Source organism: Kitasatospora griseola (assembly GCF_014648555.1).
GTDB lineage: Bacteria > Actinomycetota > Actinomycetes > Streptomycetales > Streptomycetaceae > Kitasatospora > Kitasatospora griseola.
Window position 1 is genome coordinate 41,544 of the sequence record NZ_BMRI01000028.1, and the last position, 44,849, is coordinate 86,392.

The 44,849-nt window shown below is 71.9% G+C and carries 42 protein-coding genes; 35 read left to right on the forward strand and 7 right to left on the reverse strand.

What is annotated here, in order from left to right; translation table 11 throughout:
- Nucleotides 1-1,640 (forward strand): AAA family ATPase (locus IEZ12_RS39245; RefSeq protein ID WP_229848136.1); only part of this gene is annotated, 1,640 nt, incomplete at its 5' end.
- Between the two features lie 13 nt (nucleotides 1,641-1,653).
- On the forward strand, nucleotides 1,654-2,934 hold the full coding sequence (gene ftsY, locus IEZ12_RS27495; RefSeq protein WP_189275650.1) for a signal recognition particle-docking protein FtsY: 1,281 nt from the start codon (nucleotides 1,654-1,656) through the stop codon (nucleotides 2,932-2,934).
- 92 nt (nucleotides 2,935-3,026) lie between these two features.
- Here ftsY and IEZ12_RS27500 read toward each other — a convergent pair whose 3' ends face one another.
- A complete protein-coding gene (locus IEZ12_RS27500) occupies nucleotides 3,027-3,686 on the reverse strand; it encodes a bifunctional DNA primase/polymerase (RefSeq protein ID WP_189275651.1) in 660 nt (219 codons plus the stop codon).
- Between the two features lie 444 nt (nucleotides 3,687-4,130).
- Between IEZ12_RS27500 and nsdA the strand changes: the two genes are divergently transcribed.
- From nsdA to ftsH, 7 genes are all read left to right on the forward strand, one after another.
- The gene (gene nsdA, locus IEZ12_RS27505; RefSeq protein WP_189275653.1) at nucleotides 4,131-5,585 is read left to right on the forward strand and encodes a transcriptional repressor NsdA; all 1,455 of its coding nucleotides are present in this window, start codon (nucleotides 4,131-4,133) and stop codon (nucleotides 5,583-5,585) included.
- A 175-nt stretch (nucleotides 5,586-5,760) separates the two neighbouring features.
- Nucleotides 5,761-7,083 carry an ammonium transporter gene (locus IEZ12_RS27510; RefSeq protein ID WP_189275655.1) on the forward strand — a complete coding sequence of 441 codons (1,323 nt, stop codon included), beginning with the start codon at nucleotides 5,761-5,763 and terminating at the stop codon, nucleotides 7,081-7,083.
- The gene (locus tag IEZ12_RS27515; protein WP_043916162.1) at nucleotides 7,080-7,418 is read left to right on the forward strand and encodes a P-II family nitrogen regulator; all 339 of its coding nucleotides are present in this window, start codon (nucleotides 7,080-7,082) and stop codon (nucleotides 7,416-7,418) included. Before IEZ12_RS27510 ends, IEZ12_RS27515 begins: the two co-directional genes overlap by 4 nt.
- Complete coding sequence (locus IEZ12_RS27520; RefSeq protein WP_189275693.1) at nucleotides 7,415-9,838, forward strand: [protein-PII] uridylyltransferase; 2,424 nt, start codon at nucleotides 7,415-7,417, stop codon at nucleotides 9,836-9,838. The genes IEZ12_RS27515 and IEZ12_RS27520 overlap by 4 nt, the downstream gene beginning before the upstream one ends.
- A gap of 103 nt (nucleotides 9,839-9,941) precedes the next feature.
- Nucleotides 9,942-11,495 (forward strand): signal recognition particle protein, encoded by a 1,554-nt coding sequence (gene ffh, locus IEZ12_RS27525; RefSeq protein WP_043916164.1) that lies wholly within the window; start codon nucleotides 9,942-9,944, stop codon nucleotides 11,493-11,495.
- A 124-nt stretch (nucleotides 11,496-11,619) separates the two neighbouring features.
- Nucleotides 11,620-12,144 (forward strand): GNAT family N-acetyltransferase, encoded by a 525-nt coding sequence (locus IEZ12_RS27530; RefSeq protein ID WP_229848139.1) that lies wholly within the window; start codon nucleotides 11,620-11,622, stop codon nucleotides 12,142-12,144.
- Between the two features lie 55 nt (nucleotides 12,145-12,199).
- Nucleotides 12,200-14,104, forward strand: coding sequence for an ATP-dependent zinc metalloprotease FtsH (ftsH, locus tag IEZ12_RS27535; protein WP_189275657.1), 1,905 nt, complete (start codon nucleotides 12,200-12,202; stop codon nucleotides 14,102-14,104).
- Here ftsH and IEZ12_RS27540 read toward each other — a convergent pair.
- On the reverse strand, nucleotides 14,091-14,891 hold the full coding sequence (locus tag IEZ12_RS27540) for a class I SAM-dependent methyltransferase (protein ID WP_189275659.1): 801 nt from the start codon (nucleotides 14,889-14,891) through the stop codon (nucleotides 14,091-14,093). The genes ftsH and IEZ12_RS27540 overlap by 14 nt on opposite strands.
- 244 nt (nucleotides 14,892-15,135) lie before the next feature.
- Here IEZ12_RS27540 and proS point away from each other — a divergent pair, with 244 nt between their 5' ends.
- The 18 genes from proS (at nucleotide 15,136) to IEZ12_RS27630 (ending at nucleotide 33,209) form a co-directional block, all read left to right on the forward strand.
- Nucleotides 15,136-16,548, forward strand: a complete 1,413-nt coding sequence (gene proS / locus IEZ12_RS27545) for a proline--tRNA ligase (protein ID WP_189275661.1) — start codon at nucleotides 15,136-15,138, stop codon at nucleotides 16,546-16,548.
- 434 nt (nucleotides 16,549-16,982) lie between these two features.
- Nucleotides 16,983-17,561 carry a hypothetical protein gene (locus IEZ12_RS27550; protein WP_043916169.1) on the forward strand — a complete coding sequence of 193 codons (579 nt, stop codon included), beginning with the start codon at nucleotides 16,983-16,985 and terminating at the stop codon, nucleotides 17,559-17,561.
- A gap of 378 nt (nucleotides 17,562-17,939) precedes the next feature.
- A complete protein-coding gene (gene rpsP / locus IEZ12_RS27555) occupies nucleotides 17,940-18,368 on the forward strand; it encodes a 30S ribosomal protein S16 (protein WP_043916170.1) in 429 nt (142 codons plus the stop codon).
- 2 nt (nucleotides 18,369-18,370) lie between these two features.
- Nucleotides 18,371-18,610: an RNA-binding protein gene (locus tag IEZ12_RS27560; protein ID WP_043916171.1), complete on the forward strand. Its 240-nt coding sequence runs from the start codon at nucleotides 18,371-18,373 to the stop codon at nucleotides 18,608-18,610.
- Between the two features lie 190 nt (nucleotides 18,611-18,800).
- Nucleotides 18,801-19,478 carry a ribosome maturation factor RimM gene (gene rimM, locus IEZ12_RS27565; RefSeq protein ID WP_189275663.1) on the forward strand — a complete coding sequence of 226 codons (678 nt, stop codon included), beginning with the start codon at nucleotides 18,801-18,803 and terminating at the stop codon, nucleotides 19,476-19,478.
- 5 nt (nucleotides 19,479-19,483) lie between these two features.
- The gene (trmD, locus tag IEZ12_RS27570; protein ID WP_189275695.1) at nucleotides 19,484-20,302 is read left to right on the forward strand and encodes a tRNA (guanosine(37)-N1)-methyltransferase TrmD; all 819 of its coding nucleotides are present in this window, start codon (nucleotides 19,484-19,486) and stop codon (nucleotides 20,300-20,302) included.
- A gap of 155 nt (nucleotides 20,303-20,457) precedes the next feature.
- On the forward strand, nucleotides 20,458-20,808 hold the full coding sequence (gene rplS / locus IEZ12_RS27575) for a 50S ribosomal protein L19 (protein WP_043916173.1): 351 nt from the start codon (nucleotides 20,458-20,460) through the stop codon (nucleotides 20,806-20,808).
- 65 nt (nucleotides 20,809-20,873) lie between these two features.
- Nucleotides 20,874-21,839, forward strand: a complete 966-nt coding sequence (lepB, locus tag IEZ12_RS27580; protein WP_189275665.1) for a signal peptidase I — start codon at nucleotides 20,874-20,876, stop codon at nucleotides 21,837-21,839.
- 334 nt (nucleotides 21,840-22,173) lie between these two features.
- A complete protein-coding gene (gene lepB, locus IEZ12_RS27585) occupies nucleotides 22,174-23,037 on the forward strand; it encodes a signal peptidase I (protein WP_308431088.1) in 864 nt (287 codons plus the stop codon).
- Between the two features lie 205 nt (nucleotides 23,038-23,242).
- The gene (gene lepB, locus IEZ12_RS27590; protein WP_152645288.1) at nucleotides 23,243-24,166 is read left to right on the forward strand and encodes a signal peptidase I; all 924 of its coding nucleotides are present in this window, start codon (nucleotides 23,243-23,245) and stop codon (nucleotides 24,164-24,166) included.
- Nucleotides 24,167-24,333: 167 nt separating this feature from the next.
- Nucleotides 24,334-25,083: a signal peptidase I gene (gene lepB / locus IEZ12_RS27595; protein ID WP_189275667.1), complete on the forward strand. Its 750-nt coding sequence runs from the start codon at nucleotides 24,334-24,336 to the stop codon at nucleotides 25,081-25,083.
- Nucleotides 25,084-25,153: 70 nt separating this feature from the next.
- Nucleotides 25,154-25,627, forward strand: a complete 474-nt coding sequence (locus tag IEZ12_RS27600) for an NUDIX hydrolase (protein WP_229848143.1) — start codon at nucleotides 25,154-25,156, stop codon at nucleotides 25,625-25,627.
- Between the two features lie 56 nt (nucleotides 25,628-25,683).
- Complete coding sequence (locus IEZ12_RS27605) at nucleotides 25,684-26,010, forward strand: DUF2469 domain-containing protein (protein ID WP_043916176.1); 327 nt, start codon at nucleotides 25,684-25,686, stop codon at nucleotides 26,008-26,010.
- A 290-nt stretch (nucleotides 26,011-26,300) separates the two neighbouring features.
- Nucleotides 26,301-26,774 (forward strand): YraN family protein, encoded by a 474-nt coding sequence (locus IEZ12_RS27610; protein WP_189275700.1) that lies wholly within the window; start codon nucleotides 26,301-26,303, stop codon nucleotides 26,772-26,774.
- Nucleotide 26,775: 1 nt separating this feature from the next.
- The gene (locus IEZ12_RS27615; protein WP_189275669.1) at nucleotides 26,776-28,428 is read left to right on the forward strand and encodes a YifB family Mg chelatase-like AAA ATPase; all 1,653 of its coding nucleotides are present in this window, start codon (nucleotides 26,776-26,778) and stop codon (nucleotides 28,426-28,428) included.
- 481 nt (nucleotides 28,429-28,909) lie between these two features.
- Nucleotides 28,910-30,241 carry a DNA-processing protein DprA gene (gene dprA / locus IEZ12_RS27620; RefSeq protein ID WP_373295536.1) on the forward strand — a complete coding sequence of 444 codons (1,332 nt, stop codon included), beginning with the start codon at nucleotides 28,910-28,912 and terminating at the stop codon, nucleotides 30,239-30,241.
- Nucleotides 30,242-31,574: 1,333 nt separating this feature from the next.
- A complete protein-coding gene (gene whiG / locus IEZ12_RS27625) occupies nucleotides 31,575-32,399 on the forward strand; it encodes an RNA polymerase sigma factor WhiG (RefSeq protein WP_189275671.1) in 825 nt (274 codons plus the stop codon).
- Between the two features lie 159 nt (nucleotides 32,400-32,558).
- On the forward strand, nucleotides 32,559-33,209 hold the full coding sequence (locus IEZ12_RS27630) for a TetR/AcrR family transcriptional regulator (RefSeq protein ID WP_189275704.1): 651 nt from the start codon (nucleotides 32,559-32,561) through the stop codon (nucleotides 33,207-33,209).
- Between the two features lie 7 nt (nucleotides 33,210-33,216).
- On the opposite strand, the gene IEZ12_RS27635 is transcribed toward IEZ12_RS27630, so the two are convergent.
- The gene (locus IEZ12_RS27635; RefSeq protein WP_268250275.1) at nucleotides 33,217-33,792 is read right to left on the reverse strand and encodes a M23 family metallopeptidase; all 576 of its coding nucleotides are present in this window, start codon (nucleotides 33,790-33,792) and stop codon (nucleotides 33,217-33,219) included.
- 546 nt (nucleotides 33,793-34,338) lie between these two features.
- Between IEZ12_RS27635 and rpsB the strand changes: the two genes are divergently transcribed.
- The 7 genes from rpsB to rlmN all read left to right on the forward strand — a co-directional run bounded on the left by rpsB (nucleotide 34,339) and on the right by rlmN (nucleotide 40,288).
- Nucleotides 34,339-35,205, forward strand: coding sequence for a 30S ribosomal protein S2 (gene rpsB, locus IEZ12_RS27640; RefSeq protein ID WP_043916179.1), 867 nt, complete (start codon nucleotides 34,339-34,341; stop codon nucleotides 35,203-35,205).
- Between the two features lie 131 nt (nucleotides 35,206-35,336).
- Nucleotides 35,337-36,176: a translation elongation factor Ts gene (gene tsf / locus IEZ12_RS27645; RefSeq protein ID WP_043916180.1), complete on the forward strand. Its 840-nt coding sequence runs from the start codon at nucleotides 35,337-35,339 to the stop codon at nucleotides 36,174-36,176.
- Between the two features lie 284 nt (nucleotides 36,177-36,460).
- Nucleotides 36,461-37,216: a UMP kinase gene (gene pyrH / locus IEZ12_RS27650; RefSeq protein ID WP_043916181.1), complete on the forward strand. Its 756-nt coding sequence runs from the start codon at nucleotides 36,461-36,463 to the stop codon at nucleotides 37,214-37,216.
- A 79-nt stretch (nucleotides 37,217-37,295) separates the two neighbouring features.
- Nucleotides 37,296-37,853, forward strand: a complete 558-nt coding sequence (frr, locus tag IEZ12_RS27655) for a ribosome recycling factor (protein ID WP_033256297.1) — start codon at nucleotides 37,296-37,298, stop codon at nucleotides 37,851-37,853.
- Between the two features lie 142 nt (nucleotides 37,854-37,995).
- Nucleotides 37,996-38,862, forward strand: a complete 867-nt coding sequence (locus IEZ12_RS27660) for a phosphatidate cytidylyltransferase (RefSeq protein WP_043916182.1) — start codon at nucleotides 37,996-37,998, stop codon at nucleotides 38,860-38,862.
- Between the two features lie 96 nt (nucleotides 38,863-38,958).
- Nucleotides 38,959-39,147: a hypothetical protein gene (locus tag IEZ12_RS27665; RefSeq protein WP_043916183.1), complete on the forward strand. Its 189-nt coding sequence runs from the start codon at nucleotides 38,959-38,961 to the stop codon at nucleotides 39,145-39,147.
- A 40-nt stretch (nucleotides 39,148-39,187) separates the two neighbouring features.
- On the forward strand, nucleotides 39,188-40,288 hold the full coding sequence (gene rlmN, locus IEZ12_RS27670) for a dual-specificity RNA methyltransferase RlmN (protein ID WP_043916184.1): 1,101 nt from the start codon (nucleotides 39,188-39,190) through the stop codon (nucleotides 40,286-40,288).
- Nucleotides 40,289-40,362: 74 nt separating this feature from the next.
- Here rlmN and IEZ12_RS40170 read toward each other — a convergent pair whose 3' ends face one another.
- The 4 genes from IEZ12_RS40170 to IEZ12_RS27690 form a co-directional block, all read right to left on the reverse strand.
- A complete protein-coding gene (locus tag IEZ12_RS40170; protein WP_189275673.1) occupies nucleotides 40,363-41,502 on the reverse strand; it encodes a hypothetical protein in 1,140 nt (379 codons plus the stop codon).
- A gap of 10 nt (nucleotides 41,503-41,512) precedes the next feature.
- Entirely contained in the window at nucleotides 41,513-42,229 is a 717-nt protein-coding gene (locus IEZ12_RS27680; protein ID WP_189275675.1) for an ABC transporter ATP-binding protein, read from the reverse strand.
- Nucleotides 42,230-42,444: 215 nt separating this feature from the next.
- Entirely contained in the window at nucleotides 42,445-43,839 is a 1,395-nt protein-coding gene (locus IEZ12_RS27685) for an aspartate aminotransferase family protein (protein ID WP_100590014.1), read from the reverse strand.
- On the reverse strand, nucleotides 43,836-44,309 hold the full coding sequence (locus tag IEZ12_RS27690; RefSeq protein WP_030458782.1) for an Lrp/AsnC family transcriptional regulator: 474 nt from the start codon (nucleotides 44,307-44,309) through the stop codon (nucleotides 43,836-43,838). Before IEZ12_RS27690 ends, IEZ12_RS27685 begins: the two co-directional genes overlap by 4 nt.
- Before the next feature lie 266 nt (nucleotides 44,310-44,575).
- On the opposite strand from IEZ12_RS27690, the gene IEZ12_RS39255 reads away from it, so the two are divergent.
- Nucleotides 44,576-44,849 (forward strand): aldehyde dehydrogenase family protein (locus IEZ12_RS39255; RefSeq protein ID WP_229848147.1); only part of this gene is annotated, 274 nt, incomplete at its 3' end.

Genomic DNA, 44,849 nt, shown 5'->3' on the forward strand with positions numbered 1-44,849 from the left:
GGGCCGCGGTCGCCGAAGCCGCCCGTGGCATCGAAGAACTCGACGCCCGCTGCGAGGAGTTGACCCACCGGTTCGCCGAGGCGCAGCAGCACCGTCGCGAGCTCGCCGCCGAGGTCGAGGAGTTGGCCGCACAGCGCCGACAGGGCGAGAAGCGGCGCGCCGAACTCGCCGGAGCGCTCGGCCGTTCGGGCGGCGCGGCGCGTGCCGCCGCCGGCGAGGCCGAACGCACCGCCACCGCCGCCGCCAAGGCCGAGAGCGGCCTCGCCGAGGCCCGGACCGCCGCCGACGAACTCGCCGAACGCCTCGCCACCGCCGAGGAGTCGGCCGACAACGGCGAGGACGAACCCGACAGCGCCGAACGCGACCGGCTGGCCGCCTCCGGGACGACCGCCCGGCAGACCGAGATGGAAGCCCGGCTCGCCGTCCGCACCCACGAGGAACGGGTCCGCGGACTCGCCGGCCGCGCCGACCAGTTGGACCGCGCCGCCCGCACCGAGCGCGAAGCCCGGGCCCGCGCCGCCGAACGCCGCGCCCGCGCCCGCCGGGAAGCCGCCGTCGCCGGAGCCGTCGCCACCGCCGCCCGCCAACTGCTCGGCCGGATCGAGGAGACCCTGGCCACCGCCGAGGCCGAACGCGCCGCCGTCGAGGCCGACCGGGCCACCCGCGAGAGCGAGCTCCGCCAGTTCCGCGAACACGGCCGCGAACTCCAGGCCGAACTCGACCGGCTGGTCGACGCCGGGCACCGCGACGAGGTGCTGCGCGCCGAGAAACGGCTCCGGATCGAGCAGTTGGAGGCCAAGGCGCTGGAGGAGTTCGGCATCGAGGGCGCCGAACTGCTCGCCGACTACGGCCCCGACCGGCCCGTCCCCGCGCCGCCGGCCGAGGACGGCCAGGAACCGGGGGAGCCCCGGCCGTACGTCCGGGCGGAGCTGGAGAAGCGGCTCAAGGCCGCCGAACGCGCCTACCAACAGCTAGGCAAGGTCAACCCGCTCGCGCTGGAGGAGTTCGCCGCACTGGAGGCCCGCCACCAGTTCCTCGGCGAGCAGCTCGACGACCTGCGCAAGAGCCGCCGCGACCTGCTCGACATCGTCCGCGACGTCGACGTCCGGGTCGAGCAGTTGTTCACCGCCGCCTACCAGGACACCGCCGCCCAGTTCGAAGGCGTCTTCGCCCGGCTGTTCCCCGGCGGCGAGGGCCGACTCGTCCTCACCGACCCGGAGAACATGCTCGCCACCGGCGTCGAGGTCGAGGCCCGCCCGCCCGGAAAGAAGGTCAAGCGGCTCTCGCTGCTCTCCGGCGGCGAGCGCTCGCTGACCGCCGTGGCACTGCTGGTGGCGATCTTCAAGGCGCGGCCCAGTCCGTTCTACGTCATGGACGAGGTCGAGGCCGCGCTCGACGAGACCAATCTGCGCAGACTGATCGCGATCATGGAAGAACTGCGGGAGAGTTCCCAGCTGATCGTCATCACCCACCAGAAGCTCACCATGGAATCCGCCGACGCCCTGTACGGCGTGACCATGAAGGGCGACGGCATCTCCCAGGTGATCAGCCAGCGCCTGCGGATGCCCGAGAAAGGCACGGCAGCACAGGACGGAAAGGCTGGAGCCCGCACAACCAGGGCCGGCGCAGGCGCTAAGTGATACTGGACGGGTTATGGAATACGTGATCCTTGCCGTTGTCATCGCGGTGGTCGCCATCGGCGCGATCACCGGACTCGTCGTTTCCGGCAGACGACGCAAAGAGCTGGACCGGCCGAGCCAGACCCCGACGATCACCGCGCCGCCCGCGGCCGACCGGCCGAGCGCGCCCACCAAGCCGACCGAGGGGGCCGCCGAGCCCACCGCGCCGCCGGCCACCGCCGCTCCCGAGACCGAGGCCCCCGAGGCCGAGGCTCCCGAGACCGTCGAGGCGGGGGCCGGCGAGGCCGGGACCGCCGCGGCGCCGGCGGCCGAGCAGCCCGTCGAGGAAGTGCGGATCGAGGAGGCGGAGGCCGCCCCCGCGATCGAGGTCCCCGAACCCACCGCCGGACGCCTGGTGCGGCTGCGCTCGCGGCTCTCCCGCTCGCAGTCCACGCTCGGCAAGGGCCTGCTCACCCTGCTCTCCCGCGACCGCCTCGACGAGGACACCTGGGAGGAGATCGAGGAGACCCTCCTCACCGCCGACGTCGGCGTCGGCGCCACCCAGGAACTCGTCGACAACCTGCGCACCCGGGTCAAGGTGCTCGGCACCCGCACCCCCGACGAGCTCCGCGGGCTGCTCCGCGAAGAGCTGATCAAGCTGATCGGCCCAGAGCTGGACCGCACCGTGCACTCCGTCAAGACCGACGGCGGCCCTGCCGTGGTCCTGGTGGTCGGCGTCAACGGCGTCGGCAAGACCACCACCACCGGCAAGCTCGCCCGCGTCCTCGTCGCCGACGGCCGCAAGGTCGTGCTCGGCGCCGCCGACACCTTCCGTGCCGCCGCCGCCGACCAGCTCCAGACCTGGGGCGAGCGGGTCGGCGCGCACACCGTCCGCGGCCCCGAGGGCGGCGACCCGGCCTCCGTCGCGTTCGACGCCGTCAAGCAGGGCATCGCCGACGGCGTCGACACCGTCCTGGTGGACACCGCCGGCCGCCTGCACACCAAGACCGGCCTGATGGACGAACTCGGCAAGGTCAAGCGGGTCGTCGAGAAGCACGGCCCGGTCGACGAGGTCCTGCTCGTCCTCGACGCCACCACCGGCCAGAACGGCCTGGTGCAGGCTCGGGTGTTCGCCGAGGTCGTCGACATCACCGGCATCGTGCTCACCAAGCTCGACGGCACCGCGAAGGGCGGCATCGTGATCTCGGTGCAGCGCGAACTCGGCGTGCCCGTCAAGCTGATCGGCCTCGGCGAAGGCGCGGACGACCTCGCGCCGTTCGAGCCGGGGGCGTTCGTGGACGCGCTGCTGGGCTAGCCGCCGGCCTGTTACGTCAGCAAGGTCCGTTCCGGGAGATGTTCCCCCGGGACGGACCTTGCGCCATGTGCAGGCTCGCTCGCCCCGGGTTCTCACCCGGCGAGGGAGGTCTCCCGGTCGCGGGTGCGGTGGCAGGCGTAGGCGAGGGTGCCCAGCAGGAGTCGGGCCTCCGGGGGGTGGTTGTCCGCGGTGGGGCGGCGCAGCCATCGCATCGGGCCCAGGGCGCCGAGGGAGACCGGCGGGGCGGCCAGGTAGGAGCCGAGGCCGTGGCAGGCGAGGTCGAGCGAGGCGTCGTCCCAGCCCATCCGGTAGAGCAGGTCGGGGAGGTGCTCGGCGGTGCGCGGGGCGACGAAGAACAGCAGGCGGCCGGTGGGGGAGGCGAGGACGGGGCCGACCTGGGTGCCCATGCGTTCCAGCCGGACCAGGGCCTGCAAGCCGGGCTGGGCCGGAACGTCCAGGACGTCGAACTGGTGGCCGGTGGGGAGCAGCAGCGGCGCATCCGCCGGACATCGCGCGGCGAGCTCCTCGGCACTGGCGCCGGGGGCGATCGGCAGGCCGACCTGCTGGTGCAGGTTGGGGGCGGCGCAGAGCGGGACGGCGCATTCGCAGCGGAGCGAGGTGTGCGGTGGTGGGCTGCCGGCGGCGAGCGTCCAACCCCAGCGCTCGGAGTACTCGGTGGCGGTCTGGAACGGGGTGGGTCGGGTGCGGCGACGACCGCCGACGAGTCGCAGGGTGCCGAACAGCTTGTCCATGCCTCCCCCAACAGGTTCCGGTCGCCGGTGGTTACGGGATGGTGACGGTGCGTCGCCCGGGGGGCGTGTGGCGCGTGGTGCGCCGGAGGCGCGCGCGGACCGGCGCACACCGATTCGGGTGGCGCGGGCGAGCAGGAACCTTGCACCCGCGCTCCGGATGCCGGATCGTCGTTGCCGCACGCGTGCCTCCGTCGGGATTCCGGGCATGTGCCGGGGTCATGCCGAGCTGACCGGGCTGACACACAGTGAAGCGCGGCTCCGCGCCCGGTAGTTCACTCGTGGGGGTGGCGAATGGTGGCGTTTCCCGGACGTTGCTCCCTCGGATGGCGGAGGGACGCTACGTTCTGGATACGGAATGCAGCCGGCCGGTCACAGCGGTCTGCGAAATGACGAGTCGTCAAGGCGAGCGGGAGCCCCGGGTCGGGGCGGGATGGGGACGGTCCCATGGGTGAGAAGCAGCCGAACGAGAAGCTGGGCTCCTGGTTCACGCGCAGTGGTTGGTCGAAGGGCGAGTTGGCGCGCCAGGTGAACCGCCGGGCGCGGCAGATCGGCGCGCACCACGTCTCCACGGACACCTCGCGGGTGCGCCGATGGCTGGACGGCGAGCAGCCACGCGAGCCGATCCCGAAGATCATGTCGGAGCTGTTCTCCGAGCGCTTCGGCTCGGTGGTGTCGATCGAGGACCTCGGCCTGCGCACCGCCGTCCCGGTGACCACCGTCGGCAGCGGAGTGGACCTGCCGTGGAGCCCGCAGCAGACGGTGCAGGCGATCAGCGAGTACTCGCGCAGCGACCTGATGCTCAACCGCCGCGGCTTCCTGGGCACTTCACTGGCACTGACGGCCGGCGCGGCGCTCATCGAGCCGATGCAGCGCTGGCTGACGCCGGGCCCGAACGGCGAGCCCACCCCGATCCTGGCGGCGGCCAACGGCGGCGAGCAGTTCTCCGGGCGGCTGTCCGAGCCGGAGATGCAGCTGCTGGAGCAGACCACCGAGATGTTCCGGAAGTGGGACGCCCAGAACGGCGGCGGCCTGCGCCGCAAGGCCGTGGTGGGCCAGCTCCACGAGGTCACCGACCTGCTGCAGGAGACCTACCCCGAGACCACCACCAAGCGGCTGTTCCGGCTCACCGCCGAACTCGCCCACCTGGCCGGCTTCATGTCGTACGACGTGGGCATGCACCCGAGCGCGCAGAAGTACTACGTGCTGGCGCTGCACGCCGCCAAGGAGGCCGGGGACCGGCCGTTCGGCGCGCACGTGCTGACCGACATGTGCCGGCAGATGATCCACCTGAACCGCGGTGAGGACGCGCTGGAGCTGATCCACCTGGCCCAGTACGGCAGCCGGGACACCGCCAGCAGCCGCCAGCAGTCACTGCTGTACGCGATGGAGGCCCGCGCGTACGCCACCATCGGCGAGGTCAACCGCTGCGCCCGGGCGATCCGGCTCTCGGAGGACACCTTCAGCGACATCAACTCCGGCGAGGAGGCGCCGACCTGGCTGAAGTTCTTCTCGACGGCCGAGCTCAACGCGGAGAACGGGCACTCCTACCGCGACCTGGCGTACACCTCGGACCGGACGGCCGCGATGGCCAAGGCCGCCGAGCCGATGATCACCAAGGCGGTCGACCTGTTCCGGAAGGACGGCGACCACGTCCGCACCTACGCGTTCAACCTGGTCGGCATGGCCTCGGTCCGGCTGCTGCAGCGCGAGCCGGAGGAGGCCGCGGAGTACTGCGAGGCGGCGGTGGACATCGCCCGCAAGGTGCGTTCCGAGCGGCTGAACACCCGGGTCCGCAAGACCTCCGAGGCGGCCACCCGGGACTTCCGCGGCGTGCCCGGGGTGGACCGGCTCGCCGAGCGGGTGGTCCAGGACATCCCGGAGTTCGTCTCGGTGGTCTGACGGTTCGCCGCCCGTGGTTCACGCGCCCGTAACGGGCGCGTCGACCACGTCACTGTGGTGAAACACCGGGTCTCATCGGCGGAAACCCGGCTTCGGCACGCTCCTCCCAAGGCCGACATGCCGGGACAGGCACACGTCCCGGCATGGAGCGGCCTCCACAGCGGAGGAGACGCCGATGCCGGACGGATTCAGCGCGGGCGACACCGCCTTCGTGTTCATCAGTGCGGCCCTGGTCATGGTGATGACCCCGGGCCTGGCCTTCTTCTACGGGGGCATGGTCAGGGTCCGGAGCACCCTCAACATGCTCGCCATGAGTTTCGTCTCGCTGGCGATCGTCAGCGTGCTCTGGGTGCTCTACGGGTACTCGCTGGCCTTCGGGCCGGACGCCGGGGCCGGGCTGATCGGCAACCTCGACTTCGTCGGCCTGCGCGGCATCGGCCTGAACTCGCTCAGCGGCAGCATCCCGGTCACCGCGTTCGTCGCGTTCCAGCTGATGTTCGCGATCATCACCCCGGCGCTGATCAGCGGCGCGATCGCGGACCGGGCCAGGTTCGCGTCCTGGAGCCTGTTCGTGGCGCTCTGGGTGACGATCGTCTACTTCCCGGTCGCGCACTGGGTGTTCTTCTTCGACGGCGGGCACGGCGGCTGGCTCGGCGACCGCAACGGCGTGATCGACTTCGCCGGCGGCACCGCCGTGCACATCAACGCCGGTGCGGCGGGACTGGCCCTGGCGCTGGTGCTGGGCCGGCGGATCGGGTTCCGCCGGGACCCGATGCGCCCGCACAGCCTGCCGCTGGTGATGCTCGGCTCCGGCCTGCTGTGGTTCGGCTGGTTCGGCTTCAACGCGGGCTCGGCGCTGGCCGCCAACGGCGTCGCCGGGATGGCGTTCCTGAACACCCAGGTCGCCACGGGCGCCGCGATGCTCGGCTGGCTGGCGTACGAGCGGCTGCGGCACGGCGCCTTCACCACCCTCGGCGCGGCGTCCGGCGCGGTCGCCGGGCTGGTCGCCATCACCCCCGCCTGCGGCTCGGTGTCGCCGCTCGGCGCGATCGCGATCGGCCTGGTCGCGGGCGCGGTGTGCGCCGCCGCGATCAGCCTCAAGTACCGCTTCGGGCTCGACGATTCGCTCGACGTGGTGGGCGTCCACCTGGTCGGCGGCGTGATCGGCTCGCTGCTGATCGGCCTGTTCGCCACCGGCCACGTCGGCCAGAGCGCGGCCGGACTGTTCTACGGCGGCGGCTTCGGACAGCTCGGCCGGCAGGTGCTCGGCGTGGCCGCCGTGCTGGCGTACTCGTTCGTGCTCTCCTGGCTGCTGGGCACGGCGATCCAGCGGACCATCGGCTTCCGGGTCACCGAGGACGTCGAGCTGTCCGGCATCGACCAGGCCGAGCACGCCGAGTCCGCCTACGACTTCACCGCCGTCGGGGCCGGCCAGGCCCGCACCGCCCCCAGTTTCACCACCGCCACCGCCGAGAAGACCGAGGTCGACGCCCGATGAAGCTCATCACCGCCGTCATCAAGCCGCACCGCCTGGACGAGGTCAAGGACGCCCTGCAGGCGTTCGGGGTGCACGGGCTGACCGTCACCGAGGCCAGCGGGTACGGCCGGCAGCGCGGCCACACCGAGGTCTACCGGGGCGCCGAGTACACCGTCGACCTGGTGCCCAAGGTCCGGGTGGACATACTCGTCGAGGACGAGGACGCCGAGCAGGTGATCGAGGTGGTGGTCCGGGCCGCCCGCACCGGGAAGATCGGCGACGGCAAGGTCTGGTCGGTCCCGGTGGAGACCGTGGTGCGGGTCCGGACCGGCGAACGCGGCCCCGACGCGCTCTGACCGTGACGACCGACCCCGGAGACCGCGGCCACCTCGCCGCCCGCGCCCGGCTGTTGGCGGACCCCGGCCCCGCCCGCACCGGTCGCGAGCGGCGCACCGCGCTCGCCCGGCTCACCGACGACTGGCTGACCGGGCTGTACCGGGCGGCCGGCGCGCCCGCCGGCACCGCCCTGGTCGCGGTCGGCGGCTACGGCCGCGGCGCGCTCTCCCCGCGCAGCGACCTGGACGTGCTGCTGCTGCACGACGGCCCGCTCGCCCCCGAGGTCGCCGAGCGGATCTGGTACCCCGTCTGGGACAGCGGCGTCGCCCTCGACCACGCCGTCCGCACCCCCGTCGGGGCCCGCAAGGTCGCCGCCGCGGACCTCCGGGCCGGCCTCGGCCTGCTGGACGCCCGTCACCTGGCCGGCGACGCCCGGCTGACCGCCGACCTGCGCACCCGGGTGCTCGCCGACTGGCGCGCCGCCGCCCCCGACCGGCTGCCCGAACTGCGGGCCCTCGGCCGGGCCCGGGCCGAACGCCACGGCGAACTGTCCTTCCTGCTGGAACCCGACCTGAAGGAGGCCCGCGGCGGCCTGCGCGACCTGGTCGCGCTCGACGCGGTCGCCGCCAGCTGGCTCGCCGACGCCCCCCGCGACGGCCTGGACGCCGCCGCCACCACCCTCGCCGACGTCCGCGACGCCCTGCACCTGACCACCGGCCGGGCCACCGACCGGCTCACCCTGCAGGACCAGGACCAGGTCGCCGAACGGCTCGGCCTGCCCGACGCCGACACCCTGCTGCGCCAGGTCTACCGGGCCGCCCGCACCGTCGCCTACGCCTCCGACGTCACCTGGCGGGCCGTCGACCGGGTGCTCGCGGCCCGCAGCCGGCGCGGCCGCCCCTTCCGGATGACCCGGCGAGCCGCGCCCGCCGAACGCCGCCCGCTGGCCGAGGGCGTGGTCGAACAGGACGGCGAGGCGGTGCTCGCCCGGGCCGCCCGGCCCGCCGCCGACCCGGTGCTGCCGCTGCGCGCCGCCGCCGCGGCCGCCCAGGCCGGGCTGCCCGTCGGCCATGCCACGGTGCGCCGACTGGCCGCCGAGACCGGACCGCTGCCGGTGCCGTGGCCCGACGAGGCCCGGGACCGGCTGGTCGGACTGCTCGGCGCCGGCGAGGCCTGCCTGCCGGTGTGGGAGGCACTGGACGCCGAGGGGCTGATCGGCCGGCTGCTGCCCGACTGGGAGCAGGTCCGCTGCCGCCCGCAGCGCAACGCCGTGCACCGCTGGACCGTCGACCGGCACCTGATCGAGACCGCGGTGCGGGCCGCCGCGCTGACCCGGCGCACCGGCCGCCCCGACCTGCTGCTGGTCGCCGCCCTGCTGCACGACCTCGGCAAGGGCCGGCCCGGCGACCACTCGGAGACCGGCGAGCTGATCGTCCGCGAGCTGGCCGCCCGGATGGGCTTCGACAAGCCCGACACCGACACCCTGGCGCTGCTGGTGCGCCACCACCTGACGCTGGTGGACACCGCCACCCGCCGCGACCCCGACGACCCGGCCACCGCCGACCTGATCGCCGGGATCGTCGGCAACCGGACCCACCTGGAACTGCTGCACGCGCTCACCGAGGCCGACGCCACCGCGACCGGTCCCGCCGCCTGGTCCGCCTGGCGGGCCTCGCTGGTCGACCAGCTGGTCGCCCGCACGGCCGCTCGGCTGACCGGCTCGCCGCCGGCTGCCGGCGACGGCCCGGGCAACGACGCCCCGAGCGCCGATGGTCCTACGGTCGAGCAGGAGCGCCTCGCGGTGGAGGCGGCCCGCACCGGCGGCCCCGCGCTGGCCCTGCGCGCCGAACTCGCGGCCGACGGCACCGAGTCCGTCGGCGTCGAGCTCACCCTTGCCGTCCCCGACCGCCCCGGCCTGCTCGGCACCGTGGCCGGCGTGCTGGCCCTGCACCGCCTTACCGTCCGCAAGGCCGGCCTGCGCGAACTCGACCCGGTCGGCACCGGCCCCGTCCTGCTGCTCGGCTGGACGGTGGCCGCCGAGTACGGCGACGTCCCCGAGGCGGCCCGGCTGCGGGCCGACCTGCGCCGCGCCCTGGACGGCTCGCTCGACGTGACCCGCAGGCTCGCCGAGCGCGACGCCGCCGCCCCGCGCCGGCCCGGCATCCGCACCCCGCCGCCGGTGGTCGCCGTCGCCCCCGGCACCGCGTCCCGTTCGGCGACCGTGCTGGAGGTGCGCGCCCACGACGCCCCCGGCCTGCTGCACCGGATCGGCCGTGCCCTGGACACCGCGGGCGTACGGGTCCGCACCGCGCACGTGTCCACCCTCGGCGCGGAGGCCGTGGACGCGTTCTACCTGACCGCCGAGGACGGCCGACCGCTGACGCCGGAGCGCGCGCAGCAGGTGGCACGGGCCGTGCGGGACGCCCTGGGGACCGGCTGACGACCCGTTCATGCAGGGGCGCAGACCGTCCACCGGGCGTACGGCTACCCTTGGGGGCGACGACAGTACCCGTACTCGATGCCGCAAGGGACCCGCGACCGACGTGTTCGACACTCTCTCCGACCGCCTCGCAGCGACGTTCAAGAACCTCCGGGGCAAGGGCCGTCTCAGCGAGGCGGACATCGACGCCACCGCGCGCGAGATCCGGATCGCCCTGCTGGAGGCGGACGTCGCGCTCCCCGTGGTCCGCGCCTTCATCAAGCAGGTCAAGGACCGCGCCCTCGGCTCCGAGGTCTCCGGCGCGCTGAACCCCGCCCAGCAGATCATCAAGATCGTCAACGAGGAGCTCATCGGCATCCTCGGTGGCGAGACCCGCCGCCTCCGGTACGCCAAGACCGGCCCGACAGTGATCATGCTGGCCGGTCTCCAGGGCGCCGGTAAGACCACCCTGGCCGGAAAGCTCGGCCACTGGCTGAAGGCCCAGAAGCACACCCCGCTGCTGGTCGCCTGCGACCTCCAGCGCCCCAACGCCGTCACCCAGCTCGGCGTCGTCGCGGAGCGGGCCGGCGTCGCGTTCTACGGCCCGCAGCCGGGCAACGGCGTCGGCGACCCGGTGCAGGTCGCCCGCGACTCCATCGAGTACGCCAAGCAGAAGCAGTACGACGTGGTCATCGTCGACACTGCCGGCCGCCTCGGCATCGACGCCGAACTGATGCAGCAGGCCGCGGACATCCGCGCCGCGGTCAACCCGGACGAGGTCCTGTTCGTGGTCGACGCCATGGTCGGCCAGGACGCGGTCACCACCGCGCAGGCCTTCCTCGAAGGCGTCGACTTCACCGGCGTGGTGCTCTCCAAGCTCGACGGCGACGCCCGCGGCGGCGCCGCGCTCTCCGTCGCGCACGTCACCGGCCGCCAGATCATGTTCGCCTCCAACGGCGAGAAGGTCGACGACTTCGACGCCTTCCACCCCGACCGGATGGCCTCGCGCATCCTCGGCATGGGCGACGTCCTCTCGCTGATCGAGAAGGCCGAGCAGACCTTCTCGCAGGCCGAGGCCGAGAAGATGGCCGCCAAGCTGCAGGGCGGCGGCAAGGAGTTCACGCTCGACGACTTCCTGTCGCAGCTGGAGCAGGTCCAGAAGATGGGCTCGATCTCCAAGCTGCTCGGCATGCTCCCCGGCATGGGCCAGATCCGGGACCAGATCAACAACATCGACGACAAGGACGTCAACCGCGTCGGCGCGATCATCAAGTCGATGACCCCGGCCGAGCGCACCGACCCGAAGCTGATCAACGGCTCGCGCCGCCTGCGCATCGCCAAGGGCGCCGGCGTCCAGGTCGGCGAGGTCTCCAGCCTGGTCGAGCGGTTCTTCGACGCCCGCAAGATGATGTCCGCGATGGCCTCCGGCAAGGGAATCCCCGGCATGCCCGGCATCCCCGGCATGGGTGGCGGCGGCAAGCGCTCCGGCAAGAAGGCCCCCGTGGCCAAGGGCAAGCGCAAGAGCGGCAACCCGCTCAAGCGGGCCCAGGAGGAGGCGGCCGCGGCCGAGCGCAAGGCGCTCGGGCCGGGCCAGGGCGGCGGCAACGCGTTCGGCCTCCCGCCGGGCAAGGGTCCGTCGGACTTCGAGCTCCCCAAGGAGTTCAAGGACCTGCTGTAAGGCGGGTTCGGCTGCGAAGCCGCAGGGGCGGGGAGACCCGCGCCTGCGGCTTCGCACGTGCACGGGTTTCGCACCCGTCGGCTGTCGCCCCTGTTTGCGCTCGTCCTGCGCCATGATGGCTGGCATGCGCGTAACGATCCGAGCCCCCCGCCCCGATGACGTCGTCCCCTACGCCGAGGCGGTGCGGCGTTCCGCCGAGCACATCGGGCGGTGGAATCCGGTGGAGCCGGACGGGTTGCCGGATCTGTTGAGCCGTCAGGGGGTGGGTCTGCGGACGTTCCTGATCTTCGATCGGGAGAGCGGCGGGCTGGTCGGCAAGTGCAATGTGGCGAACATCGTGATGGCCCGGTTCCGCAACGGCGTGCTGGGCTACGACTCGTACGTGCCGTTCGACGGGACGGGTCGGATGTCGGAGGGCATGCGGCTGGTGGTGGAGCGGTGCTTCCTGTCGGCCGAGCAGGGCGGGCTGGGATTGCACCGGTTGGAGATCAACGTGCAGCCGGACAACGAGCGTTCGGTGGCGATGGCGCGCCGGCTGGGCTTCCGGCACGAGGGGTTCACGCCGCGGATGCTGTTCCTGCAGGACGCGTGGCGCGATCACGAGCGGTTCGCGCTGACGGCGGAGGAGTGGCCGACGCCCGTGCGCTGACGGGCGTCGGCGTTGCGCACCGATCGGCGGCCGGAACGTCCGTATTGTCCGACGGGTGAGCAACCCCGTGCCGCCGCGTCAGACCCCCGACCAGCCCTGGCGGTCCGAGGGGGCGCCGCCGCCCGCGCCGCCGAAGAAGAAGATGCCGGGCGGCTGGACGGGCCTGATCCTCACCGCGCTGGTGGTGTTCCTGCTGTCCGACCTGCTGCTGAGCTTCTTCGGCGGCGGCGGGTCGACCACGATCTCGTACACCGAGTTCAGCAAGCAGCTCAACAGCGACAACATCGCCAAGATCTACTCCAAGGGCGACTCCATCGAGGGCAACCTGCGGAACAAGCAGCCCAAGCCGGACGGCGGCAAGGGCGACTACACCGAATTCACCACCCAGCGCCCGGCGTTCGCCACCGACCCGCTCTGGGCGACCCTGCAGTCGCACAACGTCGAGGTGACCGCCCGCCCGGTGGTGCAACAGCGCAGTTTCCTGGCCAACCTGCTGATCTCGCTCGCCCCGATGCTGCTGCTGATCGCGGTCTGGGTGTTCCTGGCCCGCCGGATGGCCGGCGGCCTGGGCGGCGGCGCGCTCGGCCGCAAGGCCCCGCCGAAGCCGGTGGACACCAGCCAGGGCCGGCGCACCACCTTCCGGGACGTGGCCGGGATCGACGAGGTGGAGGCCGAGCTCAGCGAGGTCGTCGACTTCCTGAAGAACCCGCAGGCCTACCGCCGACTGGGTGCGAAGATGCCGCGCGGCGTCCTGCTGTCCGGCCCGCCCGGCACCGGCAAGACGCTGCTCGCCCGCGCGGTCGCCGGGGAGGCGGACGTCCCGTTCTTCTCCGCCTCGGCGTCCGAGTTCATCGAGATGATCGTCGGCGTCGGCGCCAGCCGGGTCCGCGACCTGTTCGCCGAGGCCCGCAAGGTCGCCCCCGCGATCATCTTCATCGACGAGATCGACACCATCGGCCGCCAGCGCGGCGGCGGTGGCGGCATGGGCGGCCACGACGAACGCGAGCAGACGCTCAACCAGATCCTCACCGAGATGGACGGCTTCACCGGCTCCGAGGGCGTGATCGTGATCGCCGCGACCAACCGGGCCGAGATCCTCGACCCCGCCCTGCTGCGCCCCGGCCGCTTCGACCGGCGGATCACCGTCAGCCCGCCCGACCGGGCCGGCCGCGAGCAGATCCTGCGGATCCACACCCGCGAAGTCCCGCTGGTGGAGGGCACCGACCTGGACGTCGTCGCCCGCACCACCCCCGGCATGACCGGCGCCGACCTGGCCAACCTGGTCAACGAGGCCGCGCTGCTGGCGGTCAAGCGCCAGCAGGACGCGGTCGACCAGGCGAACCTGTCCGAGGCCCTGGAGAAGGTCCAACTCGGCGCGGTGCGGCCGCTGGTGATGCCGCAGCAGGAACGCGAGCGCACCGCGTACCACGAGTCCGGGCACGCCCTGCTCGGCATGCTCCAGCCCGGCGCCGACCCCGTCCGCAAGGTCACCATCGTGCCGCGCGGCCGCGCCCTCGGCGTCACCCTCTCCACCCCCGACACCGACCGCTACTCCTACACCGAGCCCTACCTGCGCGGCCGGATCATCGGCGCGCTCGGCGGCATGGCCGCCGAACAGGTGGTGTACGGGGTGGTCACCACCGGCGCCGAGAGCGACCTCGAACAGCTCACCACCATCGCCCGCTCGATGGCCGGCCGCTGGGGCATGAGCAGCCTGGTCGGCCGGGTCACCGCCATCCCCAACGACAGCCAGGCCCCGTACGGCCTGTCCGCCGCCCCCACCACCCTGGACGCGGTCGACGAGGAGGCCCGCCGGATCGTCGCCGAATGCTGGGAGGAGGCGATCGTCCTGCTCAACCGGCACCGCCACCGCCTCGACGCCCTCGCCACCGCCCTGTTGGAGGCCGAGACGCTGGACGAGGAGGCCGCGTACGCCGCCGCCGGGCTCAGTCGCGAGTAGCGTCCGCCGGCCGGACGCCCGCCACCCAGCGGAACTCGTCCACCATCCGCACCGAGCCGTCCGGGCGCAGGAACGGATGCAGTGCCTCCTCCAACTCCTTCGCCACCAGCGCCGCTCCGGCCCGCTGCTCGGCCCGGTCGAACAGGCCGGTGGCCAGCAGCCCGCGGACCGCCGAGTCCACCTCGGCGTACGCGAACGGGCAGACCACCCGGCCGGCGGCGGACGGGCGCAGGCCGGCGGCGACCAGCAGCGACTCCGGCGTCCCTGCGGCAGGTTCCTCCGCGGGGGCGTGCCGGCGCGCCACCTCCAGCACCGCGGTGCTCTCGCAGCGCTCCGCCGGGCCCCGGGCCGCCAGCACCAGCAGCCCGCCGGGGAGTGTGCGCTGCGCCGACCAGGCGACCAGCGCGGGCGTCGGCGGCTGCTCGAAGACCGTCACCAGGGAGTGCGCCGGCCGGGGGACGGAGTGCGCCGAACGGGCGAGGCTCCCACCGGGCGCCACCTGCAGCCCGCGGGCCGCCGCCAGCTCCCGCAGCTCGTCGTCCCACTCCACTCCCGCGACCTGCGCGCCGCGCCCCTGGGCGAGCAGCAGCGCCAGGCCGGACCGGCATCCCACCCCGAGCAGGCTGGTCGCCGCGCCGACCTCCAGCCGCCGGTAAACGTCCTGGTAGAGAGGGACGAGCATGCGCTCCTGGATCTCCGCCCAGTCCCGCGCCCGACCGCGCCGCTCCGCCGGACCGTCCGCCCCGGCCCGGTCCACGGTGCTGCCGGTCACCTGCGCTGAAGCCATCGCGGCCTCCCAATCGGTCCACGTCGGTCCTCGGAATCGGCTGCCCGTGCCGCAGCCCGGCACCCCCCGGCCCCTCTCAGCGAACAGCGGGTCGCCGCCGTCGTCCAGAGGGGTGCGAGCAGGCGTCCGTGCGCTGCGGGTGTGCGCCCCGGGGTGTGCGCGGGCGCGCCCCCGCCCCGTCCACGGGCCGCAGTGGGAGAAACGGATTCACGGTACGGCCGTCACGCCCCGTACCATTCGGCCCATGGCTAAGGCACCCGTTCTCACCCCCCAGGCGGAAGACTTCCCCCGCTGGTACCAGGACCTCATCAACAAGGCAGAGCTGGCCGACAACGGTCCGGTGCGGGGCACCATGGTCATCCGACCGTACGGCTACGGCCTGTGGGAGCGGATGCAGCAGGAGATGGACGCCCGGATCAAGAAGGCCGGCGCCCAGAACGCGTACTTCCCGATGTTCATCCCGCAGTCCTACCTGACCAAGGAAGCCGAGCACGTGGAGGGCTTCGCCCCCGAGCTCGCGGTGGTCACCCACGGCGGCGGCAAGGAGCTCGAGGAGCCGGTGGTCGTCCGGCCCACCTCCGAGACGATCATCAACGAGTACTTCTCCAAGTGGGTGCAGAGCCACCGCGACCTGCCGCTGCTGATCAACCAGTGGGCCAACGTGGTCCGTTGGGAGCTCCGCCCGCGCGTCTTCCTGCGCACCACCGAGTTCCTCTGGCAGGAAGGCCACACCGCCCACGCCACCTACGAGGACGCCCGCGACTACGCCTCGCGGATCCACACGGACGTCTACGGCGACTTCATGACCAACGTGCTCGGCATCGACGTGGTGCTCGGTCGCAAGACCGCCCGCGAGCGGTTCGCCGGCGCCATCAACACCCTCACGCTCGAAGGCATGATGCGCGACGGCAAGGCCCTGCAGATGGGCACCAGCCACGAGCTGGGCCAGAACTTCGCCAAGGCCTTCAACACCACCTACCAGCTCCAGGGCGCCGAGCGCGAGTTCGTCTGGCAGACCTCCTGGGGCGTCTCGACCCGCATGGTCGGCGGCCTGATCATGTCCCACGGCGACGACAACGGCCTGCGGGTTCCGCCGCGGCTGGCCGCCGTCCAGGTCGTGGTCCTGGCCATCAAGGGCGAGGACGCGGTGCTGGCCAAGGTCCGCGAGATCGGCGCCGAGCTGGAGGCCGCCGGCGTCCGGGTGGTCGTCGACGACCGCACCGACACCCCGTTCGGCCGCCGCGCCGTCGACTGGGAGCTCAAGGGCGTTCCGCTGCGCATCGAGGTCGGCCCGCGCGACCTGGAGGCCGGCACCGCGATGCTGGCCCGCCGGATCGCCGGCGGCAAGGCGCCCGTCCAGGTCGACTCCCTGGCCGCGATCGTCCCCGGCATCCTGGAGGAGGACCAGGCGCAGCTGCTGCGCGAGTCCCGCGAGCGCCGCGAGGCCCGCACCGTGGACGTCAAGACCATCGACGAGGCCGTCGAGGCCGCCGCCACCGGCTGGGGCCGGATCTCCTGGGCCGACCTCGGTCCGGAGGGCGAGGCGAAGTTGGCCGAGCAGGGCGTGTCGGTGCGCTGCCTGATCGCCGCGGACGGCACCGTGCCGGCCGCCGACGACCAGGAGGGCAACCTCGCCCTGGTCGCCCGCGCGTACTGATCCGACCACCGCGAGCGTCCCCGGGCCGCCGGCCCGGGGGCCGTGTGCGGAGAGTGATCAACGCGATGAGCTGCGGAGTGGCCGACCGGGCCCGGAACGGTCCGGGTGGAGCCCGAACCCCGGTTCGCATACTGGTAGTTGAGACTACTGCTCAGTCAACTCCCCGGAGTACCTGACAAGCGGTACGGTATACGGCCCGTGGCCCTGTCAATTTTCGGACAGGTTGCGGGCCGTCCGCCGTGGGGATGTTGGGCTCCGCGACGGGTGCCGAGAGCCTGGCGAGAGCGTCGGGCCCAAACGTGCAGGGGGTTGGTCTTGCGTCAGTTCGGAACCGCGCAATTCGCGTGCGGAAGTGCATTCCTGAGAGTTCGCTGGGAATTCCCGAACCCCGGGGTCCGGCGGAACATCGGCTCTCTCCCCATCGTTGGTACAGCGTGAGCACGACACAGCCCCTCGTCCTTGCGGCCGAACTGGCCGCCGCCTGGAGCGACATCCAGGCCCACCACCGGGACCTGCCCGACCTCGCGTCGCCCGAGGCGCTGATCGGCGAGTCCTCGTCGGCCTGCGGCACCCGCCTCAACTTCGAGCGCCTGCTGCACGAGGCCGCGCACGGCCTGGCCGCCGCCCGGGAGATCCGCGACACGTCGCGGGCCGGGCGCTACCACAACCGCCGCTTCCTGCTGCTCGCCTCCGAGCTGGGCCTGGCCCACCCGGTCGAGCCGCACGCCAGCAGCGGCTTCTCCCAGGTGACGATGGGGCACGAGACCCGCGAACGCTACGCCGAGACCATCGAGCGTCTCGACCGCGCGCTCGGGGCGCACCAGCTCGCCGTCGCCGGCGAGGGCAACCACCGCGCCTTCCGCGGACCGGCCGCCCGGCACGGTTCCTCGGGCGGCGGCGTGCGGGTCAAGGCGGTGTGCGGCTGCGGTCGCAACGTCCGCGTCGTCCCGTCGGTGCTGGCGCAGGCCTCGATCGTCTGCGGCGCCTGCCAGCAGCCGTTCAAGATCGCTTGACAGCCGTTGCCGTCGAAGAACGCTTGATCCGGATCGCGGGCGGGGGTGCCCGCGGACCGGCCGTGAGTCGACCGGCCCCTTCGGGGGGCGGTCGACACAACTTTTTCCGGGCCACTTCCGCTTTTGTGAGGTTGCCGCGGTGCGCGGCGGTTCTGCCGCTCGGCGGTTCTGTCTCGCCGCTCGGTGGTCCTGTCGGGCGGTGTCGGGCGGTGTCGGGGGGACCTCTGCGATGTGGCAGAATGGACAGCTGAGTACTCGGCAGCCATTGCAGGACCCTCTCTCCCAACGGCTGGCGTGTCCCTTGAACGGCACCTCGCGCCGCAGCCCCACGCGGCGGAGCGCTGCTCACCCACGTCAAAACTCAGGAGAACCACACCCGTGGCTGTCAAGATCAAGCTGAAGCGTCTGGGCAAGATCCGCTCCCCGCACTACCGCATCGTCGTCGCCGACTCGCGCACCAAGCGTGACGGCCGCGCGATCGAGGAGATCGGCATCTACCAGCCGACCTACAACCCCTCGAAGATCGAGGTCGACGGCGACCGCGCCCAGTACTGGCTGTCCGTCGGCGCCCAGCCGACCGAGCCGGTGCTCGCCATCCTCAAGCTGACCGGTGACTGGCAGAAGTTCAAGGGCCTGCCGGCTCCGGAGCCGCTGAAGGTCGCCGAGCCCAAGGTCGAGGACTTCTCGCACCTGTTCGCCAAGGCCGTCGCCGGCTTCGAGGACGCCACCACCGGTGTCGCCATCACCCCGAAGGCCAAGAAGTCGGACAAGGCTGACGAGGCCGAGGCCGCTTCCACCGAGGCCTGAGCATGATCGAGGAAGCCCTCGACCACCTGGTGAAGGGCATCGTCGAGCACCCCGACGAGGTGCAGGTCCGCTCGCGGAACCTGCGCCGCGGTCACACCATCGAGGTGCGGGTGCACCCCGACGACCTCGGCAAGGTGATCGGCCGGGGCGGCCGCACGGCGCGCGCACTGCGCACCGTGGTCGGCGCCCTCGGCGGTCGCAATGTCCGGGTCGACCTGGTCGATGTGGACAGCATTCGCTGACCTCCACGATCGACCGGCAACGTCAATCGACAGGTCGACCTCCGGGTTTCCGGACCGGCCGGGACGCATCCGTCCCGGCCGGTCCTTCCCGTTTTCCGGGCCCGTTCGTCTTTCAGTACCGCACCACCTCGCTTTCAGCACCCACCACCTCGCTCGCCTCACCCAGGCTCATCTCAGGAGAACGATCACCGTGCAGCTCGTCGTCGGCAAGATCGGCCGCGCCCACGGCATCCGAGGGGACGTCAGTGTCGAGGTCCGCACCGACGAGCCGGAACTGCGGCTCGGCCCCGGCGCGGTCCTCCTCACCGACCCGGCCGGCATCGGACCGCTGACCGTCGAGTCCGGCAAGGTGCACAGCGGACGCCTGCTGCTGCGCTTCGCCGGAGTCAAGGACCGCACCGCCGCCGAGGCGCTGCGCGGCACCTTCCTGATCGCCGAGGTCGACCCGGAGGAGACCCCCGACGACCCCGACGAGTACTACGACCACCAGCTGATCGGCCTGGACGTCGTCCTCACCGACGGCACTCTGATCGGCGAACTCACCGAGGTGGTCCACCTCCCGTACCAGGACCTGCTCACCGTCCTGCGCCCCGACGGCACCGAGGTGCTCATTCCGTTCGTCGAGCAGATCGTCCCCACCATCGACCTGGACGAGCAGCGCGCCGTGATCACCCCGCCGCCCGGCCTGATCGACCCCGCCGACGCGGTGGTCGTCTCGTCGCGCGGGGACGCGGGCGATGCGGATGACGTGGATGACGCGGGCGAGTCCGAGGGCTCCGAGGGCGCTGGCGACTCCGGTTCCGACGACTCCGACTCCGACTCCGATGACTCTGACGGCTCCGGCGGCTCGACCGGGGGTGCGGCGTGAGCGACATGCGGATCGACGTCGTCACGATCTTCCCCGAGTACCTGGAGCCGCTGAACGTCTCGCTGGTCGGCAAGGCGCGGGCCCGCGGTCAGCTCGACGTGCACCTGCACGACCTGCGGCAGTGGACCACCGACATCCACCGCACCGTGGACGACACCCCCTACGGCGGTGGGCCCGGCATGGTGATGAAGCCCGAACCGTGGGGTGCGGCGCTGGACGCCGTCCTCGCGGCCGGCCCCGAGGACGAGGTGCCGACCCTGGTGGTGCCCACCCCCAGCGGTCGACCGTTCACCCAGGAACTCGCCCAGGACCTGGCCTCCCGCAACTGGCTGGCCTTCGCGCCCGCCCGTTACGAGGGCATCGACCGTCGGGTCATCGAGGAAGCCGCGACTCGGATGCCCGTGGTCGAGGTCTCCATCGGCGACTACGTCCTGGCCGGCGGCGAGGTCGCCGTCCTGGTGATGGTCGAGGCGATCGCCCGACTGCTGCCCGGCGTGCTCGGCAACGCCGAGTCGCACCGGGACGACTCCTTCGCCCCCGGCGCCATGGCCGACCTGCTGGAAGGGCCGGTGTACACCAAGCCCGCCGAGTGGCGCGGCCGTGAGGTGCCGGAGATCCTGCTCAGCGGCCACCACGGGAAGATCGCCCAGTGGCGGCGCGAGCAGGCTTTCGCCCGCACCCTCGCCAACCGGCCCGACCTGGTGGCCCGTTGGCAGCGCGACGCGTTCACCAAGAAGGAACGCGAAGCGCTCAGCGTCCTCGGCCTGGCCTGGGACGACGCTGCCGGCCGATTTCGGTCTGCGGTAGAGCCTGTGGAAGAATAGGCGACTGCTGTCTGTCGCCCGACTCCCTCCGTGGGGGTCAGTGGACCGGTGCCCCCGCCACGGGGGGTTCATCGTCAGCCGAAGCGACCCGCAGTACCACCCAGTTGAGACGAATTTCCGTGGGCGGCCCGTGGCGCCTGCGATGGAGAGCAACGATGAGCAACAAGCTCGCTGCTGTCGACGCGGCCTCGCTGCGTACCGACATCCCCGCCTTCCGCCCCGGCGACACCCTGAAGGTGCACGTCCGAGTCATCGAAGGCAACCGCTCGCGCGTCCAGGTCTTCCAGGGCGTCGTCATCCGTCGTCACGGCGCCGGCGTCGGTGAGACCTTCACCGTCCGCAAGGTCAGCTTCAACGTCGGTGTCGAGCGCACCTTCCCGGTGCACACCCCGGTCGTCGAGAAGATCGAGGTCGTGACCCGCGGTGCGGTCCGCCGCGCCAAGCTGTACTACCTGCGTGACCTCCGCGGCAAGGCCGCGAAGATCAAGGAGAAGCGCGACGCGTGATCGCGCAGGCTCGACGGGGGAAGGCCCTCCGACCGGTTTAGACCGGGAGGATAGGCTCACCCCCGATGAGCACGCACGAGCCACCGACGGACCGCGACGGCAGTCCCGCACCTACGGGTACGGACACGCCGACGCGGTCCGTTGTTGTTTCCGGTACCGGGAAAGCGGTCGGCACTGACGCCCGCCCCGAGGGCGGTACCGGGAACGTCGACCGGTCCGCTGCCCCGGACGCAGGGGGCGATGACGGGGCGACGGCCGATCCGGACGCCGAGGAAGATTCCGGCGGCGCCGAGGGCACCGAGGGCGCCGGGAGCGCTGAGAGCGCTGAGGGCGCGGCGGACGGCGAGGGCGGGGAAGACGGCGGCGGGCGGCGGTGGTCTCGGGACCTGCTGTGGATCGGCGCGGTGTGCGTGGTCGCACTGCTGCTGGTGAACGCCTTCGTGGCGCGGCCCTTCGCGGTGCCGTCCGGCTCCATGGAAGGGACATTGCGCCCAGGCGACCGGGTTCTGGTCAACCAGCTCGCCTACGCCTTCGACGGGCGCCCGCAGCGGGGCGATGTGGTGGTCTTCGACGGCATCGGCTCCTTTCTGCCCTACCGGGACGAACCGTCCGGGGTGAAGCGACTGCTGGCCGAGGCCGGACTGGCCCCGGCCGGCGACACGGTCTACGTGAAGCGGGTGATCGGGGTGGGAGGCGACCGGGTCACCTGCTGCGACTCCGACGGTCGCCTGCGAGTCAACGGGGTGCCGCTGGACGAGAGCGCCTATCTGCTCCCCGGCGATGCACCGTCGGCGGTGCCGTTCGACATCGTGGTTCCCGCCGGCAAGTTGTGGGTGATGGGCGACCACCGCAGTGCGTCCCGCGACTCCCGGGATCACCTCGGTGAGCCCGGCGGCGGCACCGTGCCCGTGAAGCGGGTGATCGGACGCGCCGACTGGCTGCTGTTCCCCCTCGGCCGGACGACCTCGCTCGACTGGCCGGCGGCATTCGCCGCGATCGAGGGGACCGGTGGCCATGGGGAGCCGCGGTAGACCCCGGGCCGCCATCGACGGGACGGCCCGCCCCGTGAGCCCACCTCCCGGTTCGCACCTCGACCCGCCGGAATCCGTGTACCTGCCGGGTCCTGCTCCTGCACCCGTTCCCGAGGGCTTCGACGGAGCAGGTGGCGGCACCGAGGCCACCGGGGTCGACGGCGCCGAATGGCCCGATGGCGCTGAGGCCGCCGGGGCCGTCGGCGCCGCGAGCGGAACCGGGAGAGTCGGCAGAAATAGGGGAGCCGGGGGAGCTGACGGAGTCGGGGGAACCGGCCTGCTGCGGGGGAGCGAGGGGGCCGTGGAGGCTGCGGCAGACGGCGGGAGCGGGGCGGTGGACAGTCGTCGGCCGGTCCGGGGCCGTGCCGAGCGGCGGCGCACCGCCAAGCGGGTCGCGCGCCGTGGGCGTCGCTCCTTTCTGCGCGAGTTGCCGGTGATCGTGCTGGTGGCGCTGGTCATCGCAGTGGTGCTGAAGACCTTTCTGGTCCAGGTGTTCGTCATTCCCTCCGGTTCGATGGAGCCGACCCTGCAGGTCGGCGACCGGGTCGTGGTGGACAAGCTCACCCCGTGGTTCGGCTCGGAGCCCGAGCGCGGCGAGGTGGTGGTCTTCAAGGACCCGGGCGGCTGGTTGGAGGGCCACCGCACGTCGTCCACGGACGGGTCGGTGCTGCACGACGTGAAGTCGGTGTTCTCCGCGGCGGGACTCCTTCCTTCCGATGACGAGCGGGACTTGATCAAGCGGGTGATCGGTGTCGCCGGCGACACCGTGGAGTGCTGTGACGCCCAGGGCCGGCTGAGTGTGAACGGCACCCCGGTGGACGAGCCGTACATCGCGCCCGGCAACGTGCCCTCACGGATCACCTTCAAGGTGACGGTCCCTCAGAGGCGGCTGTGGGTGATGGGGGACCACCGGGACCTGTCCGCGGACTCCCGCTACCACATGGGCAATCCCGGCTCCGGGACCATCCCGGTGGCGAACGTGGTCGGTCGTGCGTTCGTGGTCGCATGGCCGCTCTCCCACTTCGGTCAACTGGGTGTTCCTGATTCACTCTCCTCTCTGCCGGTGCAAGTGGCAGGATCATCGGCCGTTGGACCGATTCCTGCGGAACCCCCGCTCGTTATGGGTGTGTTGGGCGTCCTCCCGGCTGTTGTTCGGCGGTGGAGAGCGCCCTGGCGGGCCGGGCCGATGGCTGACTGACCTTCCGGTCGGCGCGTGGAAACACGGGCTTGCCGACCGGGAGTGATAGAGAAGTGCTGAAGTGCTCGGTTCCGGCCTGGTGTCGGGCGTGCCCGGGTAGGGCAAGCCAGAGGCGGGTTTTCGATCGATCGCAGAGTGTGGTGCCCGCTGTGCGGCACTGGTGAGCGCGGACGCGCAGGCGTCCGCACAGCAGGGAGGAGATGTCGTGGGGGATCTGGTGATCGGTGCCCGCTCAGGTGCTCCGGAGCCCGACGGGGAGCCTTCGGGCAACGCCGACGGGCGACACGCGGAGGACGGTGACGCCCTGCGGGCGTCCGAGTCCGATGCTGCGGAGGAGAGCGACTCGGAGGCGTCGGCCGGGGCCAAGAAGGCTCCCAAGCAGCGTTCCTTCTGGAAGGAGCTGCCGATCCTGGTCGGCATCGCGCTGATCCTGGCGTTGGTGATCAAGACCTTCTTCGTCCAGGCGTTCTCGATTCCGTCGGGTTCGATGGAGAACACGCTCCAGGTCGGCGACCGCGTGCTGGTCGACAAGCTCACCCCGTGGTTCGGCTCGGAGCCGGAGCGCGGCGAGGTGGTGGTCTTCAAGGACCCGGGCGGCTGGCTGAACGACGAGCCCGCCCAGCGCAGCAACAACGCCTTCGTGCGCGGCGTCCAGGACGTCTTCAGCTTCATCGGGCTGATGCCGTCCAGCGACGAGAAGGACCTGATCAAGCGCGTCATCGCGGTCGGCGGCGACACCGTCGAGTGCCAGGGCTCCGGTCCGGTCAAGGTGAACGGCATCGCACTCGACGAGCCGTACATCTTCCCGGGCAACACCCCGTGCGGGGAGAAGCCGTTCGGTCCGGTGAAGGTGCCGGACGGTCGGATCTGGGTGATGGGCGACCACCGCGCCAACTCTCTGGACTCCCGTTTCCACATGGACCAGCCGGGCGGCGGCACCGTCCCGGTCGGGAACGTCGTCGGCCGCGCCTTCGTGGTGGCCTGGCCGATCGGCGACTGGGCGACGCTGCCCGTTCCCGACACCTTCGACCAGAAGGGTCTGGCGGCCGGCGGGCCGCTCGCCCCGACGCTGGCCGGTGCAGCCCTGGCCGTCCCCGCCGTGTGGTGGGTGCGCAAGCGCCGTCGCTGACCGGTCCCAGACCGTCCGCGATTGACTCTTGCGCGGGCCGTGGTACTCGTGAGTAGTCTGCTCGCACGTGCCACGGCCCGCAGTGCTGTCCAGCCCAGGACGGCCACTCCCGGGCAGGCAGCGAGCGCTCGCCCGGAGCGCGTGAGCGCCAGGAGAGGGCGAAGCCGATGACCAGCGTCGCGGAGCGGACACCGCCCACCGAGGCCAGACCCGCCCGCCGTCGGAGCTCGGCGTCGATCGTGCAGAGCCTGGTGATCGCGATCGGCTTCGTGATGCTCGTCGGGGGCTTCGCGATGCTCGCCATCCAGTACCGGCCCTACAAGATCCCCACCGGGTCGATGAGCCCCACCCTGGGGATCGGCGACACCGTCCTGGCCCACACCGTTGACGGGGCGTCGGTCGGACGCGGTGACATCGTGGTCTTCCAGGACCCGGATTGGGGCAACGCCACCCTGGTCAAACGCGTGGCCGCGGTCGGTGGCGACACCGTCTCCGGCGACCGCGAGGGACGGATCACCGTGAACGGCCACCAGGTGGACGAGCCCTACCTGGCGAAGACGCCGGTGCCCACCACCGTGTTCTCGGTGACGGTGCCCGAGGGGCGGCTGTTCCTGCTCGGTGACTTCCGCGGGAACTCGATGGATTCTCGCAGCCATCTGGACGTGGCCTTCGGTTCCGTTCCGGCCTCCGGAGTGAAGGCGCGGGTCGAGGCGGTGATCCTGCCGCTGTCCCGGGCAGGGTTGGAGGGGCGCACCGCGGCCTTCGACGAACTGGGTGCGCCGCGTGCGCACCAGGCGGGTGCGCTGCTGCCCGCCGGCTGGACGGCGATCGGCGGGGCGGCCCTGATCGTGCTCGCCTCGGCGGCGGGCTGGGCGGTCTCGCTGGGTCGCAAGCTGGGGGGACGGCGGAAGGCCTGAACCGGGAGCCGGTGGCACCCCGGGGCCGGCCCGGAAACGTGCGCAGAACCTCAGGACGGAGCTGAACCAGGTGGTGGCCGAGCGTCGCAGAGCCGTCCGCGTGCTGCTGGTGGACCCGGACGGGCGCGTCCTGCTGCTGCACGGAACCGATCCGGCCACGCCGGGCGTCGACTGGTGGATCACCCCGGGCGGCGGCATCGAGCCCGGTGAGAGCCCGGCCGAGGCAGCCCGGCGCGAACTGGGCGAGGAGATCGGGCTGACCGAGGTGGAGTGGGGACCGCTGGTTGCGTACGGCACGGTGGAGTTCTCCTTCCGGGGCAGGGACTACGAGCAGGAGCAGTGGTTCCACCTGGCCCGCACCGGCCGGGGCGAGGTGGCACTGCGGCAGAGCGGGGCGGACGAGCACGCGCTGCTGCTCGCCGTCCGCTGGTGGACGGTGGGGGAGTTGAGGACCACCGAGGAGACCGTGTATCCGCGCGGACTGGCCGCGCTGGTGGAGCAGGTTCTGACGGAAGGGCCGCCAGAACTGCCAGTACGGCTCTGAGCACTGGCCCAGTGGTCCACAATGGGGTGGACGTGACGAGTGAGGGGACGCTTGGAATGAGTGCCGAAGACCTCGAGAAGTACGAGACCGAGATGGAGCTCAAGCTCTACCGGGAGTACCGGGATGTCGTCGGCCTGTTCAAGTACGTGATCGAGACCGAGCGGCGTTTCTATCTGACGAACGACTACGACCTGCAGGTGCATTCGGTGCAGGGCGAGGTCTTCTTCGAAGTGGCGATGGCGGATGCGTGGGTCTGGGACATGTACCGACCGGCCCGGTTTGTTCGGAAAGTCCGCGTGCTGACTTTCAAGGACGTGAATATCGAGGAGTTGGCCAAGAGCGATCTTGAGCTGCCCTCGGACGACTCCGCGTTCGGGAACTGACCGCTCTGCGGCTGAACGGCCGGCCCGGGAGTGCCCCGGGCCCGACTGCCCGGGGTGGGCGAGGAACGGCGCGGCCGACCGCGCCCTTCCCTCCGAGCGACCGCACCTTGAGGAGCTGCGGCGATGCCCGGGTCACCGAGACTGGTCGCCGAGATCGCCGATTGTCCAGCGCATTTTTGAGTTTGTCGCTCGAACGAGCGAGCTAAGTTATCCACAGGCCCGAGTTATCCACAGGCCTGGCGATTTCGCTGGTCCACTTCCCGGCTGTGACGGCAACCTTCCGGCCGGAGGTGATTGCCGTGCAGAATCCCAACAAGTTTTCCACCAACGGCCTCGGACGCTACGGCGAGGAGGTCGCCGCCCGCCGGCTCATGGAGTGCGGGCTGTGCATCCTGGAGCGCAACTGGCGCTGCGCCGAGGGTGAGCTCGACATCGTCGCCCTGGACGGGGACACCCTCGCGGTGTGCGAGGTGAAGACCAGGTCCGAGCGGGGCTTCCAGCAGCCGTCCGAGGCGATCGACCAGACCAAGGCCGACCGACTGCGCCACCTCGCCGAACGGTGGCTCGCCGAACGCTGGCCGGAGCACTTCTCCCGGCTGGTGCTGGCCGCCGCCGAGCGGGTGGACGGCGGCGAGCCCCTGGGCGAAGCCGCAGCAGGCGGACCGGCGCCCCCGCCGCCAGGGGGAGTGCGTATCGACCTGGTCGCCGTGGTCAACCCGCTCAGGGGCGCCGCCGCGGTCGAGCACCTGCGCGGGGCGGTGTGAGATGGCCTTCGCCCGTACCTGCTCGGTCGCCCTGGTCGGGGTGGACGGTGTCGTGGTCGAGGTGCAGGCCGACCTCGAACCCGGACTCGCGGCCTTCAGCCTGGTGGGCCTCGCCGACAAGGCCCTCCTCGAAGCCCGTGACCGGGTCCGCGCAGCCGTCTCCAACAGCGGCGAGAAGTGGCCGCTGCGCAAACTCACCGTGGGCCTCACCCCGGCCTCCGTACCCAAGAGCGGCAGCGGGTACGACCTGGCCGTGGCCTGCGCCGTACTGGCAGCCGCCGAACGGCTCGACCCCGCGTCGATCGACGGCCTGCTGATCATCGGCGAGCTCGGACTGGACGGCCGGGTACGTCCAGTGCGCGGCATCCTGCCCGCAGTACTCGCCGCGGCGGACGCCGGCTACCGCCAGATCGTGGTCGCCGAACAGACCGCCGCCGAAGCCGAATTGGTGCCGGGCGTCTCCGTCCTCGGCGTACGAAGCCTGCGCCAACTCATCGCCATCCTCACCAACGCCCCCGTCCCCGACGAGCCGCCCGACCCGTCCACTGGCCGTCCCGACTCCTCGTTCGCCGGACTGCTCCTCCCCGGGCTCGGCGTCCGGGACGTCACCTCGGAGCAGGCGTGCCGACCCGACCTCGCCGACGTGGCCGGACAGCACGAAGCCCGGCAAGCCTTGGAGATCGCCGCCGCTGGCGGCCACCACCTGTACCTGAAAGGGCCGCCCGGAGCCGGCAAGACCATGCTGGCGGAACGGCTCCCGGCCCTGCTCCCACCACTGACACAGGCCGAGGCACTCGAAGTGACCGCGATCCACTCCGTGGCCGGCCTACTCCCACCCGACCGCCCGCTGATCGACACCCCGCCCTACTGCGCTCCGCACCACTCGACCACCATGCCCGCCATCGTGGGCGGCGGGACGGGCCTGCCCCGACCTGGCGCCGTCTCCCTCGCTCATCGCGGCGTGCTCTTCCTCGACGAGGCACCCGAATTCCCGGTCCGGGTCCTCGACGCCCTGCGCCAACCCCTGGAATCGGGGGAGGTGATGATCGCCAGAGCCGCGGGCTCGATGCGGCTACCCGCCCGCTTCCTGCTCTGTCTGGCCGCCAACCCCTGCCCCTGCGGCCGCTATTCGTTGAGAGGAGAAGGCTGCGAATGCACACCCGTCATGGTCAACCGCTATCAGGCGCGCCTGTCCGGGCCGCTGCTCGACAGAGTGGACCTCCAAGTTCAGGTGGCCGGAGTCAGCAGGGCCGAACTGATGCAACAAGGCGGAAAAGCGGAGAGCACGGCCACGGTCGCCGAACGCGTGAGACAGGCCCGCGAGCGAGCCGCTGCTCGCCTCGCCGACACCCCGTGGCGGACGAACGCCGAAGTGCCAGGGCACGAACTGCGCACGCGCTGGCAACTCGCACCCGGCTCGCTCACCGACGCCGAGCGTGACCTCGACCGAGGTCTGCTCACCGCACGAGGCCTGGACCGAGTCCTCCGCGTCGCTTGGACGGTCGCCGACCTCGCGTGCCGGCCTCGCCCCACCCGCACCGACATCCAGACCGCGCTCACCCTCCGCACCGGAGTCCAACGCGTCACCCGACCGACCGACCGCCGACCCGACATCTACTACGACGCGGACGCCGACCTGGGCGCCGAGCTTTGACCATCCATCACGTGGCAGGCAACTGGCAGCGGCGGTCAGCAATGCCGGCCACTGCACAGGCCGCCGGGCAGCGGCGTCGCTCCCGTACCCACCCATCCCATCCACCCGCCCGTTGGTCAAACGGCCGCAGGAGGAGCATTCCGTGACCGCAGCAGTTCCAGCACCCCGGCAGGACATCGATCCCGCGACAACAACATCAGCGGTGCTCACACCGCCACTCGGCAGCCCGGTTCGCGACAGCGACACCACACACCCGCACGGCCCGGCCCGCCCCGGGCGAGCCCAGCCCGGCAGGCTTCACCTGGTGGGTGAGCCCAGCCTGCCGGGCCCACCCGACAACCCTTGCCCGCCCCACCCGCCGGACGACCACCCGCCGGACGGCCGCCCGCCCGACGACCGCCCGCCGGACGGCAGCCACGACGGCTTGCGCCACCTGATTTGGGGAGCCGGCCCGCCGGGCATCCACCGGCCGAATCCGGACATGGCAGACCCAGGCCTGTCAGCGTCGGATACGGCAGGCAGCCCCAGTCGTGCCGTGCACGCCGCCGTAACGAGTCGGCACTGCACGGCCGAACCGGTCGCCGCAGGTCATGCCACTCGGGTGGGGACGGTGCGGGGCGATCACCGGCTCATCCGCCCCACTCGGTGGGCTGCACCAGCGGCCACGCCGGACCCGCCCGAGCCCGAGCGGGTGGCTCGGGCGGCACTCACCAGGCTGATCGAACCGGGTGACGCAGCCATCGGCCGGGCGATCCAGCGGCTCGGTGTGGTCGGCCTGGTGCAGGGCTTCTACAGCGGAGCATCGCCGGGTCGGCTGGGGCTCGGAGTGGACCGGATCACCGCCTACCAGGAGAGGTTGCGAAAGTTCAACCCGGCCACCGACCTTGAACGAATCGCCAAGCTCGGTGGGAAGTTCATCATTCCGGGCGACACCGACTGGCCCTCACAGCTGGACGACCTCGGCGACAGCCGCCCGGTCGGACTGTGGGTCCGAGGCCGGCCGGGGCCGCGGCTGCCGTCGCTGCGCCTGCTCGCGCTGAGATCGGTCGCCATCGTCGGATCCCGGGCCTGCACCGCATACGGGCGGCACATCGCCGGTCAACTCGGCTCGGAACTGGCCGAGCGTGGCTGGGTGGTGGTCTCCGGCGCCGCGTACGGCGTCGACACGGCCGCCCATCTGGGCGCGCTGGCCGTCAACGGGATGACGATCGCGGTCCTGGCCAGCGGGGTTGACATCTGCTATCCGCGAGGGAACGAGGCACTGATCCACCGGATCGGGGGCGACGGGCTGCTGGTGAGCGAGCTGGCACTCGGGATGAACCCGACCAGGTTCAGGTTCGTGCTGCGCAACCGAGTGATAGCGGCGCTCACCCGCGGCACCGTCGTGGTCGAGGCCGCGCCGCGCAGCGGCGCGCTCAGTACCGCGCGACGCGCCATGGATCTGAATCGGCACACGATGGGCGTCCCCGGCCAGGTGACGTCCGAACTCTCGGCAGGAGTCCACGCGTTGATCAGGAGCGGCGCAGCGACCCTGGTCACCAGCGGCGCCGAGGTGGGCGAGCTGATCGGCTCCGTCGGCGGGGACCTGGCGCCGGAGCGAGTCGGACCGATCCTGCCCCGGGACGCGCTCGCACCGCCCGTGGCCCGCGTCCTGGAGGTGGTCCCGGCAAACGCGGACGGTGCGCCGGTGCAGCGACTCGCCCAGTACGCCGCGCTCTCCCCGCAGGAGACCGTGCACCACCTGCACGAGCTGAGCTCGCTGGGCTTTGTCGAACGGCAAGGCGCGCACTGGAGGCTGGTGCGACGCAAGTGATCGGATCTGCGCAACAGCGGACACGGAAGGTCGACCGAACGGAGCATCCCGTCAACAGGAAGGAACCCCAGGTGAGTTGAGAGCGGCGCCGAGACGGTTGAGCCCAGGTGGGCGATATCGGTGAGCGGGTGTGACGCGAGGATTCCGGCGTGTCAGGAGAGGTCTGCGCTGGTCGGCGGCCTGGTGGAGGCAGGACGCTCGGCAGCCGGTCGGGGTCCGCGCCGCGACGCGCCGGGGGAGCCCAGCACTGCCACCGGATCGAGCGACGCCCGAGTGGCGGTAGCACTGTGCAGCGACTTGGTCACGCTACGCTCCCTTATGGCGTCCCTATCAGCACATGACTCGGCAGAACGGCGCAGACCAACGCATGGCCACTCACATTCCCGGACACAGGGTGACCGGTGACGGTCGGTCCCCGGACGGGCCGGGGGCCGAGATCCGCAACGCCGCGGAGTTGCGGGCCAGGTCCTCGGGAGTCGTGGGAGTGACGAGGTCGGGCACACCCCCGACCGCGACCCCACAGTCCCAGGCCCGTCCCACCTCGCCCTCGCCCCTTCCCCGTCCCCCCGTCCCGCAGGGGCCGTCGGACCGGCAGTCCTCGGCGCGCCCCTCCGTCGAACGCCCAGGCCAGCTGCTGCCCTGCCCACAGGCAGTGCCGTCGAGGACCGCGGCCCAGCCGCGGCCGCGCGGCGACGAGACCGGCGGCCCCCCGGACGAGCCGGGGCCGTTCGGTGGTCGGCATGCCGATCGGTCAGGTACCGGCGAGCCGGACACCGGCCAGCCAGACGGCGGCAGGCCGAGCGGCGATCGGTTCGGCGAAGGCCAGGCCGGCGGTGGGCCGCGGCCCGGGGAGGGCGCGGCCGAGGTGCCGTCGGCCGAGGCGGCCTCCGCCGACGCGTCGCCTGCGAGCGGCCGGCCGGTGCGCGGCCAGTCGAGGCGCGGTGCCCGGTCGAAGGCCAAGCCGGGGGAGCCGCCGGTGCGGAGCTCGCAGGTTCGCCGGCAGGCGAGTGGCCCGGAGGCGGAACGTTCCCTGAAGGCGGGAACCCCGCCATCGGCGTCGGCATCGGGCCCGGAGCAGGGCGCGTCGCAGCCCCGGCCGCAGCCCCAGCCCCACCCGCCGGGTGGGCAGCAGCCGGCCGGGTCGCCGGTCGCGTTGCCCGGGCCGGCCTCGGGGCCGCCGGCGGTGACGGCCAGGTCGTTCGCGTCCGAGACGTCCGAGGGAGAGGAAGGTTCGGCGGGAGTGGGTCGCAGCCCGGGGGCGTCTGCAGGTGCGACGGTGCCCGCGCCGGCGGTGGCGGCCCCGGCGGGGGGCGTCGGGTTGGGCGGCGCGGGTGTGGCGGAGGAACCGGCGGCGAGCCAGGGGAAGGGAGGTGCGCGAGGCAGCGCGAAGAGCGGGGATCAGTCGGCGCTTCAGGCGCTATGGCGTTCGTACAAGGAGAAGGGTGACCAGGGGCTGCGCGACCAGCTGATCCTGCACTACTCGCCGCTGGTGAAGTACGTCGCGGGTCGGGTCGGGGTCGGGCTGCCGGCCAACGTGGAGCAGGCGGACTTCGTGTCCTCGGGGGTCTTCGGCCTGATCGATGCGATCGAGAAGTTCGACATCGATCGGGCGATCAAGTTCGAGACGTACGCGATCAGTCGGATTCGCGGCGCGATCATCGACGAACTGCGGGCGCTGGACTGGATCCCGCGGTCGGTGCGGCAGAAGGCGAAGGCGGTCGAGCGGGCCTACGCCACCTTGGAGGCACGGCTGCGGCGGACGCCGCACGACCCCGAGGTGGCGGCGGAGATGGGCATCGCGCTGGACGAGTTGCACACCATCTTCAGTCAGCTGTCGCTGGCCAACGTGGTGGCGCTCGACGAACTGCTGCACTCGGCGGGCGAAGGCGGTGACCGGCTGACCCTGATGGAGACGCTGCCGGACAACGGCGCCGACAACCCGGTCGAGATCGCCGAGGACCGCGAGCTGCGCCGTCTGCTGGCCTCGGCGGTCAACACGCTGCCCGATCGGGAGAAGACGGTGGTGACGCTCTACTACTACGAGGGCCTGACGCTCGCCGAGATCGGCCAAGTGCTCGGGGTGACCGAGAGCCGGGTCAGCCAGATCCACACCAAGTCGGTGCTGCAACTGCGGGCGAAGATGTCCGACGCCCGCTGAGCCGGGATGACGGCGGCGCGACGGCGGTGCGACAGCAGCACGGCGGTGATGGCGGAGCGACGGCTCCGGGGTCGACGGATCGGCGGGTGCGCGGTGTGGGCCCCCGTCGGCCGTTGACGTCCGTAGAGTTGGTGCGTGCCGAAAATCCGGGCGGCCACGGTGGCCGAGCATCGACAGTTGCAGCAGGCAGCGCTGCTGGACGCCGCGCGCGTCCTGTTGGCGGAGGGCGGCAGGGAGGCGCTGAACTTCGGGGCCCTCGCTGCGCGTGCGGGGCTGGCCAGGTCCTCGGTGTACGAGTACTTCCGGTCCAAGTCCGAGCTGGTGGAAGCGCTCTGCGCGGTGGACCTCCCGTTGTGGGCCGCGGAGATCGAGGCCGGCATGGCGGCCTGCGACGGTGCGGTCGAGCGGATCGAGGCGTACGTCCGGGGGCAGGTGGCGCTGGCCACCGATCCGGTGCACCGTGCGCTGGTGGCCGTCGCCGAGTTCGAACTCGACGACGCCGCGCGGGCACGGATCAGAGCCGCGCACACCGGCCTGACCGCCATGGTGGTGCGCACCCTGGAAGAACTCGGCCATGCCAGGCCGGCCGTCGCGGCCGCGCTGCTGCAGGGCGTGGTGGAGGCGGCGGTCCGCCAGATCGACCGGGCCCGGGAGACCGCCGACGCGTCGGAGATCGCCGATGCCTCGGTGCGGTTCGCCCTGGACGGCCTCAGGACGGGCAGCGCAGACGGTACGGGTACAGACGCCTCCGGTGCTGGCGGCACTGCTCAGGTCGGGACGGATTGCGGCGCGAGCTCGGGCGGAAGCTGATCCGGCGTCAGGGCGAGTCGAGCGGCAGCAGGCGGGCCCGGCCGGTGCCGAGCAGGGCGAGCGGGTCGAGGTAGCGGGCGCCGCGGAGCAGGCCCCAGTGCAGGCAGTCGACGGGGCAGTGCCCGGAGTCGGCGGTCAGTTCGCCGATCCGGTCGCCCGCCGATACCGCCGTGCCGACGGGGACGGACCCGGCCACCGGGAGGTAGGTGGTCCGCAGTGGGGGAGTGCCCGAGCCGGTGTGGGTGATCACCACGACGGGGCGCCCGGCCACCTGCCCGGAGAACGTCACCACGCCGGGCGCGGCCGCGCGCACCGCCGTCCCGGGCGCGGCCGCCAGGTCCACGCCGCGGTGCCCGGCCGCCCAGCGCGTCGGAGGCGGATCGAACCGCCGCACCAGCGCGGACCGATCACCCACCGGCCACACCCGCCCGGGCCCCGGCCCCGCCACCTCGGGCCCCGCAGCAGAGAACCCCACCGCGACCACCCCCGTCGCCGGACCTCCCGAACCACCCCCGCCGCCGACCATGGTGACGAGCCCCAGCAGCACTGCCCCCACCCGGCAGAACACGCCCCACCACCGCACGCCAACCTCCTTCGGTCCTCGGCGCCCCAACACGGCGAAACCGGCACAGCACCGGCACCCGGCACAAACCACGACAAGCCCGCTCGGCGGGTGTGGCCCCACCATGGAGGTCGCAGCGCCGGTGTCGCCCGTCGATTCCGGAAGCTGTGGACAGACCGGGGGCTGTGGACAACTGCCGTCCCCCGCAGGGGTGAACGGTGGGCGGCGGCCCGCCCGCAGCGGTGCTGAACAGGGCGGCGGGACCGCACGGAGTCGCCCGTCGCTCGGGGCTTCCCGTACACTTCACACGCGACCCGGTCCGCCGGGTCGACTTCGCACGCCCCGCCACCGACGGCCCGCCCCCTTCCGGGAACGGTCGCCCGGTGCGAGTGCCGCTCGGTCCGCCGAGCCTGCCGAGGCCGCAAGCCCCGTGCAGGCCGAGCGGCTTGGCACGTCGGGGCGTCAGGCGTGGCGGTCGCCCGACCGACACGGACAACCGAGAGTCCCGGCACCCCGCAGAGCGCACCTGCCTCGCGGCGAGCCGGGCAACACAGAGGAGCACGGCACATGGCCGTCGTCACGATGCGGGAGCTGCTGGAGAGCGGCGTCCACTTCGGTCACCAGACCCGTCGTTGGAACCCGAAGATGAAGCGTTTCATCTTCACGGAGCGCAACGGCATCTACATCATCGACCTCCTGCAGTCGCTGAACTACATCGACCGCGCCTTCGAGTTCGTCAAGGAGACCGTTGCCCACGGCGGCAGCGTCCTCTTCGTCGGCACCAAGAAGCAGGCCCAGGAGGCCATCGCCGAGCAGGCGACCCGCGTGGGCATGCCGTACGTCAACCAGCGCTGGCTGGGCGGCATGCTGACCAACTTCTCGACCGTTTACAAGCGTCTGCAGCGCCTCAAGGAGCTCAGCGAGATCGACTTCACGGATGTGGCCGGCTCGGGCCTCACCAAGAAGGAGCTCCTGGTCCTCCAGCGCGAGTACGACAAGCTGGAGAAGACCCTCGGCGGTATCCGCGACATGCAGCGCGTTCCCAGCGCCGTCTGGATCGTGGACACCAAGAAGGAGCACATCGCGGTCGGCGAGGCCCGGAAGCTCAACATCCCGGTCGTCGCCATCCTCGACACCAACTGCGACCCGGACGAGGTCGACTACAAGATCCCGGGCAACGACGACGCGATCCGCTCCGTCACCCTGCTGACCCGCGTGATCGCCGACGCCGTCGCCGAGGGCCTGAAGTCCCGCGCCGGTGTCGCCAAGGGCGACGCGAAGGCCGAGCCGGGCGCCGACCAGCCGCTGGCCGCCTGGGAGAAGGAGATCCTCGAGGGCGAGAAGGCCGCCGAGGCCCCCGCCGCCGAGGCTGCTGTCGAGGCCCCGGCCGAGGCCGCTGCCGAGGCTCCGGCCGCCGAGGCCGAGCAGGCCTGACGTACCACCAGGGTGAGGGGCACCGGCCGGGCTGAGCCGGTGGGTGCCCCTCTCTCCCGTGCCGGAGACCCGAACCCGGGGCCCCGGCACTTTCCCACGCAGACACGCGAGACGTGAGAAGAGATCACACGATGGCGAACTTCACCGCCGCGGACGTCAAGAAGCTCCGTGAGCTCACCGGCGCCGGCATGATGGACTGCAAGAAGGCTCTGGACGAGGCCGAGGGCGACGTTCAGAAGGCCGTCGAGCTCCTGCGCATCAAGGGCCAGAAGGGCGTTGCCAAGCGCGAGGGCCGCGACGCCTCCAACGGCGCCGTCGCCGCGCTGATCGCCGAGGACAAGAAGTCCGGCGTCCTGGTCGAGCTGAACTGCGAGACCGACTTCGTCGCCAAGGGTGGCAAGTTCGTCGAGGTCGCCGACGCGATCGCCGCGCACGTTGCCGCCACCTCCCCGGCCGACCTGGAGGCCGCGCTGGCTTCCGAGATCAACCCGGGCCAGACCGTCCAGCAGTTCGTGGACGAGGCCAACGCGACCCTGGGCGAGAAGATCGTCTTCCGTCGCTTCGCGCAGTTCGACAACGACGGCTTCGTCGGCGTCTACATGCACAAGTCGGACCCGGACCTGCCGCCGACCATCGGTGTCCTCGTCGAGCTCGACCAGGAGAACGCCGAGACCGCCAAGGACGTCGCGCAGCACATCGCCGCCTTCGCGCCGAAGTACCTCTCCCGCGAGGAGATCCCGGCCGAGGAGCTCGAGAACGAGCGCCGCGTCGCCGAGGCCACCGCTCGCGAGGAGGGCAAGCCCGAGGCTGCCCTGCCGAAGATCGTCGAGGGTCGGGTCACCGGCTTCGTCAAGGAGAACGCCGTCCTGGAGCAGGCGTTCGCCAAGGACAACAAGAAGACCGTCGCCAAGGTCCTCGACGAGGCCGGCGTCGCCCTCAAGCGTTTCGTTCGCTTCCGCGTCGGCGCCTGAGACCGTTCCGCGCAGCTCCTCCCGCCAAGTCCGGCCCCGGGCCGGACATAAGGTAGGAGAGCGCCCGTCCGCAAGGACGGAGGAACGCGCCGACCGAGCCCTCCAGTACCCCGTGAGGGCGGCGTCGGCACCATGAACGAAGAGGAGGCCATTGCCGTGCAGGAGACCGTACCGGTTCCCGCGGCAGTGGCCTCCTCTCGTATGCACGGCACCGGGCCCGCACGTCCGGCGCCGTGAGTAGCACTTGCAGATCTGCTGACCAGCAGGCGGAGAAGGGAAAGTCCATGCAGGAGACGCAGGAGACCGCGCCGGACGGCACCCGCCGCCGGGTACTGCTCAAGCTGTCCGGCGAGGCGTTCGCCGGCGGAGGCGGCCTCGGCGTCGACCCGGATGTGGTGCACGCCATCGCCCGTGAGATCGCCACGGTGGTGCGCGCGGGTACGGAGGTCGCCATCGTCATCGGCGGCGGCAACTTCTTCCGCGGCGCCGAGCTGCAGCAGCGCGGCATGGACCGGGCCCGCTCCGACTACATGGGCATGCTGGGCACCGTGATGAACTGCCTCGCGCTCCAGGACTTCCTGATCAAGGAGGGCATGGAGACCCGCGTGCAGACCGCGATCACCATGGGCCAGGTCGCCGAGCCGTACCTGCCGCTGCGCGCCATCCGGCACCTGGAGAAGGGCCGCGTGGTGATCTTCGGCGCGGGTATGGGCATGCCCTACTTCTCCACCGACACCACTGCCGTGCAGCGGGCGCTGGAGATCCACGCCGATGTCCTGCTGATGGGCAAGAACGGCGTCGACGGGGTCTACGACTCCGACCCGCGCACCAACCCCGCCGCGGTCCGGTTCGACTCGCTGGACTACACCGAGGTGATCTCCCGCGACCTCAAGGTCGCCGACCTGACCGCGATCACCCTGTGCAAGGACAACCGCCTGCCGATCCTGGTCTTCGAGCTGCTCGCCGAAGGCAATATCGCCCGCGCGGTCAAGGGTGAGAAGATCGGCACACTCATCAGCGAGGACTCCGCCCAGGCCTAGTCGCCGGGCGCCGAGTAGCAACAGCCGTCCGGGGCACCGGTACGGCACAACAGCAGATGAACCGGACAGGGAGCACACAGTGATTGACGAGACCCTCCTCGAGGCCGAGGAAAAGATGGAGAAGGCCGTCGGGGTCGCCAAGGACGACCTCGCCGCCATCCGTACCGGCCGTGCACACCCGGCGATGTTCGCCAAGATCGTCGCGGAGTACTACGGCGCCCTGACGCCGATCAACCAGCTGGCCTCGTTCTCCGTTCCGGAGCCGCGGATGGCGATGGTCACCCCGTTCGACAAGACCGCGCTGAAGGCCATCGAGACCGCGATCCGCGACTCGGACCTGGGCGTCAACCCGTCGAACGACGGCTCCGTCATCCGGGTGGTGCTGCCGCAGCTCACCGAGGAGCGCCGCCGCGAGTACATCAAGCAGGCCCGCGGCAAGGGCGAGGACGCCAAGGTCTCGGTCCGCTCCGTCCGCCGCAAGGCCAAGGACGCGATCGACAAGCTGGTCAAGGACAAGGAGATCGGCGAGGACGACGGCCGCCGCGGCGAGAAGGAGCTCGACGACCTGACCGCCAAGTTCGTGGCGCAGATCGACGAGCTGCTGAAGCACAAGGAAGCCGAGCTGCTGGAGGTCTGACCCCAGACCCCGCGCGTACGCCCCGGACCGGCGGCCCGTCCGCCCGGCCCGGGGCGCGGCTCGACCCGGGCCGGCGCCACACGGGTCACTCGCGCGGCGGCCTCCGGTATGGCGAGGGGGCGGCGCGGCACAGACTCAGTTCATGCCCCCCGCCCAGGAGACCTCCGTGGCCCAGACCGACCAGCAGCCCCGCAAGCCGCGCGGCGGCCGCAACCTGCCCGCCGCGATAGGTGTGGGAGTCGGCCTCGGGGCGGTGATCGCGGCCTCGCTGTTCGTGGTCAAGGCGGTCTTCATGGTGGTGGTGGCCGCCGCCGTCGCCGTCGGCATCTGGGAGCTCACCAGCCGGCTCGCCGAGCGCAAGGACATCCACGTCCCGCAGATCCCGCTGCTGGTCGGCGGCGTCGGCATGGTGGTGGCGGGCTACTTCGAGGGCGGTCAGTGGGCGGCCGCGATCCTGGCGCTCACCGGGCTGGCGATGATGGTCGCCCGGATGGCCACGCCGCCGGAGAACTTCCTGCGCGACATAACGGCCGGCGTGTTCACCGCCTTCTACGTGCCGTTCCTGGCGACCTTCGTCGCGCTGATCCTGTCCGCCGACGGCGGCGCCTGGCGGATCCTGCTGTTCCTGGTCGTGACGATCTGCTCGGACACCGGCGCGTACGCCGTCGGCTACAAGTTCGGCCGCACCAAGCTCGCCCCGACCATCAGCCCGGGCAAGACCCGGGAGGGCCTGGCGGGCGGCATCGGCCTGTCGATGATCGCCGGCGCGCTGCTGATGCACTTCGTGATCGACGGCGGCTCCTGGTGGCAGGGCCTGATCCTGGGCGGCTGCGCGGCCGTCACCGCGACCCTCGGCGACCTCGCCGAGTCCATGATCAAGCGTGACCTCGGCATCAAGGACATGGGCACCCTGCTCCCCGGCCACGGCGGCATCATGGACCGCCTCGACTCGCTGCTCCCGACCGCCCCGGTGGTCTGGCTGCTGCTCACGGTCTTCGTCGGCAGCTGAGGCCCCGTCATGCCACGGCCCCCGGCGACGGGGGCCGTTTTTCGGTTGAGGCCGCCGTTCCCGCTCGGTACCGTCCGCAGTGGCGGAGGGGGTGCGATGGGCAGACGGCGGTACGTGGCGCGCGGTGTTCCGGGCGGCTACCGGATCTGGGACAACCGGGCGCAGCGGTGGTGGGGCGACCTGTACGAGCTGTGCCCGGACGAGCTGGTGGCGGGTCTGAACGCCCGGGTCGACCACGCGACGCTGACGGCGCTGCTCAAGCGGCACCGGGCAGCCAGGCGGTAGCGACGGGGCAGCGTCCGCGGTCTGCGACACTGGACGGACCATGCCTAAGCCCGGAGAACTGACCTTTGTCGCGCCGCGCGGCGCCAAGCCCCCGCGACACCTTGCCGACCTCAGCCCTGCCGAGCGCAAGGAGGCCGTCGCCGAGCTGGGCGAACAGCCGTTCCGCGCGAAGCAGCTGTCGAACCACTACTTCGGCCGGATGTCGAACGACCCGGAGAGCTGGACGGACATTCCGGCCGCCAGCCGGGGCAAGCTGACCGAGGCGCTGCTGCCCGAGCTGATGTCGGTGGTGCGGCACGTGTCGTGCGACGACGACGAGACCCGCAAGACGCTGTGGAAGCTCTTCGACGGGACGCTGGTCGAGTCGGTGCTGATGCGGTACCCGGACCGGGTGACGATGTGCATCAGCTCGCAGGCCGGCTGCGGCATGAACTGCCCGTTCTGTGCGACCGGCCAGGCCGGGCTGACCCGGAACCTGTCGACCGCGGAGATCGTCGAGCAGATCGCCGCCGGCATGCGCGACCTGAAGTCCGGGTCGGTGGCCGGTGGCGAGGCGCGGCTGTCCAACGTGGTGTTCATGGGCATGGGCGAGCCGCTGGCGAACTACAACCGGGTGCTGTCGGCGATCCGCCGCCTCACCGACCCGGCGCCGGACGGCTTCGGGCTCTCCCAGCGCGGCATCACGGTGTCCACGGTGGGCCTGGTCCCGGCGATGCACCGGTTCGCCGACGAGGGCCTGAGCTGCCGTCTGGCGCTGTCGCTGCACGCCCCGGACGATGAGCTGCGCGACGAGCTGGTGCCGGTGAACACCCGGTGGAAGGTCGCCGAGGTGCTGGACGCGGCGTGGAACTACGCGGAGAAGTCCGGCCGCCGGGTGTCGATCGAGTACGCGCTGATCAAGGACATCAACGACCAGGCGTGGCGGGCGGACCTGCTCGGTCGGCTGATCAAGAACCAGCGGGTGCACGTGAACCTGATCCCGCTCAACCCGACGCCGGGTTCGAAGTGGACGGCCTCCCGTCCGGAGGACGAGCGGGAGTTCGTCCGCCGGCTGCAGGCGCACGGCGTGCCCACCACCGTCCGCGACACCCGCGGTCAGGAGATCGACGGCGCCTGCGGTCAGCTGGCCGCGGCGGGCTGAGGCCCCAGCAGCACGAACGCCCCGGTGGTCCCCCGTGACGGGTGGACCACCGGGGCGTTCCGCGTCCGTGGGTGCTACCGCAGCGGGCAGAGCGCCAGCGTGAGCCCGCCGGTGACCAGCAGGACGGTGCCGGCGGCGAGGGCGCGCAGGGCGAGGGTGCCGGTGAGCAGGCCGGCCGGCGTGCCGAGGCGGTCCAGGACGGCGAGGGTGTCGCGGCGGTCGCCGCGCAGTTCCAGCAGCCGGGCGGCCAGGGCGGCGACGGCGCAGGCCAGGATCAGCAGGCCCTCGACCAGCAGGAGCGCGGGGACGTCGGTGTCGTGGCGGGACCACTCGCGGCCGGCCACCAGCAGCAGGGCCGAGACGCCGGTGAGCACGGCCAGCGGTGTGCCGAGGCGGGGCGCCTGGGCGGTGAGCGCCCGGCCGGCCAGCAGCCGCAGCGGGGAGGGGCGGCGGATCACCGTCAGCCGCCCGGCGAGGGCGAGCAGCGGGCCGGTCCACAGGGCGAGCGCGAGGGCGGCGAGGATCCAGCCGGCCAGCAGGGCGGGGCTGGTGGCGGGCAGGCCGCCGGGCAGGTCGAGGGTGCGTTCCGCGTCGGTGGCGCCGGGCCGCAGTCCGTACAGTTCGAGGCCGATCCCGGCGAGCAGCAGGGGAGCGGGCAGGGCGAGCCGTCGGGCGCTCCAGCGGGGCCGGGCGGGTTCGGCGGGTCGGCCGGGCAGGGTGTCGGGGAAGCGGACGGCGCAGGCCGCGGCGACGCCGGCGACCAGCGTGGGGACGGCGAGCAGGGTGACGGGCGCGGCGACGGGCAGCGGGACGCCCATGCCGATGTCGGCGGCGAGCGAGGGCCCGGCGATGTCGTTGCGCAGTACCAGGAACAGCAGCAGGGTGAGGCCGGAGCCGAGGGCGCAGGCGAGCGCGATCTCGCCGGCGATCAGCAGCCGGATCCGGCCGGGTCCGACGCCGGCGGCGGCGAGGCCGGTGATCCGCTCGGGGTGCTGGGCGGGGACGGCGCGGGCGGCGACGGCGGCGAACCAGGCGACGGCGGCCAGCGGGGGCAGGCACCACAGCAGCCGGTCGGGGCCGCCGGTGGGTTCGGCCAGGGCCCGGCCGAGGGCGCGCAGCAGGAAGGCGGCGACCACGGCGGCGGCGCCGGCGGTGAGCAGCCAGCGGGCCAGGTCGAGGGCGCGGTAGCCGCGGGCGAGTCCGAGGTAGTACACGTCGGCCCTCTCAGTGCCCGGCGGGAACGGCGGGGACGGCGGCGGGCTCGGCCGTGATCCGGCCGTCGACCAAGTGGACGGTGCGGTCGGCGTAGCGGGCGAGTTCCGGGTCGTGGGTGGCGAGGACCAGCGTCAGGTGGTGGGAGCGGGCGGCGCTGGCCAGTATCCGCAGGACCTGTTCGCGGGCGTCGCGGTGCAGCGGCGCGGTGGGGTCGTCGGCGAAGACCACGGGCGGTTCGGGGGCGAGGGCGCGGGCGACGGCGATCCGCTGGCGGCGGTCCTGGGGGAGGTCGGCGGGCCGGAGCTTGGCGCAGTCGGCGACGTCGAGGCGGTCGAGCCACTCGGTGGCGGCGCGGTGGGCGGCACGGTGGCCGGCGCCGGCCAGCAGCAGCGGCAGGGCGACGTTCTCACGGGCCGTCAGTTCCGGGACCAGGTGCGGTTCGGAGCCGACCCAGCCGAAGCGTTCGCGGCGCAGCCGTTCGCGTCCGGCCCGGCCGAGGGTGTGCACGGGGGAGCTGTGGAACCAGACCTCGCCCTCGTCGACCGGGAGTTGGGCGGACAGGCAGCCGAGCAGGGTGGACTTGCCGGAGCCGCGCGGGCCGGTGACGGCGAGCATCTCGCCCTCACGGACGCGGAGGGAGACGCCGCGCAGCGCGGGGGTGCCGTGGTGCGACTTGACGATGCCTCGGGCCCAGAGCACGTCGTTGTCGGGCGGGGCCGCTGACATGTGATCCATCCAGGTGCCGACGGGGATATGACAGTCGTCAGATTAGAACGATCGGACGGCCGTGCGGGTGCGCCGCACTGACCCGAACAGGGAGGAATCGCCGCGAAAGCGGCGTGTTGGCCGCAGATTCGTTCCCGGGTACGCCGAAGGGCGGTCCCGACGGTGAGGTGTCGGGGCCGCCCTTCGGTGGAGGGTGGGGCAGAAAGCTCAGGTGATCAGATCTTCGCCCACGCGTCGGTCAGGCTGGTCCGCAGGATCTGCTCGATCTCGTCGAAGGTCGACTGGTCGGAGATCAGCGGCGGGGCCAGCTGGATGACCGGGTCGCCACGGTCGTCGGCGCGGCAGTACAGGCCGTTGTCGAACAGAGCCTTCGACAGGAAGCCGTAGAGGACGCGCTCGACCTCTTCGTCGTTGAACGACTCCTTGGTGACCTTGTCCTTCACGAGCTCGATGCCGTAGAAGTAGCCGTTGCCGCGGACGTCGCCGACGATCGGCAGGTCGCGCAGCTTGTTCAGGGTGCCCAGGAACGCCGACTCGTTGTCGAGGACGTGCTGGTTCAGGCCCTCGCGCTCGAAGATGTCGAGGTTGGCCAGCGCCACCGCGGAGGAGACCGGGTGGCCACCGAAGGTGTAGCCGTGCAGGAAGGTGTTGTCACCCTTGTAGAACGGCTCGGCCAGGCGGTCCGAGATGATGGTGGCGCCGATCGGGGAGTAGCCCGAGGTCATGCCCTTGGCGCAGGTGATCATGTCGGGCTGGTAGCCGAACTTGTCGGCGCCGAACATGGTGCCCAGGCGGCCGAAGGCGCAGATGACCTCGTCCGAGACCAGCAGCACGTCGTGGCGGTCGCAGATCTCGCGCAGGCGCTGGAAGTACCCGGGCGGCGGCGGGAAGCAGCCACCGGCGTTCTGCACCGGCTCGACGAAGACGGCGGCGACGGTCTCGGGGCCCTCGAAGAGGATGGCCTGCTCGATCTCGTCGGCGGCCCAGCGGCCGTAGGCCTCCGGGTCGACGGTGCCGTCGGGGGCCGTCAGGAACGACGGGGCGCGGTAGATGTTGGTGTTCGGGGCCTTGTGGGTGCCCGGCACCAGCGGCTCGAACGGGGCCTTCAGGCCCGGCAGGCCGGTGATCGACAGGGCGCCCTGCGGGGTGCCGTGGTAGGCGACCGCGCGGGAGATGACCTTGTACTTGGTCGGCTTGCCGGTCAGCTTGAAGTACTGCTTGGCGAGCTTCCACGCGGTCTCGACGGCCTCGCCGCCACCGGTGGAGAAGAAGACCTTGTTCAGGTCGCCCGGCGCGTAGTTGGCCAGGCGCTCGGCCAGCTCGACGGCCTTCGGGTGGGCGTAGCTCCACACCGGGAAGAAGGCGAGCTCCTTGGCCTGCTTGGCAGCGGCCTCGGCCAGCTCCTCGCGGCCGTGGCCGGCCTGGACGACGAACAGGCCGGCGAGCCCGTCGAGGTACTTGCGCCCCTTGTCGTCCCAGACGTAGGTGCCTTCGCCCTTGACGATCGTCGGCACGGGGGAGTTCTCGTACGACGACATGCGGGTGAAGTGCATCCACAGGTGGTCGTAGGCGGTCTTGGAAAGGTCCTTCTGCGCCGGCTCGGCTGTCATCGGGTGCCCCAGGTGTAGGTCTGTTTCCGGAGCTTCAGGTAAACGAAGCTCTCGGTGCTCCGCACGCCGGGAAGCGCGCGGATGCGCTTGTTGATCAGTTCGAGGAGGTGCTCGTCGTCCTCGCACACCAGCTCTGCGAGGAGGTCGAACGAGCCCGCGGTGCAGACCACGTAGTCGACCTCGTCGAACGCGGCCAGCGCGTCCGCGACCGGTTCGATGTCGCCCTCGACGCGGATGCCCACCATCGCCTGGCGGGTGAAGCCGACGGTGAGGGGATCGGTCACGGCGACGATCTGCATCACGCCCTGGTCGAGCAGCTTCTGGACGCGCTGCCGAACAGCCGCCTCGGACAGGCCGACGGCCTTGCCGATGGCGGCGTACGGACGGCGCCCGTCCTCCTGGAGTTGCTCGATGATCGCCTTGGAGGCGGCGTCGAGGGGAACGCTGGCGTTCCGGTCACGGTTGGCCACGCCGACACTGTGCCCGACGGGCGAAGGAATCGCAAGCGGTGGTTCTGCTGATTTCGTCGTGCAATCGATGATCAAGAACGGAATGCGTGGCGCTCCGGGCGGGGCTATGTCGATTACAGCAGTGTCGGAGGTAGTCTGGCGACGTGCACGCGCGAGCGTGCACACCGCCGATCGTGGCTTGTCGCTGACATGCTGTGTTCGCCCCGGCCCGGAGTAATCTGGCGCGCGGGGATGCAACGAGGCAGGCCCAGACCGAGGAGAGACCCGTGAGCGAGCTTCGTACGCTGCGCAACTACATCAACGGTGAGTTCGTCGACGCGGCGGACGGCCGCACTCTCGACATCGTCGACCCGACCACGGGCGAGGTGTACGCGACCTCCCCGCTGTCCGGTGCTTCCGACGTGGACGCCGCGATGGCCGCCGCAGCCGCCGCCTTCCCGATCTGGCGCGACTCCACCCCGTCCACCCGGCAGAAGCTGCTGCTGAAGATCGCCGACGCGGTCGAGGCCCGGGCCGACGAGATCGTCGACGCCGAGGTCC

Bases quoted from the DNA above. Each gene is read 5' to 3' on its own strand.
- IEZ12_RS27665 (WP_043916183.1), top strand. From the start codon at position 38,959: ATGGGCAGACGGCGGTACGTGGCGCGCGGTGTTCCGGGCGGCTACCGG.
- IEZ12_RS27510 (WP_189275655.1), top strand. From the start codon at position 5,761: ATGCCGGACGGATTCAGCGCGGGCGACACCGCCTTCGTGTTCATCAGT.
- nsdA (WP_189275653.1), top strand. From the start codon at position 4,131: ATGGGTGAGAAGCAGCCGAACGAGAAGCTGGGCTCCTGGTTCACGCGC.
- lepB (WP_189275665.1), top strand. From the start codon at position 20,874: ATGAGCACGCACGAGCCACCGACGGACCGCGACGGCAGTCCCGCACCT.
- ftsY (WP_189275650.1), top strand. From the start codon at position 1,654: ATGGAATACGTGATCCTTGCCGTTGTCATCGCGGTGGTCGCCATCGGC.
- IEZ12_RS27615 (WP_189275669.1), top strand. From the start codon at position 26,776: ATGGCCTTCGCCCGTACCTGCTCGGTCGCCCTGGTCGGGGTGGACGGT.
- lepB (WP_189275667.1), top strand. From the start codon at position 24,334: ATGACCAGCGTCGCGGAGCGGACACCGCCCACCGAGGCCAGACCCGCC.
- proS (WP_189275661.1), top strand. From the start codon at position 15,136: ATGGCTAAGGCACCCGTTCTCACCCCCCAGGCGGAAGACTTCCCCCGC.
- tsf (WP_043916180.1), top strand. From the start codon at position 35,337: ATGGCGAACTTCACCGCCGCGGACGTCAAGAAGCTCCGTGAGCTCACC.
- IEZ12_RS27500 (WP_189275651.1), bottom strand. From the start codon at position 3,686: ATGGACAAGCTGTTCGGCACCCTGCGACTCGTCGGCGGTCGTCGCCGC.
- IEZ12_RS27660 (WP_043916182.1), top strand. From the start codon at position 37,996: ATGCCCCCCGCCCAGGAGACCTCCGTGGCCCAGACCGACCAGCAGCCC.
- pyrH (WP_043916181.1), top strand. From the start codon at position 36,461: ATGCAGGAGACGCAGGAGACCGCGCCGGACGGCACCCGCCGCCGGGTA.
- IEZ12_RS27540 (WP_189275659.1), bottom strand. From the start codon at position 14,891: ATGGCTTCAGCGCAGGTGACCGGCAGCACCGTGGACCGGGCCGGGGCG.
- IEZ12_RS27680 (WP_189275675.1), bottom strand. From the start codon at position 42,229: ATGTCAGCGGCCCCGCCCGACAACGACGTGCTCTGGGCCCGAGGCATC.
- IEZ12_RS27685 (WP_100590014.1), bottom strand. From the start codon at position 43,839: ATGACAGCCGAGCCGGCGCAGAAGGACCTTTCCAAGACCGCCTACGAC.
- IEZ12_RS27605 (WP_043916176.1), top strand. From the start codon at position 25,684: ATGAGTGCCGAAGACCTCGAGAAGTACGAGACCGAGATGGAGCTCAAG.
- IEZ12_RS27515 (WP_043916162.1), top strand. From the start codon at position 7,080: ATGAAGCTCATCACCGCCGTCATCAAGCCGCACCGCCTGGACGAGGTC.
- IEZ12_RS27560 (WP_043916171.1), top strand. From the start codon at position 18,371: ATGATCGAGGAAGCCCTCGACCACCTGGTGAAGGGCATCGTCGAGCAC.
- IEZ12_RS27530 (WP_229848139.1), top strand. From the start codon at position 11,620: ATGCGCGTAACGATCCGAGCCCCCCGCCCCGATGACGTCGTCCCCTAC.
- trmD (WP_189275695.1), top strand. From the start codon at position 19,484: ATGCGGATCGACGTCGTCACGATCTTCCCCGAGTACCTGGAGCCGCTG.
- rlmN (WP_043916184.1), top strand. From the start codon at position 39,188: ATGCCTAAGCCCGGAGAACTGACCTTTGTCGCGCCGCGCGGCGCCAAG.
- dprA (WP_373295536.1), top strand. From the start codon at position 28,910: ATGGCAGACCCAGGCCTGTCAGCGTCGGATACGGCAGGCAGCCCCAGT.
- rpsB (WP_043916179.1), top strand. From the start codon at position 34,339: ATGGCCGTCGTCACGATGCGGGAGCTGCTGGAGAGCGGCGTCCACTTC.
- rplS (WP_043916173.1), top strand. From the start codon at position 20,458: ATGAGCAACAAGCTCGCTGCTGTCGACGCGGCCTCGCTGCGTACCGAC.